Below are 55,702 nucleotides of genomic sequence, written 5' to 3'. Positions count from 1 at the left end.
TGGGGTGTTTCTCCTTATGGAAAATAACTACTGGCCTTAAGAACTCGGCGCTACAGGTTAAGTTCCTCATTTGTTTCAGATATATAAGTTTGTTTTATCACGGAACTTTTGCCGCTTTTCTCAATACTGGCACAAGGCCCAAACGCGAGTAATTATCAGATGGCCGAAAACCCCGTTTTTGAGCGTGCGACGCGCTTTTTATCGGCATTGCGTCACTGTCACGTACTGGGCCTGCGAGTGCACAGTGCTTCCAGCGAAGGGCTGACAGTCATGTTGCCTTACAGCCATAAAATCGTCGGGAATCCCGACACGGGGGTTATCCATGGCGGCGCCATCACTTCATTGATGGACACCGCCTGCGGTATGTCGACTTTATGCGTACTGCCGGAGTTTGAAGTCTGCCCGACCCTCGACCTGCGCATCGACTACATGCACGCCGCCGAACCGAACAAAGCCGTGTATGGCTTTGCGCAGTGCTACCGCGTCACCACCGATGTGATCTTTGCCCGAGGTTTCGCCTACCAGGACGATCCCGAACAGCCGATCGCCCATGTCGTCGGCACGTTTATGCGCATGGGGATTGGTCTGAAGGGCAGCAAAGGCTTCGCTGGCACGATCAAGGGTGCCAACCAATGAGCCATGACCTCAAGGCGCAGCTGCAGCAGGCCCACGCGCAGGGCGATTACGCACCGCTGCTGGCATTGATTCCTTACGCCGGACTGATCGGCATCGAATGCTCGCGAGTAGGCGATGAGCTGCTGTTCAAGTTGCCGGCGAACAAAGACAACATTGGTAACCCTTTATTGCCGGCGATCCACGGCGGGGTGATTGCCGGGTTCATGGAGCTGGCCGCGGCCCTGCATCTGCTGATTTTTACCGGCACGCCAGGGGTGCCGAAGATCATCGACTTTTCCCTCGATTACCTGCGCGCCGGGCAGTTTCGCGACACTTGGGCCAGGTGTCAGGTGTGCAGGCAAGGGCGGCGCGTGGCCAACGTCGCGATCACTGCTTGGCAAAGCACTGAGGGCGAACCGATCGCCACCGCGCGCGCACACTTCAAAATCGATGAGCCCTTGAAATCCTGAACAGCGCCCCCAACTCTGATGACAACCCGCCGCCGACCATTCGGGTCGCGGCCAATGCCATCTGATTGGAGTTTGATGACCATGAGTGTGGAAACTCAAAAGGAAACCCTGGGCTTCCAGACCGAGGTAAAGCAACTGCTGCACCTCATGATCCATTCGCTGTATTCGAATAAGGAAATTTTCCTTCGCGAATTGATCTCGAACGCCTCTGACGCTGTCGATAAGCTGCGCTTCGAAGCCCTGGCCAAGCCTGAGTTGCTCGAAGGTGGCGCTGACCTGAAAATCCGTGTGAGCTTCGACAAGGACGCCAAGACCGTCACCCTCGAAGACAACGGTATCGGCATGAACCGTGACGATGTGATCACCCACCTGGGGACCATCGCCAAATCCGGCACCGCCGATTTCATGAAAAATCTTTCCGGCGATCAGAAGAAAGATTCGCACCTGATCGGCCAGTTCGGCGTTGGCTTCTACTCGGCCTTCATCGTCGCCGACAAGGTTGATGTCTACAGCCGTCGTGCCGGCACTGCCGCCAGCGAAGGCGTGCACTGGTCGTCGAAAGGCGAGGGCGAGTTCGAAGTTGCCAACATCGACAAGCCAGAGCGCGGCACCCGCATCGTTCTGCACCTGAAATCCGGTGAAGACGAATTCGCCGATGGCTGGCGTCTGCGCAACATCATCAAGAAATACTCCGACCACATCGCTTTGCCGATCGAACTGCCGAAGGAAGTCACTCCGGCCGAAGGCGAAGAGGCTCCAGCCGTTGAATGGGAAACCGTCAACCGCGCCAGTGCCCTGTGGACCCGTCCGCGCACCGAAGTGAAGGACGAGGAATACCAGGAGTTCTACAAGCACATCGCTCACGACTTCGAAAATCCGTTGTCCTGGAGCCATAACAAGGTCGAAGGCAAGCTTGAGTACAGCTCGCTGCTGTACGTACCGGCCCGTGCACCGTTCGACCTGTACCAGCGTGAAGCGCCGAAAGGCCTGAAGCTGTATGTGCAGCGTGTGTTTGTAATGGATCAGGCTGAGTCGTTCCTGCCGTTGTACCTGCGCTTCATTAAAGGTGTGGTTGATTCCAACGACCTGTCGCTGAACGTGTCGCGGGAAATCCTGCAAAAAGACCCGATCATCGACTCGATGAAAACAGCGCTGACCAAGCGTGTGTTGGACATGCTGGAAAAACTGGCGAAGAACGAGCCTGAGCAATACAAGGGCTTCTGGAAGAATTTCGGTCAGGTCATGAAAGAAGGCCCGGCAGAAGACTTCGCCAACAAAGAGAAAATTGCCGGTCTGCTGCGTTTCGCATCGACCAACGGTGACGACGGCGAACAGGTTGTCGGTCTGGCTGATTACCTGGCCCGCGCCAAGGAAGGCCAGGACAAGATCTACTACCTCACCGGCGAAACCTACGCGCAGGTCAAGAACAGCCCGCACCTGGAAGTCTTCCGCAAGAAAGGCATCGAAGTGCTGCTGCTGACCGATCGCATCGACGAGTGGCTGATGAGCTACCTCAGCGAGTTCGACGGCAAGACGTTTGTCGATGTGGCGCGCGGTGATCTTGATCTGGGCAACCTGGACTCGGAAGAGGACAAGAAAGCCGCAGAAGAAGTCGCCAAGTCCAAAGAAGGTCTGGTCGAGCGTCTGAAAACCGCGCTGGGCGATTCCGTGGCTGAAGTCCGCGTATCCCATCGTCTGACCGATTCGCCGGCCATTCTGGCCATCGGTGAACAGGACCTGGGCCTGCAAATGCGCCAGATCCTCGAAGCCAGCGGGCAGAAAGTGCCGGATTCGAAGCCGATCTTCGAATTCAACCCGAACCACCCGCTGATCGAGAAACTCGATGGCGAGCAGAACGAAGAGCGTTTTGGCGATTTGTCGCACATCCTCTTCGATCAGGCCGCCCTCGCGGCGGGCGACAGCCTGAAAGACCCGGCGGCGTATGTACGTCGTCTGAACAAGCTGCTGGTTGAACTGTCGGTTTGATCACGTTGTAGGAAAAACCCGCTTCGGCGGGTTTTTTCATTCTGGTGTTTAAGCAATCAGGAGTCAGAAATGAGCCAAGTCACTGTACGTTCCGTGGTCTATCAGATTGATGGTCAACCTTATGAAGGTCGGCTGGCGTTCGACACCGGGCACGCAGGCGCGCGCCCGGGTTTGTTGATGGCGCCGAACTGGATGGGCGTCAGCGCCGGTGCCGAAGAAATCGCCAAAGCGGTGGCGGCCAAGGGCTACGTGGTATTGATCGCTGATGTCTATGGTCAGGCTGTGCGTCCGCAAAACGCCGATCAGGCGCTTGCCGCGATGATGCCGCTCAAGGACGACCGTGCGCTGCTGCGCAAACGTCTGCAAGTGGCCTTCGAGCAGTTGCAAGCGCAGGGCGAGGCGGCGGTGGATACCTCGAAACTGGCGGTGTTCGGTTTCTGCTTTGGCGGCTGCTGCGCGCTGGATCTTGCGCGTACCGGCGCGCCGGTCAAAGCGGCGGTGTCGTTCCACGGTACGCTGGATTCACCGAATCCTGCGGATGCGCAGAACATCAAGGGCTCGGTGCTGGTGCTGCATGGCGCGTCCGATCCGTTGGTGCCGAAAGAGCAACTGCCAGCGTTCGAAGATGAAATGAATGCGGCGGGCGTGGACTGGCAACTGCTGAGCTACGGCGGTGCGGTGCACTCGTTTACCGATCCGCACGCCAATGTGCCGGGCAAGATGATGTACGACGAGAAGACCGCCAAGCGGGCGTTCAAGTCGATGCATGATTTGCTGGACGAGGTGTTCAAGGGCTGATTTTGCTTCCAGACGCTGGCTTGTGCAGTGTCTGTAAGGGCCTCTCCGCGAGCAGGCTCACTCCTACAAGTGGAATGCGCTCCCCTGTAGGAGTGAGCCTGCTCGCGATAACAATTTTCCAGACGATGGAGATCTCAGGGCAGTTCAATCCGCTCAACTTCCCCCGGCACCGTCGGCCAATCCCTGGCTGCCCACTTGCGCCGTGCCTCATCAATCGCCGCCGGATCACTGGCAACGAAATTCCAGTTGATCCGCCTCGGCCCGTCCAGCGGCGCGCCGCCGAATACCACGGCGTGCACATCGCTTTCGGCAAACAGACTCATTTCTTCGCCAGCGGGCAGCACCACCAGTGTATGTGGTTCGATCGTTTCGCCATTCAACTGCGCATCACCACTCAACACATACACCGCCCGCTCCGCATGCTCGGTCGGAATCAGCAGTGTGGTAGCGGTTTGCATCTTCACTTCGGCGTACAGCGTAGGAGAAAGCACCGGTACCGGCGATTCCAGGCAAAAGCCTGATCCGGCGATCATCCGAATCTGCACGCCGAGGTTATCGCTGACCGGCAATGTTGTCGCCGGGTGATGGCTGTAATGCCCCGGGCCCTGTTCGTGCGCCTTGGGCGAGGCCAGCCAGACTTGCAAGCCGTGCAGAGTGAAGGTCTCGGCGAGCAGTGGTGCAGGCGTGCGCTCGACATGGGCAATGGCGCTGCCGGCAGTCATCCAGCTGACATCGCCAGCGCTGACCACCTGATCGGAGCCAAGACTGTCCTTGTGCTGCAATTGCCCCTGAAACAAATAAGTGAGGGTCGACAGGCCGATGTGCGGGTGCTGTCGGATGTCCATGCCTTTGCCCGTCGGATAAACCGTTTCGAGCATGTAGTCGAAAAACACGAATGGGCCAACGCTGCGGCATTTGGCTGACGGCAGCGGGCGCAGAATCGGCTGGCCTTCGACGTCTTCGGCGCGCGGGCGGATGATCAGGGGTTGCGTGTCCATGGGGTATTCCAGGCTGAGCGGGTAATGCCAGAAGCATAACCCGCCGCTGGCAACAGGAGGATTACTGGCTGTCAAAGCCTTGAGGCGCATGGGTTTCGATGGTCACTTCGCTGGTGGTCATCAGCTTGTGAATCGGGCAGCGATCGGCGACGCGCAGCAGCTCTTCGCGCTGGGCGTCGGTCAGAACGCCTTTGAGGGTAAGGGTGACGTGCAGCGCGTATTTGCCTTTCTGTTCTTCGCTGTTGTCACGTTTTACTTCGACACCGACGCCGGTCAGCGGAATGTCTTTCTTCTTCGCATACATCTTCAGGGTCAGGGCTTTGCAGGCGCCCAATGCAGCGTCGAAGTAATCGTGCGGCTCGGGCGCGGTACCTTCGCCGCCGGCCGTCTTCGGCACGTCGGCAAATAATTCGTGGTCATCGATCTGCACGGTGTGACGAAAACCTTCGGCAGAGACGGTATTGACGGTAACAGTCATGGGAACCTCACAGGCAGTAGGAAGAGTCGTTCGAGGGAACAGGGTCTTGCAGTTATAGAACATTCCCACCGGTACGCGTTCCGCTTTCCCTGCGGGATGAACCCTTGTCGTCCGGGCACGGTCTAGGCTATGCCCATCTGCCGGAGATTACTTGTGTCCTTGTCTCGTTTGAGTCTCGCCTGCCTGCTGGTATTTGCCGCCAGTGCCAGCGCCCGTGAATACACCTACAGCGATGCGCATCTGCATTACGTGGATTTTTTCCAGGAAACCGCTGGCATGCAGAAATTGCTGACGGCCATGCAAGAAAACTCCATCGAGCACGTGATGATTTCCGGCATCCCCGTGGCGAAGAAATGGCACGAAGACGAGCCCAAGCGCCCTCGCTACTACGCGGGTGATGACGCCGATGCCTATTGGTACAGCGCCACTGATGTCATCGTGGCCGATGCGGTGCAAAAACTCCCGCCTGAGCAGCGCCAGTACTTTCATCCGTTTCTTTCCGGTTTCAATCCCAACGACAAGAATTCCGCCGCGCACATTCAGCGCATGCTCGACCTCTACCCGGGGCTGTGGCAGGGCATTGGCGAAGTGTTCACCCGGCATGACGACCTGACGGCGCTGACCTCAGGTGACACACCGCGGGCCAACAATGAAGCGATGACCAGGATTTATCACCTGGCCGCCGAGAACGATCTGCCGGTCATGCTGCATTCCAACATCACTTCCAAGCGTGAGAAAAATCCGCTGTACCTGAAAGAAGTAGAGGAACCGCTGCGCAACCACCCGCACACCCGGTTCATTTGGGCGCACGCGGGCACGAGCGCCGAAATCCATCGGCACCAGACACAGTTGCCGTTTCTGCTGCCGACCCTGACACGCTTGCTGGAAGCCTATCCGAATCTGTTTATCGACCTGTCGTGGAGCATGCTCACGCCGTATCTGCTGGACGAGCAGGGCAAGCCTCGCGCGGAATGGCTGGCGCTGGTGGAAAAGTATCCGGATCGCTTTATGCTCGGCTCTGACGTGGTGGGACGGTTCAACAAGCTCGGTCAGGAAATGCACAGCTACCGACCGTTTCTCGATGCGCTGCCGGAAGCGGTGGCGCGGAAAGTTGCAAGGGACAACTTCCTGGCGATATTGCCTCGCAATACAGGCAAAACCGCTGATCAGCGCTGAACGTCGAGTTCTCCGGTTCGAACTAGCCGTTCGTCTCCCTATCGCCTTTTCGTCTTACGCAATTTCAGGGCAGTGCCGATACCTTCTAAAGCAACCCGCTGCAGGCTGATGCAGCGTCTTTGGAAGGAGCCACAACGATGAATATCCGTAGTCTCAATATCGCCCCGCGCGCCGGCCTGGGTTTTGGCCTGTTGGCATTGATGGTGTTTGCCCTCGGGGCATTTGCGCTGCTGCAAATGTCGAACATGCGTGCGCAGTCCGACGAGGTCGACAATAACTGGCTGCCCAGCGTAATGGCGGTCGGAGAGATGAGTCAGGACATGTTGCGTCTGCGCGCCTTGACCATGCGCCTGCTGCTCAACCGTGATCCCAAGGCATTGGAGCAAAACGTCGCCAAGCTCAATGAGCTGCGCAATGGCTTGAGTGAGGCGCAGCAGCATTATGACGGGCTGATCGCACTGCCTGAGGAGCGCGTGCTGTTTGACCGCTTCAAGGTCGCCGAGCACAAATACCTTGAGCTTCAGGCCCAGGTAGTGCAGCTCTCGGCGCAGAATCGGGTCGCCGAAGCGTCAGCGATTCTCAATGATCAGATGAGCCCGCTGGCCGACGAAATCGCCGTCACCCTGCGCGAGCTGGTTGACCTGAATAAACACAATGCCAACCTTGCCACCGAGGCGGCACGCTTGGTGTTCAGTCATTCAAGGGTCTGGGTCGGGGTGATGATCGCGATGACTGCGTTAGTCACCATCGGCCTGGCATTGTTGCTGACGCGCAGCATCGTCGTGCCCTTGACCCAGTCACTCAACGTGGCTGAGGTCGTCGCGGGCGGTGATTTGACCGGCGATATCCACATCGCCGGCAAAGACGAGCCAGCGCGCTTGCTGCAAGCACTGAAAAGCATGCAGCACAATCTGCGCGACACCATCCGCCGCATCTCCGAGTCGTCCAGCCAATTGGCCTCGGCCTCTGAAGAGCTGAGCTGCGTCACCGAAGACGCCACGCGCGGTCTGCACCAGCAGAGTCAGGAAATCGAACAGGCGGCTACTGCGGTCAACCAGATGACGGCGGCGGTCGAGGAGGTGGCAAACAACGCTGTGGCCACCTCCGAAGCCTCCCGCGAGTCTGATCGCATCGCCCAGCATGGCCGCGAGCAAGTGCAGCAGACCGTGTCGTCGATCGAATACCTTGCCGAGGACGTGACCCATAACGCGGCCCGGGTGGAGGATCTGGCGCAAAAGGTTCATGGCATCAGCAAGGTGCTGGATGTCATCCGCTCGATTGCCGAGCAGACCAACCTGTTGGCCCTGAACGCGGCGATCGAGGCGGCGCGGGCCGGTGATGCCGGGCGCGGGTTTGCGGTGGTGGCCGATGAGGTGCGCGCGCTGGCCCATCGTACCCAACAGTCCACGCAGGAAATCGAGCAGATGATTGGCGGCATTCAACAGGGCACCGATTCGGCGGTCAGCTCGATGCAGCAGAGCAATGCCCGGGCCCGTTCGACACTGGCCCTGGCCCAGGAGGCCGGAGCTGCGCTGGAGGAAATTGCCTCGGCGTTTACGCTGATCAACGAGCGCAACCTGGTGATTGCCAGCGCCTCGGAAGAACAGGCAGCGGTGGCGCGGGAAGTGGATCGCAACCTGATGAATATTCGTGATCTGGCGACGCAGACGTCGGCGGGGGCCAATCAGACCAGTGCAGCGAGTCAGGAGTTGTCGCGGCTGGCGGTGGATTTGAATGCGCTGGTGGCGAGGTTTTCGGTCTAAGCAGCGCTGCCCTTTGTAGGAGTGAGCCTGCTCGCGATTGCTTTCTGACATTCGATGGTGTGCTGTCTGACGGTCCGCTATCGCGAGCAGGCTCACTCCTACAAGGTTGCGTCCGGCCCCAGTTGGATTTCCAGGCGAAAAAAAGCCCCGCATTCGCGGGGCTCTTTGTTCTTGCTTCGGATCAGCTGCCTTTGACAGCCTTGCCGTTGACCGTACCGTCGAGGAGCATGATGTTGTACTCCTTGCCGTCGGTTTCAACCTGTTGCAGGCGTACCAGCAGGTAATCCCAGTCCTTGGCGAACCACAGGACGGTGATGCGCTTGCTTTGCGTCGGGTCGCGCACGCGCTCGACCTTGATCGCTTCGATCTGACCGGCCTTGGTTTCGACTTTTTCCGAACCCAGCACGCGGAAGTCATACGTATCGACTTCGCCGTCGTCGACCACCTGATAACTCATGGTCTTCTTGCCGGCCGCCACGTCATGTTGCAGCGCCAGTTGATAGGTGGACTTGTCGACCATGCCACGGTTCAGCGGGATCTTCACCGGGTCGCCACGGTCGGTGCCGGTGACCAGTTTGTTGGCCCAGTCGAAATCCAGGTCGGCCTTTTTCGCTTTGCCCAGACCACCGCGTTCGAAGTGGTAGGACTGTGGCAGCAAGGTGTCCTTGTCCAGAGTCAGGGTGCTTTCTTCGGTCAGGCTGGCGATCATCATCGACGCCTTGAAGCTGAGTTTCCAGACGCCGTTGGCTTCCTTGGTCAGGCTGCGTTCGGCAGTGCCGCTCATGGGCAGCTGTTTCCAGTCGGCGGTGTAGCTGGCGGAGAACGGTTGAAGGTCCGCTGCCTGCGCAAAGGGCAGGGCGAGCAGAGCGCAAGCGAAGAGCAGGGCGCGACGCATAATATCTCCTAGTGTCGAATCAAGTGGCCGCTGGCCGCGAGTAACTGACCGTCGAGTAAAGCACCGTGCTCCCCGAGTGCCAGCCTGCCTTCGGCAAACCAGCGTACGGCCATCGGGTAGATCAGGTGTTCCTGAACATGCACTCGCTGCGCCAGACTCTGCGGCGTGTCGTGCAACTCTACCGGTAATACTGCCTGTACGACCAGTGGTCCGCCGTCGAGTTCCTCGGTAACGAAGTGCACGGAGCAGCCGTGTTCCGTGTCGCCGGCCTCCAGCGCCCGTTGGTGAGTGTGTAACCCTTTGTATTTGGGCAGCAGCGACGGGTGAATGTTGAGCAGGCGACCCTGATAGTGGCGGACGAAATCTGCGCTGAGAATGCGCATGAAGCCGGCCAGCACCACCAGTTTCGGCTGGAATTCGTCGATCAGTTCGATCAGCGCGGCATCGAAGGCCTCGCGACCTTCGAACGTCTTGTGATCCAGCGAGCGGGTGGCGATGCCCGCATCGCGGGCGCGTTGCAGGCCGTAGGCGTCGGCGCGGTTGGAAATCACCGCAGCGATGCGAACCGGGCTGTCGCCGGTCCGCGTGCTGTCGATCAGAGCCTGCAAGTTACTGCCGGTGCCGGACAACAGCACCACGACATCACAGGTTGCGGACATTAATGAGCCTTAAGGTTCTTCAGATCGACCTGGGCAGCGCCTTCGGCCGCTGCAGCGATCTGCCCGATGACCCATGGCTGTTCGCCGGCGTCACGCAGGGTGCTCAGCGCCACTTCAACGTGTTCCTGCGCCACGCAGATGACCATGCCGACGCCGCAGTTCAGCACGCGGTGCATCTCGGTTTCGTCAACGTTGCCTTTCTCTTGCAGCCAGTCGAAGACCGCCGGGCGAGCCCAGCTGGCGACGTCGACAACCGCCTGGGCGCCTTTTGGCAGAACGCGCGGAATGTTGTCGAGCAGGCCGCCGCCAGTGATGTGGGCCATGGCCTTGACTGCGCCGGTGTCTTTGATCAGTTTGAGCAGCGGCTTGACGTAGATGCGGGTCGGGGCCATCAGCAGATCGGTCAGCGGCTTGCCGTCGAGCTGGATGTTTTCGATGTCGGCGCCGGACACTTCGATGATCTTGCGGATCAGCGAGTAGCCGTTGGAGTGCGGCCCGGACGATGGCAGGGCGATCAGCGCGTCACCGGTGGCGACTTTCGAGCCGTCGATGATTTCCGATTTTTCCACCACGCCGACGCAGAAACCGGCCAGGTCGTAGTCTTCGCCTTCGTACATGCCTGGCATTTCAGCGGTTTCACCGCCAACCAGCGAGCAACCCGACAGTTCGCAGCCAGCGCCGATGCCGGTGACCACCTGAGCGGCGGTGTCGACGTTCAGCTTGCCGGTAGCGTAGTAATCAAGGAAGAACAGCGGCTCGGCACCGCAGACCACCAGGTCGTTGACGCACATGGCGACCAGGTCGATGCCGATGCTGTCGTGCTTGTTCAGGTTCAGCGCCAGGCGCAGCTTGGTGCCGACGCCGTCGGTGCCGGACACCAGCACAGGCTGCTTGTAGCCGGCCGGGATCTCGCAGAGGGCGCCGAAACCGCCCAGGCCGCCCATGACTTCCGGGCGCGCAGTGCGCTTGGCGACGCTCTTGATGCGTTCGACCAATGCTTCACCGGCGTCGATGTCTACACCGGCGTCCTTGTAGCTCAGGGAGGGTTGCTTGCTCATGATCCAGGCCTTTAGGGGAGGGGATTCAGGGGGTAACGACCGAGTTCAGCGCGAACGTCGAAACCGATGGGGCGATGGCCTCACGCGAGTTTCGAGGTGCACGGCTGTTGCCGGTCTGCGAAGGCGCGCGATTTTATCAGGCTTGAGGGGCAGCGGCCATCCTCGCACCGACGGGCAGGGCCATAATCCACGGAAATTTTTTGCAATTGAGCCCTGTGACTGCCTGTATAAGGTGTGGCAATTAACCGTCTATCGTTATCACTGTGCAAAAACTTACCGCCGCCGTGTGAATGTTTTGCAACGGCTGAAGGTCACAAGCCTTGCTCAATCGGTTCACGCGGCCTGTTCCAGCCGCTCCTGTCGACGGGAATACTCCATGCGTTTGCGTAAATTGTTGCTTGTAGGTTGCTTGTCTCTGGTCAGCCTGGCGGGTCACGCCGAAAACCTCAAAGGCCTTTATCAAGTGCGTCAGCCGGTCAGCGGCCAGGCGCCGCAAGAGCGCGACCGCGCCACGCAGGCGGCGCTCGATACGCTGGTGTTGCGTCTGACCGGCGATCCGAAGGCTGCGCAGAACCCGGGTCTGGCGGCGATTCGCAAGGATCCGCAGCAGATCATCAGTCAATACGGTTTTGACGCCGGACCGCCGGAGGTGCTGAAGGTCGATTTCGATCCGGCGAGCACCGAACAGGCACTGCGCCGGGCGGGGCTGTCGTTGTGGGGCGCCAGTCGCCCGTCGATTCTGAGCTGGTGGCTGAATGACTCGGCAGACAGTTCGAGCCTGGTCGGTGACGGTCAGGCAGCCGCCGCGCCGTTGCGCACGGCGGCTCAACATCGCGGTTTGCCGTTGCGGTTGCCGCTGGCGGATCTGAGCGAACAACTGGTGGCGACGGCGCCTGTGTTGGACGGCGCGGATCCGGCGCCTTTGCGCAGCGCATCGGAGCGCTATAACGCCGACGCTTTGCTTGCGGTGCATGCACGTGAGGACGGCGGCCAGTGGCAAGCCAAATGGCAATTGTGGCTGGGCGAGCAGAAAGAGGCGGGCAGCGTGCAGGGCGCCGATCAGGCCGCCGTTGCCGATGCGGTGATGCTGGCGGTCGCCGAACGGCTGGCGCCGCGCTTCGCTGCCAGACCCGGCGCATCGGGCCAGCAGACGCTGGAGGTGCAAGGGATGAATCTTGAACGCTACGCGGCGCTGTTGCGGTTACTCGAACCGTTTGGCGTGCGTCTGCAAAGTGTCGATGGCGATCGTATCGTGTATCGGGTCAATGGCAGTGCCGAGCAGATGCGTGCGCAGCTGTCGCTGGCGAAGTTGCAGGAGCTGCCTGCCGAAGCGCCGGCTCCGGTGGCACCTGCGCAGCCTGCGGTTGAGGGTGCGCCCGCGGTGACGCCACCAACCCCGACAGCGGCGGCGCCGTCCTTGCGGTTTCGCTGGTAAGTCTTTCCTTATATAGAAGCATCAGGAGTGGTAAATGGCCGATACGCAGCGTTGGTTCTGGCTCGGTGGGGTAGTCCTGCTTTGCGCGTTTGTTTGGTTGCTGCACCCGATCCTCACGCCGTTTCTGGTGGCGCTGCTGCTCGCGTACCTGTTCGACCCGCTGGTCGATCGCCTGGAGCGACTCGGTCTGTCCCGGACCTGGGGCGTGATTTCGGTCTTCGCCTTGTTCACCTTGATCGTCACGGCGTTGATGCTGGTGCTGGTGCCGATGCTCGCCAAGCAGTTGCTACGCCTCTATGAGCTGGCGCCGCAAATGCTCGACTGGTTGCAGCACAGCGCTGTGCCGTGGGCGCAGGCGAAGCTGGGCTTGTCGGACGGCTTCTGGAAGTTCGACAAGGTCAAGGCGGCAATCAGCGAGCACATGGGGCAGACCACTGACATCGTCGGTGTGGTGCTGAGTCAGGCGACGGCGTCGAGCCTGGCGCTGATCGGCTGGCTGGCGAACCTGGTGCTGATCCCGGTAGTGAGTTTTTATCTGCTGCGCGACTGGGACGTGATGATGGGCAAGATCCGCAGCCTGTTGCCGCGTGATCGCGAAGCGCGCGTGGTTTCGCTCGCCGGGGAGTGCCATGAAGTCCTCGGCGCGTTTGTGCGCGGGCAGTTGCTGGTGATGGTTGCGCTTGGGGTGATCTATGCTGCCGGCCTGATGATCGTCGGCCTTGAGCTGGGGCTGTTGATCGGCCTCATCGCGGGGCTGGCGGCGATCGTGCCGTACATGGGATTTGTGATCGGAATTGGCGCGGCGCTGATTGCCGGGTTGTTCCAGTTCGGTGGCGACCTGTACCCGATGATCGGGATTGTCGCGGTGTTCATGGTCGGCCAGGCGCTGGAAGGGATGGTGCTGACACCGTTGCTGGTCGGCGACCGCATTGGCCTGCACCCGGTTGCCGTGATCTTTGCGATTCTGGCCGGCGGTGAGTTGTTCGGCTTTACCGGTGTGCTGCTGGCGCTGCCGGTGGCGGCGGTGATCATGGTGCTGGTGCGCCATGTGCACGACTTGTACAAGGACTCGGACATTTACAGCGGCGTGGACGAGCCGCAGTTGTAAGGGCGCAGGGCGGCCCGGCGAATCGTCGGGCTGGCCCGCGTCCTGCGGGCGCTGGCGTCAGAGAATCTTCATGAAACCAGTGTGTTAACGCAAACCTTTGATTTTGCTTGGACTCTGTCGCATTGTGCGCTCAGCTTCACGGGTATAAACTTCGCAAACTTTACACAGAGGCCACTAACGGTTCCTTGGGAACTGTTCAGTCAGCATGAAACCGATTCAGCTGCCCCTAGGTGTGCGTCTGCGTGACGACGCCACCTTCATCAACTACTACCCAGGCGCCAATGCCGCTGCACTCGGCTATGTCGAGCGCCTATGCGAAGCCGACGCCGGCTGGACAGAAAGTCTGATCTACCTGTGGGGCAAGCACGGCGTAGGGCGTACGCATCTGTTGCAAGCGGCGTGCCTGCGTTTCGAGCAGATGGGCGAACCGGCGGTGTACCTGCCGCTGGCCGAGTTGATGGATCGCGGCGTCGAAATCCTCGACAACCTTGAACAGTACGAACTGGTCTGCCTGGATGACTTGCAGGTAATCGCCGGCAAGGCGGACTGGGAAGAGGCGATGTTTCACCTGTTCAACCGTCTGCGTGACAGCGGTCGGCGTCTGCTGATTGCCGCCGCCACGTCGCCGCGCGAATTGCCGGTCAAGCTCGCGGACTTGAAATCGCGCCTGACCCTGGCGCTGATCTTCCAGATGCGTCCGCTCTCCGATGAAGACAAACTGCGTGCGCTGCAATTGCGGGCTTCGCGGCGTGGTCTGCACCTGACCGACGAGGTCGGGCATTTCATTCTGACTCGCGGCACTCGCAGCATGAGTGCGTTGTTTGAGCTGCTCGAACAGCTCGATCAGGCCTCGTTGCAGGCGCAACGCAAACTGACCATTCCCTTTCTCAAGGAAACGCTGGGCTGGTAACGGCGCGGCTTTCAGCGCGATCCGGCATATTCCAGGCGCCAGAAAATCCGCTGTCGAGCATGCTGTGAAGGCTGCCAAACGGCCCAAACGGGCTTAAGCGCTTAGATGTAAACGAGAAACCGGGAAGTCACAAAAAGATCGATTGAATTTGCAAATGAGGCTGATAGCGGGCATAGTCTCGGCTTCTTTACAACTATCAGCCACGGTCGTGCCCATGCTAAAGCGCTTCGCACCCCTCGTGCCTCTCGCACTCGTCACCCTGTTGTTCGGTTGCGCTGCTCATTCTCCGGTTCAAGAGCAGCCTCAACAGGTTAAAAATTCTGCTACTGCCCAGTCCTCCGTTATTTACCAGGAAGAGCTGGACACCGAAAAAGAACTCAACGCATTCAACGGCAGCAAGCCTTATCAGCTTCCTGTTCTGGCCGACAGCATCCTCGAACGCGGCATGTCCCTGATCGGTACTCGTTACCGTTTCGGCGGTACTTCTGAAGCCGGTTTCGATTGCAGCGGTTTCATCGGTTATCTGTTCCGTGAAGAAGCCGGCATGAACCTGCCACGCTCGACTCGCGAAATGATCAACGTCGATGCGCCACTCGTGTCGCGCAGCAACCTTGAGCCGGGCGATCTGCTGTTCTTCGCCACCAATGGTCGTCGCGGTCGTGTCAGTCACGCCGGGATCTACCTGGGCGACAACCAGTTCATTCACTCCAGCAGTCGTCGCAGCGGCGGTGTTCGCATCGACAGCCTGGGTGACAGCTACTGGAGCAAGACCTTCATCGAAGCCAAGCGTGCACTCGCCATGGCACCGACCGTGGTCACTGCTCGCAAGTAATCGGCCGAGGTCGCTGCGTTCGCGGCGACCATCACGCTTCCGGCAACGAAGTAGACACAAACTTTACAAGGTGAAGTTAAAGTCTTACTTGAAGTTTGCCGCGTAGCCGCTAGAATCTTGATCATATTGATGGCAAACCGCCTGCGTGCTGACGCAGGCGGTTTTGTTTTCTGTCCGTCGGCAGAAAAGCCGCAGCCAGATCAGGATGTTCTGCTTATGACGATGTCGGCCCGCCTCACCTTGATTCTTTGTGCCGCGCTGCTCAGCGCCTGCGCCAGTCGTACGCCGCCTCCTGCGCCGGTGGTTCGCGCCCCGGTCGTGTTCGGCCCCTCCCAAGCCTTTTCGCCTGCTGCCGAAGATGTGCTGTTTCGCGCCCTCGGTCTGGTCGGCACGCCGTATCGCTGGGGCGGCAACACGCCGGATTCCGGTTTCGATTGCAGCGGTCTGATCGGTTTCGTTTACCGCGACGCGGCCGGGATTTCGCTGCCACGCTCGACCCGCGAAATGATTGTCATGCGGGCACCGAATGTCGGCAAGGAAGGCTTGCAGACTGGCGACCTGATTTTCTTCGCCACCAATGGCGGTTCGCAGGTCAGTCATGCGGGGATCTATGTCGGCGAAGGGCGCTTCGTCCATGCACCGGCCACGGGCGGCACGGTCAAGCTCGATAGCCTGTCGAAGGCGTATTGGCAGAAGGCTTATCTGAGTGCCAAGCGGGTGTTGCAACCGGGGCAGTTGGCGCATAACCCGTAAATCAAACCTGAGAAAAATCCAGTGTGGGAGCGGGCTTGCTCGCGAATGCGGTGTGTCATTCAATGTAGATATTGACTGATCCACCGCTTTCGCGAGCAAGCCCGCTCCCACATTTGTTATGTGCCAGGCGTCAGGTTATTTGGCAGAAGACACGCGCCACACCTTGTTCCCCACGTCATCCGCAACCAGCAAGCCACCTTGCTGGTCGATCACCACGCCCACCGGGCGGCCCAGCGCGTTTTCGTCCTTGTCGAGGAAACCGGTCAGCACATCCACCGGTTGCCCGCTCGGCTTGCCGCCGGTGAACGGTACGAAAATCACTTTATAGCCACTGTGCGGCTTGCGGTTCCACGAGCCGTGCTGGCCGATGAAGGCGCCTTCCTTGAACTGCGCCGGCAAGCTGTTGCCTTCAGCGAAGGTCAAACCGAGCGAGGCGGTGTGCGGGCCAACGGCATAATCCGGCACGATGGCTTTGGCGACCAGATCGAGGTTCTGCGGTTTGACCCGTACGTCGACGTGTTGGCCGTAGTAGCTGAACGGCCAGCCGTAGAAGCCGCCATCCTTGACCGAGGTGATGTAATCCGGCACCAGATCGCTGCCGATCTCGTCGCGTTCGTTGACTGCCGTCCACAGCGCGCCGCTGGTGGGTTCCCACGCGAGGCCGTTGGGGTTGCGAATGCCTGAGGCGAAGATGCGGTGGTTGCCGGTTGCCCGGTCCACTTCCCAGATGGCGGCGCGGCCTTCTTCCTGATCCAGACCGTTTTCGCCGACGTTACTGTTCGAGCCAACCGTGACGTACAACTTGCTGCCGTCCTTGCTGGCGATGACGTTCTTGGTCCAGTGGTGATTCAGCGTGCCGCCAGGCAGGTCGACGACCTTGATTGGCGGCGTCTTGATCTCGGTGGTGCCAGGCTCGTAGTTGAAACGCAGCAGGCGATCAGTGTCCGCTACGTACAAGTCGTTGCCGACCAGCGTCATACCGAACGGCGAATTAAGATTCTGCAGAAACACGGTGCGGGTTTCTGCGACACCGTCGTGGTCAGCGTCGCGCAGCAGGGTGATGCGGTTGGGGCTCGGTACGCCAGCGCCGGCCTTGCCCATGACTTTTTTCATCACCCAGCCGCGAATGCCTTTGCTGTCGTCAGGCTTGGGCGGCGCGTTGGTTTCCGCCACCAGCACATCGCCGTTTGGCAGCACGTAAAGCCAGCGCGGGTGGTCGAGACCCTCGGCAAACGCCGCCACCTGCGTGCCTGCCGCCGCCGTCGGTTTACCACCCTCGGGCCAGCCGACGGCCGGGGCGATGTTCACCGTCGGGATCAGGGTCTTGTTCGGTTCTGGCAGTTTCGGTGTCGGCCCGGTGCCGTCGGAGACTTGCAGGCTGGAGGTTTCACCGCAGGCGGCGAGTCCGCCGGCCAGGGCGATGACGAAAACGAGTTGGGGCTTGCGCATTGCTGATCTTCCCTATGAATGCATTCCTAAACATAGAGGAGGGCGCAGGCCCGATGGTTCAACCGCTCAACCGCGGGCTTCCTTGAACAGGACGGCGATGCCGGGGTGGTAGTTGCCGGCTTCGCTGTGCAACTTGCGGTAGGCGTAAGGGAAATACCAGGCGACGGCGCAGGTATGCTCCTTTTGCAGGTCGTCGACCATGTCCTGCAACTCTTCGGGGCTGGCGCTGTGCTGGGCTTTTTGCGGTGCCACGAACAGGCAGCCGAGCTTGAGGTCGCTGGCATAGCTGATGCGCCTGGCATCGAAGGTGATATCGAGCAGGGCCTGGGTCAGGTTGAGGTTGCTGACTTTCGGCCAGCGTTGCGTAGCCTGAATGAACGCGCGGTCTTCGGCGCCGGCAATGAGCAGATCGGCACGGGCGTTGCGCTCGCCTTCTTCGTTCTGTTTGCGCGTGGCTGTATCGTTCAGTGTGACCATTTCGGCCATCCACGCCGCTGCCGAGAGCAGCCCGAGATTGGCTTTTTCGTCGTGCCAGTACGGCGTGTCGTTGTCGCCGCGTACGGTGTTGTAGCGATCGATACAGTCAAACCAGCGTTCCAGCACCGGGCGCAGAAATTCCAGACGCGGGTTGCTGATGATCATGCCTTGCATCGTCGTCATCCTTATTGTTGTAGTGGGCTTTTTCGGAAGATCATGGCTCTTTGATATCACTTGTCACAGTCTGGCACAAGATTGCCAGCCGATAATTGATTGGCGGCAGTTATTCATCATCCGGACGCCTCTTTAATTGACGCTCCACCCCCAACCCTCTAACCTTCGCCGCTTGTTTCAGGTGCTCTGTGACGTGCGTCGACAGAGTGAAACAGGGAAGCCGGTGAGGGTGTCTTCAAGCGAAGCGCATCACGATCCCGGCGCTGCCCCCGCAACGGTAAATGAGTGAAAACTGCGCCTTGAGCCACTGCCTCGAAAGAAGCGGGAAGGCGCGCAGTCAGGCGTACGCCGCTCATGAGCCCGGAGACCGGCCTGATCCATCCAGCGGCATCACGGTGGGCGATGCCAAGCTTTTTGCCGTCTATTCCTGTGCCTGCCCGCCGTTATCCAGCCTCAACGGAGAGCTCCCCCATGACTGATTCCCCCGAGCGTGACGAGCGCCATCTGGCGCGTATGCAGCGCAAAAAAGCCGTGATCGACGAACGCATCGCCAATTCGCCCGACGAGTGCGGACTGGTGCTGGTGCTCACCGGCAATGGCAAAGGCAAAAGCAGCTCGGCCTTCGGCATGCTCGCGCGCGCCATGGGGCACGGCATGCAGTGCGGCGTGGTGCAGTTCATCAAGGGTCGCAACAGCACCGGCGAAGAGTTGTTCTTCCGCCGCTTCCCCGAGCAGGTGCGTTTCCACGTCATGGGCGAAGGCTTCACCTGGGAAACCCAGGATCGCCAGCGCGATATCGCTGCCGCCACTGCCGCCTGGGAGGTTTCGCGCGAGTTGTTGCGTGATCCGTCGATCGGTCTGGTGGTGCTCGATGAACTGAACATCGCCCTCAAGCACGGCTATCTCGATCTCGATCAGGTACTCAGCGACCTGCAGGCGCGGCCGCCGATGCAGCACGTCGTCGTCACCGGTCGCGGCGCCAAGCCGGAAATGATCGAAATGGGCGACACGGTCACAGAAATGGGCATGCTCAAACACGCTTTCCAGGCCGGCATCAAAGCGCAGAAAGGCGTCGAACTTTGAATCAGCCCCGTCACTGCCCGGCGGTGCTGATCGCCGCGCCGGCCTCCGGTCAGGGCAAGACCACCGTCACCGCCGCGCTCGCCCGTTTGCATCGCAATCAAGGGCGCAAGGTACGCGTATTCAAATGCGGCCCGGACTTTCTCGACCCGATGATTCTCGAGCGCGCCAGCGGTGCGCCGGTGTATCAACTGGACATGTGGATGGTCGGCGAGCAGGAAAGCCGTCGCCTGTTGTGGGAAGCGGCAGCCGAGGCGGATCTGATTCTGATCGAAGGCGTGATGGGGCTGTTCGACGGTACGCCGTCCAGCGCTGATCTGGCGCGGCACTTTGGCGTGCCGGTGCTCGCGGTGATCGACGGCACGGCAATGGCGCAGACCTTTGGCGCACTGGCGCTGGGTCTGGCGCGCTATCAGCCAGACCTGCCGTTTGCCGGCGTGCTGGCCAACCGTGTCGGCACCTTGCGCCATGCGCAATTGCTCGAAGGCAGCCTGACTGAAGGCCTGCGCTGGTACGGCGCGTTGTCCCGCGAGACCGGCATCGAACTGCCGAGCCGACACCTCGGGCTGGTCCAGGCCAGTGAATTGAATGATCTGGATCTGCGCCTCGACGCGGCGGCCGATGCGCTGGCCAGCAGTTGCCAGGTCGCGCTGCCGCCGGCCGTCGAATTCGCCGCGCCGGATGTGTTGACTGCCGAGCCGTTGCTCGAGGGCGTACGTATTGCCGTCGCCCGTGACGAAGCGTTTGCCTTTACCTACGGCGCCAGTCTCGATCTGCTGCGTGCGATGGGCGCCGAGCTGCGCTTCTTCTCGCCGATCCGCGACAGCCAATTACCCGAGGCGGACAGCCTTTATCTGCCGGGCGGTTATCCGGAGTTGCATCATGTTGCGCTGTCGAAAAACACGCCGATGCTTGAAGCGATCCGCGCGCATCATTTGGCGGGTAAACCATTGCTCGCCGAGTGTGGCGGGATGTTGTACCTGCTCGACTCCTTGACCGATGTCGACGGCACCCGCGCGGAACTGGTCGGGTTGCTGAAAGGCGATGCGGTGATGCAGAAGCGTCTGGCGGCGTTGGCGCTGCAAGCGGTCGATCTGCCGGAAGGTTCGTTGCGCGGGCATACCTATCACCATTCGCTGACCACAACAGAGTTGACGCCGATTGCCCGGGGCTTGAGTCCGAATGGCGGGCGTGGGGCGGAGGCGGTTTATCGGCAGGGTCGGATGACGGCTTCTTATGTGCATTTTTATTTTCCATCGAATCCTGCGGCTGTCGCTGCGCTGTTTGCGCCACACCTTGAAACCGCTATCGCGAGCAGGCTCACTCCTACAATGGAACACCCAAACCCTGTGGGAGCGAGCCTGCTCGCGAAAGGGCCATGACCGACCACACCTTCTCCGAAGCCGAACGCGCAGCGGTTTACAAAGCCATCGCCGAACGCCGCGACATGCGCCATTTCACCGGCGGCACCGTTGCGCCCGAGCTACTGAGTCGTCTGCTTGAAGCTGCACATCAGGCGCCGAGCGTCGGCCTGATGCAGCCCTGGCGCTTCATCCGCATCAGCGACCGCAGCCTGCGCGGGCAGATCCGCAACCTGGTCGAAGAAGAGCGTATCCGCACAGCCGAAGCCCTCGGCGAGCGTAGCGACGAATTCATGAAGCTCAAGGTCGAAGGCATCAACGACTGCGCCGAAGTGCTCGTCGCGGCGCTGATGGACGATCGCGAAAAACATATTTTCGGCCGGCGCACGCTGCCGGAAATGGACATGGCGTCGCTGTCCTGCGCGATCCAGAATCTCTGGCTGGCCTCCCGTGCCGAAGGCCTGGGCATGGGCTGGGTCTCGCTGTTCGAGCCGCAGGCGCTGGCCGATTTGCTCAAGCTGCCGGCGGGCGCCAAGCCGCTGGCGGTGTTGTGTCTGGGGCCGGTCAGGGAATTCTATCCGGCGCCGATGCTGGTCCTCGAAGGCTGGGCGCAAGCGCGGCCGCTCAACGAGTTGCTGTATGAAAATTATTGGGGAGTGAGGCCATGAGTGTGGCGTTGTTGAGTGTCGCCGCGGTGGCGCTGGATGCGCTGCTCGGTGAACCGAAACGCTGGCATCCGCTGGTTGCGTTCGGCAATTTTGCCGGGCGTATCGAGCAACGTTTCAACGCCGGTGGCCGTGGCTGGCGCAGCCATGGCGTCACCGCATGGGTGATCGCGGTGCTGCCGCTGACCTTGCTCGCCACCGCGTTATCCTGGGCGCCCTATGTCGGCTGGATCGTCGAGATTGTGGCGCTGTATTGCGCCCTCGGCATGCGCAGTCTTGGCGAGCATGTCGCGCCGGTCGCAGCTGCCTTGCGTGCCGATGATCTCGGCGAGGCGCGCAAGCGTGTCGGTTATCTGGTCAGCCGTCAGACCGATGAACTCGACAGCAATGCTGTGGCCCGCGCCGCCACCGAATCGGTGCTGGAAAACGGCAGTGATGCGGTGTTTGCCGCGCTGTTCTGGTTTGCCATTGCCGGTGCGCCGGGCGTGGTCCTCTATCGCTTGAGCAATACCCTCGACGCGATGTGGGGTTATCGCAACGAACGCTTCGAACGGTTCGGCTGGGCGGCGGCGAAAATCGACGACGTGCTGAACTACATTCCTGCGCGTCTGGTGGCGTTGACCTACGCGCTACTGGGCAAGACCCGACTGGCCTTGAAGTGCTGGCGCACCCAGGCACCGCAGTGGGACAGCCCCAACGCCGGGCCGGTGATGGCCTCGGGTGCCGGGGCACTGGGCGTCGAACTGGGTGGCCCGGCGATCTATCACGGCGAACTGCATGAGCGTCCTCAGCTCGGCGAGGGGCAGGCGGCGGATGCCGATTCGATCGAGCGTGGCTGGCAATTGGTCCAGCGCGGGGTATGGTTATGGTTGCTGATTCTCTGCGTGGGGGCTGAATTCTATGCTTGAGCACGGTGGCCGGCTGCGCAAGGCGGCACTCGATTACGCGATTGCCGAAGCCGACTGGCTCGACCTGTCCAGCGGCCTGGCGCCATGGCCGTTCCCGATTCCGGAAATTCCGCTGCGCGCCTGGGCACGCTTGCCGGAAACCGATGACGGTCTGGAGCAGGCCGCGTGCGATTACTACGGCGCCGCGCAGGTGTTGCCGGTGGCCGGTTCGCAAATGGCCATCCAGTTGCTGCCGCGTCTGCGCCGGGCCGGTAAGGTTGGCGTGTTGTCGCCGTGCTATGCCGAGCATGCCGAAGCCTGGCGCCGCAGCGGTTACATCGTCCGTGAAGTGCTGGAGCAGGAAGTCGAATTCTTTCTCGACAGCCTCGACGTGTTAGTGGTGGTCAACCCGAACAACCCGACCGGCCGGAGTCTGACCCCGGCGCGCCTGCTCGACTGGCATGCACGGCTGGCGCAACGCGGTGGCTGGCTGGTGGTTGATGAAGCGTTTATGGACAACACCCCGCAACTGAGCCTGGCGCCGTATGCGCATCAGGTCGGGCTGGTGGTGTTGCGTTCGTTCGGCAAGTTTTTCGGCTTGGCGGGGGTGCGACTCGGCTTTGTCCTGGCCGAGCGCAAGTTGCTCAAACTGCTCGCCGAGCAAGTAGGACCGTGGGCGGTGAGCGGGCCGACGCGAGTGCTCGGTACGGCTTGTCTGCAAGACACCGAGGGCCACACTCGCCAACGGATACGCAGCGATGAGGCCAGCGAACGGCTGGCGGCATTGCTGGCACGTTACGGTTTCGAGCCGCAGGGCGGCTGCGCGCTGTTTCAGTGGTTGATCACCGAACACGCCCAGACGCTGTACGAATTCATGGCCCGTCGCGGCATCCTCCTGCGCCTCTTTACGCACAACAGCAGTGTGCGTTTCGGCCTGCCTGCCGATGCGGCTGAAGAGTTACGTCTCGAACAGGCGTTAATCGCCTTCGCCAAGGACCGCCCATGACCACTTTGATGGTGCAAGGCACCACTTCCGACGCCGGCAAAAGCACGCTGGTGACCGCGTTGTGCCGCTGGGCGACCCGCCAGGGCGTGGCGGTGGTGCCGTTCAAGCCGCAGAACATGGCGCTCAACAGCGCCGTGACCGCTGACGGCGGCGAGATCGGCCGCGCGCAAGCGGTGCAGGCACAAGCGGCGAATCTGCAACCGCACACCGACATGAATCCGGTGTTGCTCAAGCCCAACAGCGACACGGGCGCCCAAGTGATTATTCATGGCCGCGCTGTGACCACAATGAACGCTGTCGCCTATCACGACTACAAAGCCATCGCGATGCAGGCGGTGCTCGCCTCCCACGAACGTCTGAGCGCCGCGTATCCATTGGTGATGGTCGAAGGCGCAGGCTCGCCGGCCGAGATCAATCTGCGCGCCGGCGACATCGCCAACATGGGGTTCGCCGAAGCGGTGGATTGCCCGGTGTTGTTGATTGCCGACATCAATCGCGGTGGCGTCTTCGCCCATCTGGTCGGCACCCTGGAGTTGCTCTCGCCGAGCGAACAGGCGCGGGTCAAAGGCTTTGTCATCAACCGCTTTCGCGGCGACATCGCCTTGCTGCAACCGGGCCTCGACTGGCTCGAACAGCGCACTGGCAAACCGGTGGTCGGCGTGCTGCCATACGTCATGGACCTGCATCTGGAGGCCGAGGACGGTATCGATCAGCGGCAGACCGACAAGGCCGAGCAGGTGTTGAAAGTGGTGGTACCGGTGCTGCCGCGCATCAGCAACCACACCGACTTCGACCCGCTGCGCCTGCACCCGCAGGTCGATTTGCAATTTATCGGGCCGGGGCAGGCGATTCCGGCTGCCGACCTGATCATTCTGCCGGGCTCGAAAAGCGTGCGCAGCGATCTCGCCTATCTGCGCGCCAATGGCTGGGACACGGCGATCAGCCGGCATCTGCGCTACGGCGGCAAGGTGCTGGGGATTTGCGGCGGTCTGCAAATGCTCGGCGAGCAGGTGCATGATCCGCTCGGGCTCGAAGGCGCTGCCGGCTCCAGTACCGGGCTGGGGTTACTGGCGTTCGAGACGCAGCTCGAAGCCGAGAAGCAACTGCGCAACGTCCGTGGACGGCTGGCGCTGGAAAACGCCGAAGTCAGCGGTTATGAAATTCATGCTGGCGTAACCACCGGGCCGGCGCTGGAGAATGCGGCGGTGCATCTGGACGACGGCCGTTGTGACGGTGCGCAAAGTGCGGACGGTCAGGTGTTCGGCACCTATTTGCATGGCTTGTTCGAATCGCCCCAGGCCAGTGCCGCGTTGTTGCGCTGGGCCGGGTTGAGTGACGTGCAAGAGGTCGATTACCACGGCTTGCGCGAGCGTGATATCGAGCGCTTGGCGGATCTGGTGGAGAAGCATCTGGATACCGGGCTGTTGCGTCAGCTCTGTGGGATTTGAGTGGGCTTCAAGGGCCTCATCGCGAGCAGGCTCACTCCTACAGGGGAACGCATTTCAAATGTAGGAGTGAGCCTGCTCGCGATAGCGCCCTTAGCTTCAATGCATATTTTTCGGGATGAACTGATGCTCCAACTGATCCTCGGCGGCGCCCGCTCCGGCAAAAGTCGCCTGGCGGAAAAACTCGCCAGTGACAGCCATCTCGCCGTCACCTACATCGCCACCAGCCAACCGCTGGACGGCGAGATGAACCAACGCGTCGCCCATCACCGCGCGCGCCGCCCGGCCGAATGGGCGTTGATCGAAGAGCCGCTGGAACTGGCCCGCGTGCTGCGCGAAAGCGCCAGTGCCGAGCGTTGCCTGCTGGTCGATTGCCTGACGCTGTGGCTGACCAACCTGCTGATGCTCGACGACGCCGAACGTCTCAGCGCCGAACGTGAAGCCCTGCTCGAGTGCCTGGCCGCGCTGCCGGGTGAAATCATTTTTGTCAGCAACGAGACCGGAATGGGTGTCGTGCCGCTGGGCGAATTGACTCGCCGTTATGTCGATGAAGCCGGTTGGCTGCATCAAGCTCTCGCCGAGCGCTGTCAGCGTGTTGTCCTGACCGTCGCCGGCCTGCCCCTGACTTTGAAAGGACCTGCGTTATGACCCAACCCTGGTGGCTGAACCCGTGCAAACCGGTCGATCTCGACGCCGTTGCAAGCGCGGCAGCGCGACAGCAGCAACTGACCAAACCGGCCGGCTCGCTCGGGCGGCTGGAGTCGGTGGCGGTGCAACTGGCCGGTCTGCAAGGTCAGGTCAAACCGACGCTTGCGCAGGTGTGGATTGCGATTTTTGCCGGCGATCACGGTGTGGTGGCGGAGGGCGTTTCGGCTTATCCGCAGGAAGTTACCGGGCAAATGCTGCTCAATTTTGTCAGCGGCGGCGCGGCGATCAGCGTGCTGGCGCGTCAGCTCGGTGCGCAGCTGGAAGTGGTCGATCTGGGCACGGTGAATCCGGCGCTGAATCTGCCGGGCGTGCGTCATTTGAACCTCGGCGCAGGCACGGCGAATTTCGCTCTAGGTGCAGCGATGACTCAGGCGCAGGGCGAGCTGGCGTTGCAGGCCGGTCGCGACAGTGTGTTGCGCGCCAAAGCCGCCGGCACGCAATTGTTTATCGGCGGCGAGATGGGCATCGGCAACACCACGGCGGCCAGTGCGCTGGCGTGTGCCTTGCTTGATTGCCCGGTGGCGCACCTGACCGGTCCCGGCACCGGGCTGAATGCCGAAGGCGTCAGCCATAAAGCGCAAGTGATCGAGCGCGCGCTGGCGCTGCACGCCGCACAGCGTGGCGATGTCTTGCAGACGCTGGGCAATCTCGGCGGGTTCGAGATTGCCGCGTTGGTCGGCGCTTATCTGGCCTGCGCGCAGGAAGGGATCGCGGTGCTGGTCGACGGTTTCATCTGCACCGTCGCTGCGCTGGTTGCGGTCCGTTTGAATCCGGCCACGCGTGATTGGCTGTTGTTCGGCCATCGCGGCGCGGAGCCGGGCCATCGCCATGTGCTGGAAACCTTGAGCGCCGAGCCGTTGCTGGAGCTTGGCCTGCGCTTGGGCGAGGGCAGTGGCGCGGCGTTGGCGGTGCCATTGTTGCGCCTGGCGTGTGACCTGCACGGGCAGATGGCGACGTTCGCCGAAGCAGCGGTGGCGGATCGTCCGGCATGACGCTGCGGGTGGATCTGCTGCGCCATGGCGAGACGGAGCTGGGCGGCGGCTTGCGCGGCAGCCTTGACGATGCGCTCACCAAAAACGGTTGGACGCAGATGCGCACAGCGGTGGTCGCGGGTGGGCCGTGGGATCGCATTGTCAGCTCGCCGTTGCAGCGCTGCGCGCGGTTTGCCGCCGAACTCGGTGAGCAACTGAATCTGTCGGTGCACCTCGACAAGAATTTGCAGGAGCTGCATTTCGGCGCCTGGGAAGGGCGGAGCGCAGCAGCGTTGATGGAAACGGATGCCGAGGCGCTGGGGCTGTTCTGGGCTGATCCGTATGCGTTCACGCCACCGCAAGGCGAGCCGGTCAGCGAGTTTTCCTTGCGGGTGCTGGCGGCGGTTGCGCGGTTGCACGCGGCGTACGCAGGAGAGCGGATTTTGTTGGTCAGCCACGGCGGTGTGATGCGCCTGTTATTGGCGCAGGCGCGCGGATTGCCGCGCGAACAATTGCTCAATGTCGAAGTCGGCCACGGCGCGCTGTTTGCGCTGACGGTCGCGGCGGACGGCGCGCTCAAGGAAGGTCACTGACATGTTGCCGCTGTGGATCGCCTTGCAGTTTCTCAGCAGCCTGCCCATTCGTCTGCCAGGCATGCCTGCGCCGGAACAACTTGGGCGGTCGCTGCTGTTCTATCCGCTGGTGGGATTGCTGTTCGGGCTGATCCTCTACGCGTTGAATCTGTTGCTGGCCGGTGCGCCGTCGTTGCTTCATGCGGCGCTGTTGCTGACGGTGTGGGTGTTGCTCAGCGGTGCGCTGCACCTGGATGGTCTGGCCGACAGCGCGGATGCCTGGCTCGGTGGTTTCGGTGATCGCGAACGCACGCTGACGATCATGAAAGATCCACGCAGCGGGCCGATTGCAGTAGTCACGCTGGTGCTGGTGTTGTTGCTCAAGTTTGCCGCGCTGCTGGCGCTGATCGAGGGTGGGCAGGGCATGGCGCTGATCATCGTGCCGGTGCTGGGCCGGGCGGCGCTGCTGGGGCTGTTTCTGACCACGCCGTATGTGCGTAAGGGTGGACTGGGGCAGGCGCTGGCCGATCATCTGCCGCGCAAGGCCGGGTGGTGGGTGCTGGGGTTGAGTGCGCTGGGTTGCCTGTTGATCGCGGGGTTCAGTGCGGTCGTGGCGCTGCTGATTTCACTTGGGGTGTTTGTCTGGTTGCGGCGGGTGATGCTGCGACGGTTGGGCGGGACTACCGGGGATACGGCGGGGGCGTTGCTGGAGTTGCTGGAGATGCTGGTGTTGGTTGGGCTGGCGTTAGGCTGACAGTTTTGTAGTGATAATGCCGGCCTTATCGCGAGCAGGCTCACTCCTACAATTGAACTGCGTACCCCTTGTAGGAGTGAGCCTGCTCGCGATGGCGATTTTTCAGGCAGCAAAAATATCAGGAATTTCATCTGTAACTTGATTTAACACAGTCGCGGGTATATACACGCATCATGCTTCCTTCTCAGTGTTTGTGCACCAACCTGCGTCGCGCCGCGCGTGGCGTCAGCAGGCATTACGACGGCGCCCTCGACGGCTTCGGGATCAACGTTGCCCAGTATTCTCTGCTGTGCAATCTGCAGCGTCTGGATCAACCGAGTATTTCCGAACTGGCCGAAGCCATGGGACTGGACCGCAGCACCCTGGGGCGCAATCTGCGCGTGCTGGAAGGCGAAGGGCTGGTGGCGTTGGCCGAAGGCGACGACCTGCGTAACCGCATCGTCAAACTCACCGAAACCGGCGTGCAACGCCTGGCAGCAGCGCTGCCCGCCTGGGAAGCGGCGCAACAGCGGTTGATTGACCGTCTCGGTGTCGAGAAGCGCGAAACCTTGCTCAGACTGCTGGATGAACTGGCCTGAGGCCGGTTTTTTTCCAAACTCAAGCGGGTATATACCCGCAAGCGGAGAACAATAATGACAACGATGTGGCGTACGTGCGGTTGGGTGTTGCTGGGGAGTGCGCTGATCCTGGCGTTGTCATTGGGCATACGGCATGGCTTTGGTCTGTTCCTGTCGCCAATGAGTGCGCAGTTCGGCTGGGGGCGTGAGGTATTCGCCTTCGCCATCGCCTTGCAGAACCTGATCTGGGGCCTGGCACAACCGTTTACCGGCGCGCTGGCCGACCGCTTCGGCGCGGCGAAAGTGGTGCTGATCGGCGGCGTACTGTATGCCGCGGGCCTGGTCTGCATGGGGTTGGCTGATTCGCCGCTGAGCCTGTCGCTGAGCGCCGGCCTGCTGATTGGTATCGGTCTGTCCGGCACCTCGTTTTCGGTGATCCTCGGCGTCGTCGGCCGCGCCGTGCCGCCGGAGAAACGCAGCATGGGCATGGGCATCGCCAGCGCCGCCGGCTCGTTCGGCCAGTTCGCCATGCTGCCGGGCACGCTCGGTTTGATCGGCTGGCTGGGCTGGTCGGCGGCGCTGTTGGTGTTGGGGTTGCTGGTGGCGATGATTGTGCCGCTGGTGAGCATGCTCAAAGACAAACCCTCGCCGCTGATGGGGCATGAACAGACGCTCTCCGAGGCGCTGCGTGAAGCCTGTGGGCATTCCGGTTTCTGGCTGCTGGCGTTCGGTTTTTTCGTCTGTGGTTTTCAGGTGGTGTTCATCGGCGTGCATCTGCCGGCCTATCTGGTTGATCAGCATCTGCCGGCGACCGTAGGCACCACGGTGTTGGCGTTGATCGGGCTGTTCAATATCTTCGGCACCTATACAGCCGGCTGGCTCGGCGGGCGCATGTCCAAGCCGCGCCTGTTGACGGCGTTGTACCTGCTGCGTGCGGTGGTGATCGTGCTGTTCCTGTGGCTGCCCGTGACGACCACGTCGGCTTATCTGTTCGGCATGGCGATGGGGTTCCTGTGGTTGTCGACGGTGCCGTTGACCAACGGTACGGTGGCGACCTTGTTTGGTGTGCGCAATCTGTCCATGCTCGGTGGCATCGTGTTCCTGTTCCATCAGCTCGGCTCGTTCCTCGGCGGCTGGCTGGGCGGGGTGGTGTATGACCGTACCGGGAGTTATGACTTGATCTGGCAAGTGGCGGTTCTCTTGAGCCTGCTGGCGGCGGCGCTGAACTGGCCCGTGCGCGAGCGTCCGGTCGAGCGCCTGCAACCGCGCGCGAGCGCCGCATGAGCCGAATCGGGTCGCGACTGGCCCTCATCACACTCGGCGCCGCGCTGCTGGCGCTGGCGTGGTGGGGCTGGCAGCGCGGCGGGCTGGCGTTGATGCAGTTGGGCATGAGCGTTTGCTAGAAGCCCGCGTGGCGAGTAACGTCGGCAGTCTGATGACTGCTCAAAGGATGCTCGACATGCTGAAGCGCTGGTGTGCTGTTCCCGCGTTGCTGATGACGTTGACTGGCCTGGCCGGGGCTGCGGATTGTCCGGACCTGCTGCAAGGTTCGTTGCCCAAGCTGCGGGCCAAGGAATCCATCGACCTGTGTCAGCGCTACGCCGACAAACCGCTGGTGGTCATCAATACGGCGAGCTTCTGCGGGTTCGCTCCGCAATTCGAAGGGCTTGAGGCGCTCAATCAGCGCTACAAGGCGCAAGGGCTGGAAATGCTCGGTGTGCCGTCCGACGATTTCAAGCAGGAGTCCAAGGACAGTGCCGAAACCGCCAAGGTCTGTTATGCCAACTATGGCGTGACGTTCAACATGACCGAGCCACAGAAGGTCCGCGGTGATGGCGCCACGCATCTGTTCAAGGTGCTGGCCGAGCAGAGCAGTGCGCCGAAGTGGAACTTCTACAAGTACGTGGTCGATCGTCAGGGCAACGTCATCGCCAACTTTTCCAGCCTGACCAAGCCGGATGATCCGGAGTTTATTGCGGCGATCGAAAAGGCCATCGCTTCAAAGCCGCTGAAGCCTTGATTCACTCTGTACCCTGTAGGAGCGGGCCTGCTCGCGAATGCGGTCTCTCATTCAAAGTAAGAGTCGGCTGATCCATCGCTTTCGCGAGCAGGCTCGCTCCCACAATGGCTTGGCGTAGTGCCAGAAACCAAAAAGCCCCGCCTCTGCAAAGAGAGCGGGGCTTTTTTTATGGGCGAGGGGTTAGCCTCGCCGTGCAGCATCAGAAGCGGTAGGTCGCGCCGACACCGAAACCGTTTGCCGAGTTTTCATACTTGGACTCGTAGCTTTGGCCACGATTGTTTTCGTTGCGGATGTTGACCGACTCTTCTTTCAGGTACGAATAAGCGACGTCGATGGTCAGGTCTTCGGTCGGACTCCAGCCGGCACCGATACTGAAGATGGTGCGGTCGCCGGTAGGAATGCGTGGCGAGCGATCTTCGTTATTGGTCGGCGACTGGTCGAAGGTCAGGCCGGTACGCAGTACCCATTCCTTGTTCAACTGATACGACGTACCCACGGCGTAAGCCCAGGTGTCATGCCAGTTCTGATCTTCGTTGATCGAGCCGAACTGACCGGCCAGCAGTGGCTGCACGCCGGAGTTCTTGACGGTGATCTTGTCCAGTTGGCTCCAGCGCGTCCAGGTGGTACCGGCGTAGACGTTCCAGCGATCGTTGATCGCCTGGGTAACCGACAGGTCGACGGATTCAGGCGTGGTGATCTTCAACGAAGCGTCGTATTTCTGGTTGGCGCCCAAGCCCGCCAGCGCCAGTGCGCCGTACTTGACCTTGGTGTCGCCTTCGAGCTTGTAATCGACTTTGGAGTGGTAGGTCAGGCCCACGCGGGTGGTGTCTGTGGCTTGTACCAGCACGCCGATGTTGTAGCCCAGCGCGGTGTCGTCACCCTTGATCTTGACCTTGCCGTCCGGCAGCGCCTGGGTGATCGACAGGTTCGACTCCAGGGAGCCGTCGATGCGGTTGATGGTCGGGCCGAAACCGATCGACACCTTGTCATTGAAGGCGTAGCTGACGGTTGGCTGGAAAGTGATGACCTGGACTTCGGACTTGCTGCCGAAGTAACGGCCGGCAAAGCCGTTTTCGTAATCGGTGATCAGGCCGAATGGCACGTAGACGCCCAGGCCGAATGCCCAGTGATCGTCGATTGGCTTGACGTAGAAGCCCATCGGTACGGCGGTGAGGGGCACCATGTCGCCTTTATTGCTGCCGCCGTTCGGGCTGGAGCTGCCGTTACTGATATCGGTATGAGCATCGACAAAAGCGACGCCGCCGGTGACCTGTTCGCGCTTGAGGCGCGACATGCCGGCAGGGTTGCCATAAACAGTGCTTGCGTCGTCGGCAGCAGAAGATCGCCCGGCAAAACCAGTCCCCATCCCGCTAATGCTTTGTTCGTTGAGGGCAAAACCCGCCGCGAAAATCTGGGTGGATGCCATGGCAACGGCGAGGCTAAGGGTGGTTTTGAGCATTACTTTTTTCATTATTAGAACTCCTGGTGATCACCGGGGCGAAAATTACCAACATTTTCGTCCCAGCGCTATAGCCTGTATGCCTTGAGTTAGAGCGGTTTTGTAGGACAATCCGACCAAAATGCCGACCTGTTGCGAGAACTTGTGGAACCGCTCGGTCAACAAGCGACCTGATTCAGCGGTGAAACACAGGTCTGCCAGGCGTCGGTGAAATCGCGCAGACGACCCTGAGGCTGGAATGTCTGGCGCCAGATACGCGCCATGCCCAGCAAATCGTTCGGGTCGGGGAGGGTGGGGGCTTGCTCTTCGATCAATAGCCAGGCGATGGCAGTGGCGTAACGCAGATTGACGGTCAGTTCCAGGTGCGGCCCGCTGAGGAATGCGTGCTGGCTGGCCAGGCCACGCACCAGGCTGGCGCGCTCCGGATCGAGCGCCAGGTAATCGTCCCACAGCATTTGGTGGCGCTGCTCGGCGATGCGGTACAGGCCATGGCCGCGGCGGTCATGCAGTGCGGAGCCGAGGGCGGACTGGCTGGCGGCGATACCCAACAGCAGGGATTCGGCAGTTGCACAGTGGCGTCCCAGATAGATCAAAGTAGGACGGATCACGTAGCGGCACAGTTCGCTGGCAGCGATACCCATAAAACCCTCGGATCTTGTAAGGGGGGCGAGTCCTGAAAGGGGGCTTGGCAGCGGTGGATCGGCTCAGGCTCGCCACAAGCGGATCAAGCCGCTCGAGTTGAAGTGTAGTGTCATATTCAGGGTGTAAAGGACTGTTTTTAAAATATTTCCGGCTTCCAGTTTTAACCGTTATATCCAATGATGCTTAACGGCGAAGCGGTAAAAGCGAAACATCAGGCAATAAAAAGCCCCGCATTGTGTGCGGGGCTTTGGCTTTTGCAGCGCGTTCGGCTATCAGGCAACCAGTGCCTGGCGCGTACGGTCGATCACTGCCTGCAGCGGTTCGGCGCTGGAGTATTGATCGGGGTACAAGCGCTCGCTGTGACGAGCGATCCCGTGTTCATTGACCACGGTGAAGCTGAAGCAGCCTTTGCGAGCGGCCATGATCAGGCAGTTCATCGGGGCAAAAGCGTTGGTTAGGGTGCGAATGGCATCCTGAGTGTGGATTTGAGTAGACATAGTTATTAGGTGTTCCTACAAATGACACGGATAAGAACCGTGCAACGTTAAAACGTTCCAGTAACGTCGATCACCATTGATCGAACGAAGAACCCGACTGGAACAAAGCAGCCAGTTTGAAGCGCTGATAAGTGGGCGCGCTTGGGCTGGCAGGTAGGTACTTAGGAGGACAGGCATCACAACAAGGGCAAAGGTTCTGGGCCCGGGGTGAAGATCCTGATCAATTTGCAGGTTGGTTCGGTCAGAGTAAACGGTCTTCGCAACACCCTTTGCATTCGATCAAAGGCTGTGTCGTCGCAAGATTTACCTGGAAACCATCGAGGGGTCGTTCCCGCTCTTTTCGGCAGAGGCTTCGATAACGAAGGTTTACCGTGGGGATGTGTTCGACCGGAATTGACTTTCAGCTTGGTACTAACGCCGCGGATAGTAACGGATCGAATGATGCAAAGCAAATGCCTCGCAAAAAAACTTCCCGTGCGCCGGTTGGGACAGCTTGCCGGCAGGCCGGATCGCTTATGTCGGGTCAGTTTTCTTCGCCGTTTGTCGGCGCAACGTGCTTGCTCTCAAGGTGATCAGGCCGGTTTATCCCCGGTAGGCTGCCAGACTGGCCCGAAAAAGCGCACCGATATAACCGGGCAGCAGGTACTTGTGCACATCAGTGGCGCGGACTGTCACCGCACTGTCATATCAATCCTGACCCTGACGGCTGCCTGTATCAAAAGTTTAAGTCAATGAAAAACATCGCTTTTTTTTGTTGGTGAAAAAATCGTCAGTTTGACTGCGAGGCCCATTCCATAAGGCTTTGCGAGGGTTGCAAGGCGGTTGTCCACTGAGTTATCCACAGCTTCTGTGGATTGTCCCGAGCGCTTGCTCTAGCACGGGCGTGCCGACTGATGTTTCGACTTTACCTGTAAGAAAAAGAGAGTAGAGTGGCGCGCCTTCCGATCTGCCCCAAGTGCTTTATGAAGTTTCGCTCAGTATCAGACTCTGTTACCTCAGAACCTCCTCGTGTTACCTCCCCCAAGCGTTTTTCCGTGCGTGTGGCCGAATGGTTGCTCGACAGCCCGCGTCTGGGCGATAGCCGTAATGCCAAACACCTTGCCGGGCGTTTGCTTAAGCAGCCTGCGCGTGAGGGCGTCGTCGTTGCGCAGAGCCGTCTGGGCCAGTTGATGTGTCGCGAGTGCGGCAATGCCCGCGACCGGCGCATCGGCCAGGACCTGTTGCGCCAGGCCGCCCGCGCCGGCGACGTGCGTGCGCAACAGGAACTGGGCCTGATTGAAGACTGAGCTGTCCAAGCTCTGACACCTTGGTTAACCTTCAAGCTTTATCGGATCGGCAGGAGTCGCTATGGCTATGGACTTGACCAGCGTGTTGCTGGGGCTTGCAGGCGCAGGGTTGCCGCTGTTGGTGCTGGCCTGGCAGTTGCAGCGCCGCGCGCGGGATGGCCAGGCCGACATCGCTGTGCTTGAAGAGCGGCTGGCCATGGCGCAGCTGGCTCAGGATGGCCTCAACGCTCAGTTGGAAGCCAGTCGTGACGAGATCGCTGACCTCAGCCAGGCCAATACCCTCAAACAGGCTGACCTGGCGGCCCTGCGTCGTGAAGTCGAGTTACTGCAAATCGAGCGCGATGACGCTCGCGATGCGTCCCATGCCTGGAACCTTGAGCGTGCCAACAAGGAAGCCGAGCTGCGGCGTCTTGATGCGCAGGCCGCCTCGTTGAGCGCCGAGCTGCGTGAGCAGCAGGAAAGCCATCAGCAGCGCCTCAGTGACCTGCAAGGCTCGCGTGACGAATTGCGTGCGCAGTTCGCCGAGTTGGCCGGGAAGATCTTCGATGAACGCGAACAGCGCTTTGCCGAGACCAGCCAACAGCGTCTCGGCCAACTGCTTGATCCGTTGAAAGAGCGCATTCAGTCCTTCGAAAAACGCGTGGAAGAAAGTTATCAGGCCGAAGCCCGCGAACGCTTCTCCCTGGCCAAGGAGCTGGAGCGTTTGCAGGCGCTCAACCTGCGCCTGAGCGATGAGGCGACCAACCTGACTCGCGCACTCAAGGGGCAGAAGACCCAAGGCAACTGGGGCGAGCTGATTCTGGAGCGAGTGCTTGAACACGCTGGCCTGGAAAAGGGGCGCGAATATCAGACCCAGGTCAATCTCAAGGGGCCGGACGGCGAGCGCTTCCAGCCTGACGTGATTATTTATCTGCCCGGTGACAAGCAGGTGGTGGTCGATTCCAAAGTCAGTCTGACGGCCTATCAGCAATACGTCGCAGCGGACGATGACAGCCTTGGACAGATCGCGATCAAGCAGCACGTGCTGTCCTTGCGCAACCACGTCAAAGGCTTGGCCGGCAAGGATTACAAACGGCTCGACGGTCTGCACAGCCTCGATTTCGTTTTGCTGTTCGTGCCGATCGAGGCGGCGTTTTCCGCAGCCTTGCAGGCCGAACCGACGCTGTTTCAGGAAGCCTTCGACCGTAACATCGTGATTGTCAGCCCAACGACGTTGCTGGCGACATTGCGCGTGATCGACAGCCTGTGGAAGCAAGAGCGGCAAAGCCAGAACGCACGGGAAATCGCCGAGCGTGCCGGCTGGCTGTACGACAAGTTCGTGCTGTTCATTCAGGATCTCGACGAGGTCGGCAATCGCCTGCAACAACTGGACAAGGCTTACAGCTCAGCGCGCAACAAGCTGACCGAAGGACGCGGCAACCTGGTCAGCCGCAGCGAACAACTCAAATTGCTCGGAGCGCGGGCGAGCAAGAGCTTGCCGGCGGAGCTGCTGGAGCGGGCGATGACTGATGTCGATGGGTTGGTTGAGCTTCCGGAATAAAGATCAAAAGATCGCAGCCTTCGGCAGCTCCTACAGGGTATACGCCAATCCCAAGGTAGGAGCTGCCGAAGGCTGCGATCTTTTGCTTTTAAAGTGGCAAATACCGACTGAGCAATGCCCGCAACGCCGCCGGCTTCACCGGTTTCGCCAGATAATCCAGTCCCGCCGCATGCACCTGCGCCACCGTCTCCGGGCGTCCATCGGCGCTGATCACTACGCCCGGCACCGGCTCGCCCAAGGTAGTGCGCAGCCAGGCCATCAGCTCGGTGCCGGTGTCGCCGTGGTCCAGGTGGTAGTCGACCAGCGCCAGTTGTGGCCGCATCCCCTCATTCAACAGCGCCGCACATTCTTCACGGTTGCGCGCGGTCCAGACCTGGCAGCCCCAGCGGCTCAACAGGCTGTGCATGCCGATCAGAATGCTGTCTTCATTGTCGACGCACAGCACCTGCGCGCCGCTCAATAACGTGCCATTCAACTCCACCACCGCGCTGGCGGCTGGCGTTTGGGTACGAGCCAGCGGCACCGTCACACTGAATACGCTGCCGCGTCCCGGCCACGAGCGCACGCGCAAGGTATGACCGAGCACGCGGCACAGGCCATCGGCGATCGCCAGGCCTAATCCGAGGCCTTTTTCCGCGCGGGTCTGATGGCTGTCGAGGCGTTTGAATTCCTCGAAAATCACCTGCTGCTTGTCTTCTGGAATACCCGGCCCGCGATCCCACACCTCAAGGCTTAACGCTGAACCGTTTCGACGTACACCGAGCAAAACCGGGCCTTTGGCATAGCGGAAAGCGTTGGTGAGGAAGTTCTGCAAAATCCGCCGCAGCAGTTTGATGTCGCTGTCGACGCGCAAGTGCGTGCCACGCACGCGGAATGTCAGGCGTTGTTCTTGCGCCAGTGCCTTGAACTCGGCGCCGAGAATGTCGAACAACTCGTTTACGGCAAACGGTTTGCGATCAGGATTGATCTTGCCGTTCTCCAGGCGCGAGATGTCCAGCAGATCGCTGATCAGGTCCTCGGCTGAACGCAGTGAGCTGTCGAGGTGCTGCACCAGTTTCTGCGCCTCGCTGCTCAGGCCTTCAGCCTGATGGGAAAGGGCGGCCGAGAACAGGCGCGCAGCGTTCAATGGCTGCATCAGATCGTGGCTGACGGCGGCAAGGAAGCGGGTCTTCGACTGGTTGGCGGATTCGGCCGTGCCTTTGGCTTCGGTCAGCGCGACGTTGAGCTGCGACAGTTCCTGGGTGCGTTCGCTGACCCGCTGTTCCAGCCCTTCGTTGGCCTCGGTCAGCGCCTGTTCGGCTTCGCGGAACGCGGTAATGTCGGTGAAACTCATGACGAAGCCGCCGCCGGGCATCGGGTTGCCGATCAGCTCGATCACCCGGCCATTGGGGAACAGGCGCTCGGAGGTGTGCGCCCGGCCCTGGCGCATCCAGTGCAGACGCCGCGCGACGTGGACCTCGGCTTCGCCGGGGCCGCATAAACCGCGCTCGGCGTTGTAGCGAATGATGTCAGCAATCGGTCGCCCGACGCTGATCAAGCCATCGGGGTAATTGAACAATTCCAGATAACGGCGGTTCCAGGCCACCAGCTTCAGCGATTGATCGACCACGCTGATGCCCTGAGTGATGTTCTCGATGGCGCCTTGCAGCAGCGCGCGGTTGAACTGCAACACTTCCGAGGCTTCGTCGGCGATGCGCACGACGTCCTCCAGTTGCATTTCCCGGCCTTCGATGGCGGCTTTTACGACAGCGCGTGTCGAAGAGGCGCCAAGCACACCGGCGAGCAGACGTTCGGTATGGGCAATCCATTCATCGTCAGCGTTCTGGTTCGGGTTGAAGCCTTTGCCCTGGCGGTAGGCGAAACGGATGAAGCTCTGTCGCGCCCGTTCTTCACCCACGAAGCGTGCCGCCAGTTGCAGCAAGTCATCGATCTGCACGGCCAGCATCGAGCGGGCGCTGGGACGGGCGCTGATTTCCTGACCGATAAAACGCCCGGCCTGCCAGTGCTCCGAAACCCGCGTGCGCGACAGCACCGAGACCCAGGCAAACAGCGTGAAGTTGCCCGCCAGCGACAGCACCACGCCTTGGGTCAGCGGCGTGATCGGCAGGTTCAGCGGGTTGCTGTGCAGCCACGCCAGCCCCGGAAAACTGTTAAGCGACCAGCCGAGGCTGTGCGCGGCGATCGGCAGAATCAGCGTGTAGAACCACAGGAACGTCCCCGCCGCGAGACCGGCAAACACGCCCCGGCGATTGGCCTGTTTCCAGTACAGCGCGCCGAGCATGGCCGGTGCCAGTTGGGTCACGGCGGCAAAGGCAATCTGGCCGATGGTTGCCAGGCTCGCGGTCGATCCCAGCAAGCGGTAACTGACGTAGGCCAGCAGCAAAATGACCACAATGCTCACGCGGCGCACCGACAGCATCCACTGACGGAACACCTCGAACGGCCGCTCGGCGTTGTTGCGGCGCAGCAACCACGGCAACAGCATGTCGTTGGAGACCATGGTCGACAGTGCCACGCTGGCGACGATCACCATGCCGGTCGCCGCCGAAGCCCCGCCGATGAAGGCGAGCATCGCCAGCGCCGGATGCGCCTGCGCCAGCGGCAGGCTGATCACGAACGAATCGGGCAGCACATCATCGGGCAGCATCATCTGACCGGCGAGGGCGATCGGTACGACAAACAACGCCGCCAGGGCGAGGTAAGCCGGAAACACCCATTTGGCCAGGCGCAGATCCTGTGGGTCGATGTTCTCGACCACCGTGACATGGAACTGCCGCGGCAGACAGATGATCGCCATCATCGCCACGCCGGTCTGCACCACCATCGACGGCCAGTTGATGGTTTCTTTCCAGTACTCCTCCAGGCGCGGTGCGAGCATGGCCTGATTGAACAGGTCATCGAAACCGTCATAGAGGCCATACGTCACGAAAGCGCCGACGGCGAGAAAAGCGAACAGCTTGACCAGCGACTCGAAGGCAATCGCCAGCACCATGCCGCGGTGGTGCTCGGTGGCGTCGAGGTTGCGGGTGCCGAAGACGATCGTGAACAGCGCCAGCACCAGCGACACGATCAGCGCGGTGTCCTGGGCGCGGGTGCCCATGGCGTCGGCTCCGGCGCCAATCAACAGATTTACACCCAGGACGATGCCTTTGAGTTGCAGGGCAATGTAGGGCAGGACGCCGACCAGACAGATCAGCGCGACGACCACCGCCAGCGATTGCGATTTGCCGTAGCGCGCGGCAATGAAGTCGGCGATGGAGGTGATGTTCTCTTGTTTGCTGATCATCACCATTTTTTGCAGCACCCATGGCGCACCCACCAGCAGCAGGATCGGCCCGAGGTAGATCGGCAGGAACGACCACAACTGCTCAGCCGCCTGGCCCACCGCGCCGAAAAACGTCCAGCTGGTGCAGTAGACCGCCAGCGACAGGCTATATACCCACGCGCGCACGCGCGGCGGCAACGGCGTGCTGCGGCGGTCGCCGTAGAAGGCGATGGCGAACATGATGGCCATATAGGCCAGGGCGACGACGGCGATCAGCCCGGTGGACAACGACATGCAGCACTCCCGACAAAAGACTCCCCCGGCACTCCTGCCCGGGCGGACAGTCTCGCATGAGCGCGGCGGTTAGTCAGTGTCGACCAAGGTCGTGGCGTGGCGGGGTGTCGCAGGGAGTAAAGGCGGGTGGTTTTTGCGGTGGCCGGTCGGGCCTCTTCGCGAGCAGGCTCACTCCTACAAGGGGGACGCATTTCAAGGTAGGAGTGAGCCTGCTCGCGATAGCGTCAGTCCAGACGCAGCGCAATATCGATCAGCCGATGCAACTCATCCACCTCCAGCGCCGCCGCCGAAAACAGAATCCGGAACACCACCGGCGCAACCACCAGATTGATCAACCGATCGACACTCGGCGCGGCCTCGTGCGGGTGGCGATCAAGGATGGTCTGCAACTGCGCGCCAATAATCGCCACGCAGTACCCCGGCGTAGCGCTCGCCTGCACATCGCGCATCATGTTGCGCCCAGGCTCGGAACTCATTTCGTCGAGGTATTGCTCGGCCCAGGCGCGAATATCGCTGCGCAAACTGCCGGTTTCTGCAGGCTCGCTGTCGGGGCGCATGCGCGCCAGGGCGACGTCAGCCAGCAACGCTGCCAGGTCACCCCAGCGTCGATAAATCGTCGACGGTGTGACGCCAGCACGCGCAGCGATTTGCGGGACGGTCACCGTCGAGCGCTCCTGTTCCTGCAGCAGCGCGCGGACTGCCGAATGAATCGCACCTTGCACCCGGGCACTGCGGCCACCGGGGCGTAAACCTTCTTTAATAGCCATGGGGCAGACCTTAACACAAAGAATTTGCTTTAAGCGCGGGGCGGTAGCACACTCCGCAAAAGCAAAAGATTAGCTTTTGCGGAGTGTACCCATGACCAGCCCCTTGAATAATGTCGCTTCCCACCGTGCCAGTCTGTGGTTTCTGGCGATTACCTTACTGAGTTTTCTCGCCGCTTCCACCGCGCCGACGCCGTTGTACCACCTGTATCAGGATCAACTGCATTTTTCGCCAGCGGTGCTGACACTGATTTTCGCGGTCTACGCTTTCAGTCTGCTGGCTGCATTGCTGACCGTCGGCTCGCTGTCTGATCACCTGGGGCGCAGGCCGGTGATTTTCACCGCGGTGTTGCTCAATGGGTTGGCCATGTTGTTGTTCATCTATGCCGACAGCGTGGCCTGGTTGATCGGCGCCCGCGTGCTGCAAGGTTTTGCCACCGGCATGGCGACTGCGGTGCTGAGCGCGACGCTGCTCGACACCGATCGCCAGCATGGGCCGTTGATCAACAGTGTCGCGCCGCTACTGGGAATGGCAATCGGCGGCATGGGCTGTGGTTTGCTGGCGGAGTACGCGCCGGCGCCGCTGCAATTGACCTATTGGCTGCTGCTCATACTGTTTGCGGTGCAGGGCGCCTATGTCTGGCGCTTGCCGGAGCACGTTACCCGGCAGGGCGGGGCATGGGCATCGTTGCGGCCAACCTTGCATGTGCCGGTGCAGGCACGTTCGACCTTGTGGCGAATCCTGCCGCTTAACACCGCAACCTGGGCGCTCGGTGGTTTTTACGCATCGCTGGCACCTTCACTGGTGCGCACCGCCACGGGGTCCACCTCCAATCTGATCGGCGGTGCGACTGTCGCGGCATTGACCGTGACCGGGGCGTTGATGATCTTCACGATGCGCAATCGTCCGGCGACTCAAGCGTTGCGTCTGGGGACACTGCTGCTGCCGCTCGGTCTGGGGTTGATTCTGTTCGGCGTGCACAGCGCCAGCCTGTCGCTGTTTTTTCTCGGCACACTGGTCGCCGGTTGCGGTTTCGGCTCGGGCTTTCTTGGCGCGGTGCGCAGCCTGGTGCCGCTGGCCTTGCCCCATGAGCGAGCCGGGATGATGTCAGCTTATTACGTACTGAGTTATCTGGCGTTCTGTTTGCCAGCCTTGCTCGCCGGGCACCTGACCCGCAGCTATGGCTTGCTGGCAACCACTGATGGCTATGGGGCGGTACTGATTGTTTTGGCGCTCGGGGCAGCGGTGCTCAGTTTGCGCGCACCTGCTGTCAAGGTGTGCAGCGCTCCTTAAGCGCAGCCGTTTGGGTTAGCCTTGGCTGACTTCTTTCCGGGATCGGCACATGAAGATTATCCGCAGCAAAACCTTTACCGCCGAACGCGCCTGGGGCGCGCTGGACATTGCCAGCATGAACGGCATCACCACGCGCTTGCACTGGACGGATCAGCCCTACAAATGGCACGTCAACGACGGCGAGGAAGTCTTCGTGGTGCTCGATGGCCAAGTGCAAATGCGCTATCGCGAAGAGGGTGAAGAAAAGCACGTGCTGCTGGAGGTAGGCGACATTTTCTACGCCTCGGTGGGCACCGAGCATGTCGCCCATCCTCAGGGCGCGGCGCGGATTCTGGTCATTGAAAGCGCAGGCAGCGTCTGAGTTCTTATTGGTAAAACAGATAACAGTTAGAGATATTACCCGTTATATAGATATTCGATTCGGTTCTACCATGGACTCAACCTCACACGAGGAGAGGAGTCCACGATGAGTTATCCCAGCAACACCAAACCCGGTCTCAAGCCGTTCAGCCAGCTTCAGCACCCGCTCGAGGTAATCCGCCAATTCACCCCCAACTGGTTCGCCGCGACCATGGGCACCGGTGTGTTGGCATTGGCGCTGGCGCAACTGCCCCTGACGATTGCCGGCCTGCACGGCATCGCGGAAGGCCTGTGGTTGTTCAACATTCTGCTGTTTACCCTGTTTACCGCAGCCTACGCGGCCCGCTGGATCTTGTTCTTCGACGAAGCGCGGCGGATTTTCGGTCATTCCACTGTGTCGATGTTCTTCGGCACCATTCCCATGGGGCTGGCGACCATCATCAACGGCTTTCTGTTGTTCGGCCTGCCACGTTGGGGCGAGGCGGTGATCGATCTGGCCGAGGTGTTGTGGTGGCTGGATGTGGCGATGTCGCTGGCGTGCGGCGTGTTGATTCCGTACATGATGTTTACCCGCCAGGAGCACAGCATCGACCAGATGACTGCGGTCTGGCTGTTGCCTGTGGTCGCGGCGGAAGTGGCGGCCGCCAGCGGTGGCTTGCTGGCGCCGCATCTGAGCGATGCCCATGCGCAACTGGTGGTGCTGACCACCAGTTACGTGCTTTGGGCTTTTTCCCTGCCGGTGGCGTTCAGCATTCTGACGATCCTGTTGCTGCGCATGGCCCTGCACAAACTGCCCCATGAAAATATGGCCGCTTCGAGCTGGCTGGCGCTGGGTCCGATCGGCACCGGTGCGCTGGGCATGTTGCTGCTGGGTGGTGAGGCGCCGGCGATTTTCGCCGCCAATGGCTTGCCGGGCGTCGGTGAAACCGCGGCGGGGCTGGGGCTGGTGGCGGGCATCACGCTGTGGGGCTTCGGGCTTTGGTGGATGCTGATGGCGCTGCTGATCACCGTGCGTTATCTGCGTGACGGTATCCCCTTCAACCTTGGCTGGTGGGGCTTCACCTTCCCGTTGGGCGTGTATTCGCTGGCGACGCTGAAACTGGCGAGTCTGCTCAACCTGATGTTTTTCAGTGTGTTCGGCACGGCGCTGGTGGCGTTGCTGGCGGTGATGTGGTTGATCGTCGGCAAGCGCACTGTGCAAGGCGCATGGCGTGGCGAGCTGTTCGTCTCGCCGTGCATCGCAGGTTTGAAGAAATAATCTGAAAAGTTTAGGTAAGGTGTGGCCTGGACCGCGGTTCGAGATTCCAATGACAAGCACCCAGGCCTCTCTACCTAACATCAGGAAACACGGAAGATGAGTCACCCCTCACAGTTCACCCTGCTGCGCACCCGGCGCTTTTTGCCTTTCTTTATTACCCAGTCCCTCGGCGCGTTTAACGACAACGTATTTAAACAGTCGTTGATCCTCGCCATTCTTTATCGGCTGACCATCGAGGGCGACCGTTCGATCTGGGTCAACCTCTGCGCGCTGCTGTTTATTCTGCCGTTTTTCCTGTTTTCCGCGTTGGCCGGTCAGTTCGGTGAAAAATTCGCCAAGGACGCGCTGATCCGCCTGATCAAACTCGCGGAAATCGCCATCATGATCGTAGGATCGATCGGCTTTCTCTTCGATCATCTTTGGCTGATGCTGGTGGCGCTGTTTGCCATGGGCACGCACTCGGCGCTGTTCGGTCCGGTGAAGTATTCGATCCTGCCGCAGGCCTTGCGTGACGACGAACTGGTCGGCGGTAACGGTCTGGTAGAAATGGGCACCTTTCTGGCGATTCTTGCCGGGACTATTGGCGCCGGGGTCATGATGTCGTCGGAGCACTACGCGCCGGTGGTGTCTGCTGCCATCGTCGGCATCGCCGTGTTGGGCTATCTTGCCAGTCGCAGCATTCCACGCGCGGCGGCATCCTCACCGAACATGCGCCTGAACTGGAATATCTTCAGTCAGTCCTGGGCCACCCTGAAGCTCGGCTTGGGCCAGACCCCGGCGGTGTCGCGCTCGATTGTCGGCAACTCGTGGTTCTGGTTTGTCGGGGCGATCTACCTGACGCAGATTCCGGCGTATGCCAAGGAATGGATGCACGGTGATGAAACCGTAGTCACCCTGATTCTTACGGTTTTCTCGGTCGGTATCGCCCTCGGTTCGATGCTGTGTGAAAAGCTCTCGGGGCGTAAGGTCGAGATCGGTCTGGTGCCGTTCGGTTCGTTCGGTCTGACCGTGTTTGGCCTATTGCTGTGGTGGCATTCCGGCGGGATTCCCGACAGCGTCACCGGGCATAGCTGGATCCAGGTGCTGGGCTTCGTGCACACCTGGGCGGTGTTGATCGACATCCTCGGCCTGGGCATTTTCGGCGGCTTCTATATTGTGCCGCTGTACGCACTGATCCAGTCGCGCACGGCGGAGAACGAGCGCGCGCGGGTGATCGCCGCCAATAACATTCTCAACGCGCTGTTTATGGTGGTGTCGGCGATTGTTTCGATCGTTTTGTTGAGCCTCGCCAAGCTGTCTATCCCGCAACTGTTCCTCGTGGTCTCGCTGCTCAACATCGGCGTCAACGCCTACATCTTCAAGATTGTTCCCGAATTCAGCATGCGCTTCATGATCTGGCTGCTCAGCCATTCGATGTACCGTGTCGAGCATCGCAATCTCCAAGCGATCCCTGACGAGGGCGCGGCGCTACTGGTGTGCAACCACGTGTCGTTCGTCGATGCCTTGCTGATTGGCGGTGCCGTACGTCGGCCGATTCGCTTTGTGATGTACTACAAGATCTACAACCTGCCGGTGCTGAACTTTATCTTTCGCACGGCGGGGACCATTCCCATCGCCGGTCGCAACGAAGATATTCAGATCTACGAAAAGGCCTTCACCCGCATTGCCCAGTATCTGAAGGACGGCGAACTGGTGTGCATCTTCCCGGAAGGCAAGTTGACCGCCGATGGCGAAATCAACGAGTTCCGCAGCGGTGTGACGCGGATTCTCGAAGAGACGCCGGTGCCGGTGATTCCGCTGGCGTTGCAAGGACTGTGGGGGAGTTTCTTCAGTCGCGATCCGAACAAGGGCTTGTTCCATCGCTTGTGGTCGCGGGTGACGTTGGTGGCGGGGCCGGCGATTACCGAAGGGACCGAGCCGGCGAAGTTGCAGGTCTTGGTGGGGGAGTTGCGCGGATCCGTCAGATAGTTGTTGACTGGACGGCCCTCATCGCTGGCAAGCCAGCTCCCACAGGTTCGATGGTGTACACCAATCTTGTGGGAGCTGGCTTGCCAGCGATGGGGCCGGTGGCTTAGGCGCTGACCTTAAGCCCGATCAACCCAGTAATGATCAACGCCACACTGGCCAGCCGAATCAACGCCATCGATTCGCCAAACAGAATGATCCCGGCAATCACCGTGCCCACGGCACCGACCCCTGTCCAGATCGCATAAGCCGTGCCCAACGGTAATTCCTTCATCGCCAGACCGAGCAGGCCAAGGCTGATGGCCATGGCAGCAACGGTCAGAACGGTAGGCAGCGGGCGGGTGAAGCCGTCGGTGTATTTCAAGCCGACGGCCCAGCCGACTTCGAACAGGCCGGCGAAAAACAGAATGATCCAGGACATGGCAAACCTCCATCGATTGACGGGGTCGTCCCCAGATTAAATGACTCGATCGAGCCGCGGGGTCGTCCCCGCGTTGCGCGATAGTTTGACCAGCCTTAACCCGGGGATCAAGTTTTGCGCTCAGTCCGTCGCTTGACGCGACAGCTCCTCGCGGTCTTGTTTTTCGCTCATGCGCCGGAAGTACGTCGACAGCAGCGCCCCGGAAATATTGTGCCAAACGCTGAACAAGGCACTCGGCACCGCCGCCAGTGGCGAGAAATGTGCGCTGGCCAGCGCGGCGCCCAGTCCCGAATTCTGCATGCCGACCTCCAGCGCCAGCGACTTGCGCTGCGCCAATGGCAAGCCGAACAGGCGCCCGGTGAAGTAACCCAGCAGATAGCCGAAGCTGTTGTGCAGCATCACCACCGCCATGATTAACAGGCCGGATTCGGCGATTTTCACCTGACTCGCCGCAACGACGGCAGTCACGATAATCACGATGCTGACCACCGACACCAGCGGCAATACGTCCACCGCATGGCGGACCTTGTCACCCAGCAAACGCTGCGCGGCCACGCCGAGGACGATCGGCAGCAACACCACTTGCAGGATCGACCAGAACAGCTCCATGAACGACACCGGCAGCCAGGCCGAGGCCAGCAGCCAGATCAGCGCCGGGGTCAGCAATGGCGCGAGCAGGGTGGTGACGGCGGCGATAGCCACCGACAGCGCCAGATCGCCGCGCGCCAGCCAGGTCATCACGTTCGACGAAGTGCCGCTCGGGCAGCAGCCGACCAGAATCACCCCGACGGCGATTTCCGGCGGCAGGTGAAAGACCTGGCAAAGCAACCACGCCACACCGGGCATGATCACGAAATGCGCGACCACGCCCAGCGCCACACGCCATGGATGGCGGGCGACTGCGGCGAAGTCGTCAAGTTTGAGGGTCAGGCCCATGCCGAACATGACCAGACCCAGCAGCGGCACGATCGCGCTTTTAAGGCCGATAAACCACGCCGGCTGCAGGAACGCGATGACCGCGAATATCAGAACCCAGTAAGCGAAGGTGTTGCCGACAAAACGGCTGAGTGCAGCCAGTGCGCGCATGGCTTGATCCTTGTTATCAAAAGAACACCATAAAACAAATGTAGGAGTGAGCCTGCTCGCGATAGCGGTCTATCAGTCAACATATTCGTCGAATGTCAGTCCCTCATCGCGAGCAGGCTCACTCCTACAGTTTGGACCTCGCAAGGCTTTAGATCCCCTGCGGCATCTCTTCCCCACCCAACGCTTCAACCAGCGCTGGCAGGAAGTCGCCAAACGTCAGCATCATCAGGGTGAAGCTGGCATCCAGCTGACCCAGTGCCTCATCGCCGCCATCCTGTTCTGCCTGATCCTGCAACAGATCTTCGAACTTCAGGCGTTTGACGGTCATCTTGTCGTCGAGCATGAACGACAGTTTGTCCTGCCAGGCCAGCGACAGTTGAGTCACCACTTTGCCGGTGCTCAAATGCAGCTGGATTTCATCGCTGGTGAGGTCCTGGCGCTTGCAACGGACGATGCCGCCATCTTCGTGGGTGTCGCGCAGCTCGCACTCGTCCAGCACATAGAAATCGTCGGCGGCTTTCTGCGTGGTGACCCACTCGGTCATGACCGCGGTCGGCGCCATTTTTACCGTCAGCGGGCGGACGGGCAGGGTGCCGATGACTTCGCGCAGGGTCGAGAGCAGGTCTTCGGCGCGTTTCGGGCTGGCCGAGTTCACGAGGATCAGGCCCTGTTTCGGCGCGATTGCAGCGAACGTCGACGAGCGACGGATGAACGCGCGCGGCAGGAACGCCTGGATGATTTCATCCTTGATCTGATCGCGCTCCTTCTTATAGACCTTGCGCATCTGTTCGGCTTCGATCTCTTCGACCTTTTCCTTGACCGCGTCACGTACGACGCTGCCCGGCAGAATGCGTTCTTCCTTGCGTGCGCTGATCAGCAGGAAATCACCGCTGACGTGCACCAGCGGTGCATCTTCGCCCTTGCCGAACGGCGCGACGAAACCGTAAGTGGTCAACTCCTGGCTTGCACATGGACGCGCCAGTTTGGTGGCCAGTGCAGTTTCCAGCGCCTCGGCATCGACAGGCAGGTCTTGGGTCAGGCGATAGATAAGCAGGTTCTTGAACCACATGGGGTGAGTCTCTCCTTTATACAAAGGGGGGCATTATTGTCTTCGCCGGGGCATAGGCCAACCCTTCTCTAAGCCTTTGGAAGGCCTCGGAAAATTATTTAAAAAAGTGCTTGCCAGAGGTGGGGACGCTCCGTAGAATGCGCGCCACACCGAAGCGAAGGGTGATTAGCTCAGCTGGGAGAGCGTCTGCCTTACAAGCAGAATGTCGGCGGTTCGATCCCGTCATCACCCACCATTCGTTTCAAGTGTTACGCGCAGCGGTAGTTCAGTCGGTTAGAATACCGGCCTGTCACGCCGGGGGTCGCGGGTTCGAGTCCCGTCCGCTGCGCCATATTCGGTAATCTGGAACACTGAACGCCAGGTCACCACGGAAAAACCCGCCAAGGCGGGTTTTTTTCTGCCTCAAGGTTGTACTCGCGGGACGTGTCGTTTCACTTGTTTTCGGATTTAATTTGAAAAAAATTCAATTAAATCAACACATTACGAAAACTTGTGGCATAATGCGCCCCGTAACGAAGCGAAGGGTGATTAGCTCAGCTGGGAGAGCGTCTGCCTTACAAGCAGAATGTCGGCGGTTCGATCCCGTCATCACCCACCATTCGTTTCAAGCGTTTCGCGCAGCGGTAGTTCAGTCGGTTAGAATACCGGCCTGTCACGCCGGGGGTCGCGGGTTCGAGTCCCGTCCGCTGCGCCATATTCGGTACCTGGAACTGAACGCCAGATCACCACAGAAAGCCCGCCTTGTGCGGGCTTTTTGCTGTCCGGGGTTCATGAAAATCATGTAGGAGCTGCGGAACGCTGCGATCTTTTGATCTTGTTTGAAATATTCGAAAGATCGCAGCCTCGTTGCACTCGACAGCTCCTACAGGGGCTGTGAAGCGCCATTTTGGCTGTGCCGGTAATCGCTGACCGCCTCATACACCGCCTTGCGCAGGCGATTGATCCCGCCAATCGGCCGATGCGCCTCGATCCCGAACCACGGATTGAACGACAGGTTGTCGCACGCCAGATTCAGCGCTGGCGTATCGAAGTCCTGCGCTGGCAGGGTAATCCGCGCGACTGTCTCGAACGGCGAATCCGCTTCGCGCCATTCAATACTGGTGTCTTCAATCGGCATGTACTGGTGCGCATCCTGGCGCTGAATCTGCAAGACGAAACACGCCGGCACCCGATCCGCCGACAGTTGTTGCTTCAGCGCGCCGCGCAAGAAGTTCGGCAAGTCGTGATTCTGCCGGGGCAGCGTGTAAGCGGGGCAACTGCCGGGATCCGGCATCACGCGGAATTTGGCATTGGCCTCACCGAATTTGTAGGGCGATACCGAAAAGTACGTGGTCGCGGTCGGGCTGTCAGGCGGCGGTGACAGGGTGGCCAGGGCAATGAACAAATGACGGACCTGCCAGGTGCGTGGGTCCCATCCCGGAAAAAACGCCATGACTTTTTTGCCATCCGCCTGCGCCGCCACGTTCTGACGGTATTCGGCGACATCGCTGACAAAGAAGTTCGGATGGCTGAACATCACGAAGTCTTGCTCGTGCTGTTGCTGGCGGTTGTCGAGCAATTGCCTGCCCGGTACGTCCAGCAGCTTGATCGCCATGCCACGGGCGTCGCGCAGGCTGTCGAATTGCGGATAGGCATTGCCGTTGGACAGACGAATCAGCGCCTGCCAGGTCTTGCCAGGTTCGCTGAATACACCCTGACGCAGCGGCTGCGCCAGCTCCGGCAATACCTGCACTTGCGCCTTCACGCAGCCATGCGCCTTGGCGTGTGCGTCACGCAGATAGCGCGTGCCTTCGCGGTGTTGGTCGACAATTCGCACGGCGGTCTGAATCACGTCCTGAGTCATCGCCGCTTCACCGGCCGGAACCTGCTCCTGCGCCGACACCGGACCGCGATGTTGCCAGGTCCACCAGGCCGTGGCGCTGCCCCAGCCAAGCAGGCCGATGACCAGCACGATCAACACGACCCTGCCGAGCAAGCGTCCCAGCCCTAACCAGAGGCGGGCCATTAGCGGCAGTTGTGTTTTGAAGGTCGGCATGGTCATGGCAACTGCGCCTCCAGGGGGCCACCCAGCACTTTCAGGTATTCGAGCAGCGCCCAGCGCTCCTCGGGTTGCAACAGTCTGCCGATGACACCGTTGCCGCGCTCGCCGGCACGAAATTCGTGGCCGCTGTTGTGGTTGCCGCTAATCCGCGTGTCGAACAAAAAGCCATTGGCGAAGGCTTCGGTGCGATAGCCCAAGTGACGTGGATCGTATTCGAAGGTGCCTTTATAGAACGTGCTTGCGCGTTCATCCTGAGGCGAGAGCAACTGATAGAGGCTCGGCACCGAACCGTTGTGCAGAAACGGTGCAGTGGCCCAGACACCGGCCAGCGGTCGCGCCTTGTAGGCGACTTTTTCACGCACGCCGATTGGCAGACCGAAACCGTCCAGGCGAGGTTTTTCCGCAGGCGTCACACCTGCCTCGCGATAGGCGCGGTTTTCCACGAAGGCGGTGACATAAGCCAGCCCCTTGGCGACCGACAACTGGCTCAGGTCGAGCGGTTCCTTGGGCGTCGGATGAAGTTTCACATCCATGCCCTCAAGCTCTTTCAAGTCCCATTGCAGGGCGGTCAGGTCAAAGCGATGGCTGGCAATGTTATTGGCCGCGTTCGGGTCGGTGCCGATGGCGGCTAAGGGCACCATTGGCAACTGCAGCACTCGGCGTTCGCCTTCCTGCGTCTGCGGCGGTACGTGACAAGCGGCGCAGTTTTCGGCAAACAGTGCGCGGCCTTTCGCCGCCAGCGGTTTGTCGATGGCGCCGAACAGCTCTTGAGGCCAGGAGGGCGGCTTTAATTGCTGCAGGGTTTCTTCGATCTTGTGCAGATCGCGCACCCGCACGCTGGAGGCATAGCGCTCATCGCCGCGCAGTGGCTGGCCGTCGGCATCGAAGAAATTCAGGGTTGCGCCGACGCCCAGTGCTTCGCCGATGTTACGGGCCATGGGCTGCTGCGCGGAGCCGTTCCACTGCACCCAGTCGAACGTCCACATGTCCCATAGCTGCGGGTAATCCACCGGGGCGTTGGCCACGCGATAGTTGGCCGGAGAAATGGCATCACCGAACGTGGCGTTGGCGATTCGCCCGAACGCATCTGTGCGGCCGGGGCCCTCTTCGGTGGGATAGAGGCCACGATGGGTATCGTTCAATGCGACTTTGAGAAAAGTATCCAGCGAGGTTTTGAAGTCCCGACGCAGTTGCTCATGGCGCGCGTCGTATTCAGCGCCGAGGACGTGACGGGCGAAGCGTTCGAATTTCCAGGGGTTGTAGTAAGTCGCTGTCAGGCTTGCGACCAGAGCTTGTCCGAAACTGCCACCACGTAGCGTCGGAACACTGGAAGGCAGCACATGCTGCGCCGTGCCGCCATCAATTCGCACAGCCTGGCCTTTAAAACGCAATTCGCCGGTGTGGCAGGCCGCACAAGTGATGTCCAGATAGTGCTCGGAACTGCCGGGATTTTGATGGCGCGCAAAGCCAACGGGCAGGTTGCCAGGATTATTCGGCGTGGCTTTTTGTTGTGGGTCGACCAGAAAACCGAAGCGGGCGAGGTACTCGGGAGCGGCAAAACGCTGCTCGGAGAATGGCAACTCCAGTGCCTGAAACCATTCGTAACGCAGGCCCTTGACCTGTGTGCCCTGGGGCGTGAAATAGTAGGTTTGCCGTTCTTGCTCGCTCCACTGATCCAGGTAATGCACCTGTTCGACGGGGGAGTAGAAGGGCAGTTTCGGGTTGGCGACGTAGTACAACACTACCGCGAGGACGAGTCCCAGCAGCACCACGATCAGGGTCAGCACACGGAATAAGAGGCGCAAGATAAACATCCTTGTCAAATTGTTGCGTTGTTATGCCTGAGCAGGCCCTTCTGGGCAAGTGGCCATTACGTTAAACATTCTCCGAAGATCGTGCGGCCATTGCCGGGCCCGGATGACAGAAGCTTCATCATGCTGCGCGGCCAATGCGTTTTAATCCCTGAACTTATCGGAAGTTTCCTGCTCTCATGCCGGTAGCCATTGGTCGTGGCGGCCTGATAAGCTCGCGGCTTTACTCGATTGCCCATTCGGCGCATGAACAAGGAAATAGCATGAAACAGCATCGGTTGGCGGCGGCGGTAGCCCTGGTTAGCCTGGTCCTCGCAGGTTGTGATTCGCAGACCAGCGTAGAGCTGAAAACCCCGGCGCAAAAAGCTTCCTACGGCATCGGCCTGAACATGGGCAAAAGCCTTGCTCAGGAAGGCATGGATGATCTGGACTCCAAAGCGGTAGCCCAGGGCATCGAAGATGCCGTCGGCAAGAAAGAACAGAAGCTGAAAGATGAAGAACTGGTCGAAGCCTTCGCCGCGCTGCAAAAGCGTGCTGAAGAGCGCATGGCCAAGATGAGCGAAGAGTCGGCAGCCGCCGGCAAGAAATTCCTCGAAGAAAACGGCAAGAAGCCTGGCATCACTACCACCGCTTCCGGCCTGCAATACGAAGTGGTCAAGAAGGCCGACGGCGCACAGCCCAAGCCGACCGACGTAGTGACCGTTCACTACACCGGCAAGCTGACCAACGGCACCGTATTCGACAGCTCCGTCGAGCGTGGCAGCCCGATCGATCTGCCGGTCAGCGGTGTGATCCCGGGTTGGGTTGAAGGTCTGCAACTGATGCACGTTGGCGAGAAGTACAAACTGTACATCCCTAGCGATCTGGCTTACGGCGCTCAGTCGCCAAGCCCGGCGATCCCGGCTAACTCGGTTCTGGTTTTCGACCTGGAACTGCTGGCCATCAAGGATCCAGCCAAAGAAGACGCCGCTGCCAAGTAACTCGCAACGGCTTTAAAACAACGCCTCGCTTATGCGGGGCGTTGTTGCATCTGGCCGTCGGCAAGGGTAAACAGAGCGAACTGACGCCGATCAACACAGTCATAGCTTTGAGGCTGCCCGCGCTAGACGCCCTGAGCCGCCAAGTCAATGAAATATTGGGGTTTTTTATGTGAGTAAAAAACGCCCGATCTGAGCGCAGCCCTTATGAAACGGGGCTCTCAGCGCTGAAATGCAGCTCTGTTCACAAGGTTATCCACAATTTGTGTGGATAACATTTCAACGGGAAGAATAGATGAAAGCTCCGTGGAATTTCGCTCGATTCCTGCCCTTGGCCGGTCGCCTGCTGGCCCGTGGACGTCTGCCAACGCTTTTGTTTGCCGTGGCCAGTAAAGGTGCTGCGCAAGGTAACCGTCTGGGCAAGCTCAAGGATGATCTGCGCTTGCTGCAGGCGCTGTGCCTGGCTTACTGGCGCGGCGAATACCGCGCGATCAGTACCAAATCGCTGATCTCTGTCGTCGCGGGCCTGATGTACTTTCTCAGCCCGGTCGATGCGATCCCGGACTTCATTCCAATGTTCGGCATGCTCGATGACATCGCCGTCCTTGCCTGGCTGATGAAAACCCTCGATAACGAACTCAACGCCTTCCGCCTCTGGCGCAACCGGCAGAATCCGGAAAAGCTGGCAGTGGTAGAACGCCTGCCCGATTCTCCTGAGCAATTGCAGTTGCAGGGGCCGAAAAAGCCCTGACTGACGAATACTGCCTACAGATAGATACCCCCCGCGACCTTGGCCGCTGTTAGGATTACACTTCTAGGGAAAAGTGCCGACTCGCTAAGTGTTGTTGTCCTACGGGGTAGTCATGGATATTCAGATAATTGCACGCGATGGCGAACCCGAATACGCGGTTCTGCCGTGGGCTCAATATCAGGCTTTACTGAAAGCAGCAGGGATCAACGAAGCACCGTCGCGACCGGCTCCAGCGCCACTCGCGACTTCACCAGACCCGATTCTTCCAGGTCTGGATCAACTACGCAGTTTGCGCGAAGGGAAGGGCATCGCCATCGAGGCGCTGGCCCGCACGGTAGGCATCAGCCCGTCTTATCTGGCCATGATCGAAAGTGGTGAGCGTCTACCCGACGCCGCGATTCGCCGCAGCCTGGCCTGGGAATTGACGGTGCCAGGTTGGAGGGACGAATCGTGAGCGTACGCATCAGTCGTCAACATTGGGACGGATTGTTGGGGGAGCTGGATCAGGCGCGCCGCCAGCGCCATCTACTGACGTATCGAGCGCTGCTGGAACGTTTGCAGTTGCCGACACCGGCGATGCAAACCCTGACGGCCGCGCTCGAGCATCTGGCCGCGCTGGACGCCAAAGCCGAGCAGCCGTTGCGCAGCTCGCTGGTCATCAGTCAGGGTGCCAGTCGCTTGCCGCGTACCGGTTTTTTTGAATGTGTCGAGCGTCTGGGGCGATTCTCCGGGCCGTCTGATGGCGTCGCCGCGGCGTCCTGGCATGCGTCGGAAGTGGTCCGGGTTTTCGAATACGAGTACCCGGAATCGGCGGAGGCCTGAGTGTTTTTACGCCTCAAGGCGCGGGTCGGTTACTGGCTGGCCCGCAGGCTGTTTCATTGGTCGTGGTTTGTCCGCCAGCCGCGCGGCTGGCATTGGCTTGAAGGCCAGTTTGCGCGCATGGCCAATCTCGGCGATGTCAGCGCGCAAAGCTTTTATGGGCATATCCTGACTTTTCGCGGCGTTGGCCTGGGCGCGCGTGAAGAAGGCGTACGTTTGCTGCGTCTGGCGGCGTTGGCCGGGGATGGCAAAGCGGCCTATCAAGTCGGTGTAATCAGCCTCGCCGGCACGCCGAGCCAAACGCCGGACCCTGCTGAAGCGGCGCGCTGGTGGAGCATGGCCGCCAAGGCCGGACATCCGTTGGCTGAGATGAAGCTACAGCAGATGAAGGCTGGAGATTCAACGCAGTAAATCCAATTATGTCTTTGCCGATAAACGCGGCGTGAGGTTTTCCTCACGCCGCGTTTGCGTTTTTGCCTGCCTGTTTCTGCTCGTGGTTCGATTGCAGATTAGTCCTACGTCCTTTGCCTACTCGCCTGACTTCTTTCCTGTTTGATCCCCAGCACAGTTCCCGCGACTAATTTTTGCGCGAGGGACCGCTCATGCTCCAGCCCGTTTTTCAGCTCACCTTGTCCGCCTGCGTGTGTTGATGGAAGTCATCGCTCGCATCGAGCAGGAACTCGACAGCTTTCCCGACACCCTCAACCTCTACCGCAAACAGCTTGATCACTGGTTCAGTCGAGCGGCGAACCAGATCAGCGACGCAGCGGACCTGCCGTCGCTGATGGGCATGGAGCGGATCATCCGTTTCGGCGATCGCAGCACGGCGGTCAGCAGCAGCGACGGCGAATTTTCCACCAGCGTCGTCCAGTGCCCGCAGGGCGGGCTGATGGAGATCGAGAGCAAATTCGAATCGGTCTACGACATCCCGCTGGGCAACATCACCGTCGATGTGGTTGACGTGGAAAGCGGCGAGACCGCCCCGATCACCCTTGATCAGCAGGGCAAGGGCCAGTTCAGAGGCGACGGGGGCAAGTTCTACCGCGTTCTGGTGCACAGCGCTGTCACCTCCAATCAGGTCGCGGAGCTGTTCAAGTCCTACGACGGCTTGACCGGCGAACTGGACGGCTGGCTGCGTAGCGAGTGGCAGGGTTTCAAGCCGCAGTGGTCGCAGTCGGTGGCGACAGCGGCGAGCAACGGCATGCTTGCGGGAAGCTGGGCAGCAATCGAAGGGGTATGGGACAGCCTCGGTTTGCTGTCGGAAATTCTCCAGGACCCCGGCAAGTTCGCCGGGCGTCTAGGCAGCGGCGCGGCTGACCTGATCAAGCTTGCGCAGACCGCGCCGGATCTCATGGAAAAGCTGCAGTTGCTGGTCAGTGACGAGGCGGCGATGTGCTTGCTGCTACGGTCGGCGAGCCTGTGGCTGGACATGCTGCCGCCCAGCGAGATTGCCGGCAAGTCCGCTGAAGTGGCGTCGATGATGATCGTGCAATTGATCATCGATGTGTTGATCAGCGTAGTTCTGACGTTTGTCGGGGCGGGGGCAGGGATCGCTTATCTGACGCTGCGTCTGGCTGACCGTGCAGCGCAGTTGTTCAGCGTGGCCAAGCGACTGGTCAAGGCGCTGTTCGGCATCGTCAGCACGTTTATTGAATACGTCGACCGCTACAAAGCCGTTGCCGCGCGGGGCATCGCCGCCGGGGTGAAAAAAGGCCGCATGCAATTGCGCTGGGATGCCAAGCGCAACACCACGCTGAAGAAAGACGAACCTCACGACGACTCTCCCGACCAAGCGAAAAACCCCAACGGCGATGCCGCCGATTGCTCCTTGCTGACCTGTACCAACGGCTGCCCGGTATCGATGGTCACTGGCGAGGAGCTGCTGACCCTCACCGACGCGGTACTGGATGGCGTGCTGCCGTTCGAGTTCACCCGTTTGTACCGCTCCAGCGCGGTGGAGATCGATATCGGCCTCGGGTTTGGCTGGAGCCATTCGCTGGCCCATCGCCTGGCTTTCGATGGCGACGGCGTCGTCTGGATCGA

Annotated in this window: 55 protein-coding genes, 4 tRNA genes and 1 riboswitch (1 of these 60 cut by a window edge); of the genes, 41 read left to right on the top strand and 18 right to left on the bottom strand. The window is 60.5% G+C overall.

Annotated features, from left to right (window positions below; translation table 11 throughout):
* A protein-coding gene (locus HU743_RS22815) for a hypothetical protein (RefSeq protein WP_008082962.1) crosses the window boundary here: on the bottom strand, position 1 shows a 1-nt sliver of it. The gene continues 236 nt to the left of window position 1, outside the view; a 1-nt sliver of its 237-nt coding sequence is all that appears in the window; the start codon is cut by the window's left edge — 1 of its three bases falls inside, at position 1; its stop codon lies beyond the left edge, outside the window.
* Between the two features lie 158 nt (positions 2 to 159).
* On the opposite strand from HU743_RS22815, the gene HU743_RS22810 reads away from it, so the two are divergent.
* The 4 genes from HU743_RS22810 (at position 160) to HU743_RS22795 (ending at position 3,869) form a co-directional block, all read left to right on the top strand.
* Entirely contained in the window at positions 160 to 636 is a 477-nt protein-coding gene (locus HU743_RS22810) for a PaaI family thioesterase (RefSeq protein WP_186651371.1), read from the top strand.
* Positions 633 to 1,085: a PaaI family thioesterase gene (locus tag HU743_RS22805; RefSeq protein WP_186551040.1), complete on the top strand. Its 453-nt coding sequence runs from the start codon at positions 633 to 635 to the stop codon at positions 1,083 to 1,085. Before HU743_RS22810 ends, HU743_RS22805 begins: the two co-directional genes overlap by 4 nt.
* 81 nt (positions 1,086 to 1,166) lie before the next feature.
* A complete protein-coding gene (htpG, locus tag HU743_RS22800; RefSeq protein ID WP_186651369.1) occupies positions 1,167 to 3,071 on the top strand; it encodes a molecular chaperone HtpG in 1,905 nt (634 codons plus the stop codon).
* 69 nt (positions 3,072 to 3,140) lie between these two features.
* Entirely contained in the window at positions 3,141 to 3,869 is a 729-nt protein-coding gene (locus HU743_RS22795) for a dienelactone hydrolase family protein (protein ID WP_186651367.1), read from the top strand.
* Between the two features lie 134 nt (positions 3,870 to 4,003).
* Here HU743_RS22795 and HU743_RS22790 read toward each other — a convergent pair whose 3' ends face one another.
* The gene (locus HU743_RS22790; RefSeq protein WP_186651365.1) at positions 4,004 to 4,867 is read right to left on the bottom strand and encodes a pirin family protein; all 864 of its coding nucleotides are present in this window, start codon (positions 4,865 to 4,867) and stop codon (positions 4,004 to 4,006) included.
* A gap of 61 nt (positions 4,868 to 4,928) precedes the next feature.
* The gene (locus HU743_RS22785; protein ID WP_186551036.1) at positions 4,929 to 5,345 is read right to left on the bottom strand and encodes an OsmC family protein; all 417 of its coding nucleotides are present in this window, start codon (positions 5,343 to 5,345) and stop codon (positions 4,929 to 4,931) included.
* Positions 5,346 to 5,498: 153 nt separating this feature from the next.
* Between HU743_RS22785 and HU743_RS22780 the strand changes: the two genes are divergently transcribed.
* On the top strand, positions 5,499 to 6,521 hold the full coding sequence (locus HU743_RS22780) for an amidohydrolase family protein (RefSeq protein WP_186620328.1): 1,023 nt from the start codon (positions 5,499 to 5,501) through the stop codon (positions 6,519 to 6,521).
* A gap of 137 nt (positions 6,522 to 6,658) precedes the next feature.
* The gene (locus HU743_RS22775) at positions 6,659 to 8,284 is read left to right on the top strand and encodes a methyl-accepting chemotaxis protein (protein ID WP_186651363.1); all 1,626 of its coding nucleotides are present in this window, start codon (positions 6,659 to 6,661) and stop codon (positions 8,282 to 8,284) included.
* A 181-nt stretch (positions 8,285 to 8,465) separates the two neighbouring features.
* Here HU743_RS22775 and HU743_RS22770 read toward each other — a convergent pair whose 3' ends face one another.
* From HU743_RS22770 to purM, 3 genes are read right to left on the bottom strand one after another with little or no spacing between them, the layout of a single operon-like run.
* On the bottom strand, positions 8,466 to 9,179 hold the full coding sequence (locus HU743_RS22770) for a DUF3108 domain-containing protein (protein WP_186551033.1): 714 nt from the start codon (positions 9,177 to 9,179) through the stop codon (positions 8,466 to 8,468).
* 8 nt (positions 9,180 to 9,187) lie between these two features.
* The gene (gene purN, locus HU743_RS22765) at positions 9,188 to 9,838 is read right to left on the bottom strand and encodes a phosphoribosylglycinamide formyltransferase (protein WP_186551032.1); all 651 of its coding nucleotides are present in this window, start codon (positions 9,836 to 9,838) and stop codon (positions 9,188 to 9,190) included.
* Positions 9,838 to 10,896, bottom strand: coding sequence for a phosphoribosylformylglycinamidine cyclo-ligase (gene purM / locus HU743_RS22760; protein ID WP_186651361.1), 1,059 nt, complete (start codon positions 10,894 to 10,896; stop codon positions 9,838 to 9,840). The genes purN and purM overlap by 1 nt, the downstream gene beginning before the upstream one ends.
* A gap of 376 nt (positions 10,897 to 11,272) precedes the next feature.
* Here purM and HU743_RS22755 point away from each other — a divergent pair, with 376 nt between their 5' ends.
* The 5 genes from HU743_RS22755 to HU743_RS22735 all read left to right on the top strand — a co-directional run bounded on the left by HU743_RS22755 (position 11,273) and on the right by HU743_RS22735 (position 15,934).
* On the top strand, positions 11,273 to 12,331 hold the full coding sequence (locus tag HU743_RS22755) for a DUF2066 domain-containing protein (RefSeq protein ID WP_186651359.1): 1,059 nt from the start codon (positions 11,273 to 11,275) through the stop codon (positions 12,329 to 12,331).
* A 34-nt stretch (positions 12,332 to 12,365) separates the two neighbouring features.
* Complete coding sequence (locus tag HU743_RS22750; protein ID WP_186651357.1) at positions 12,366 to 13,439, top strand: AI-2E family transporter; 1,074 nt, start codon at positions 12,366 to 12,368, stop codon at positions 13,437 to 13,439.
* A 205-nt stretch (positions 13,440 to 13,644) separates the two neighbouring features.
* On the top strand, positions 13,645 to 14,349 hold the full coding sequence (gene hda, locus HU743_RS22745) for a DnaA regulatory inactivator Hda (protein WP_186551028.1): 705 nt from the start codon (positions 13,645 to 13,647) through the stop codon (positions 14,347 to 14,349).
* Between the two features lie 214 nt (positions 14,350 to 14,563).
* On the top strand, positions 14,564 to 15,181 hold the full coding sequence (locus tag HU743_RS22740) for an NlpC/P60 family protein (RefSeq protein WP_186551027.1): 618 nt from the start codon (positions 14,564 to 14,566) through the stop codon (positions 15,179 to 15,181).
* 216 nt (positions 15,182 to 15,397) lie between these two features.
* Positions 15,398 to 15,934, top strand: coding sequence for a C40 family peptidase (locus HU743_RS22735; protein ID WP_186551026.1), 537 nt, complete (start codon positions 15,398 to 15,400; stop codon positions 15,932 to 15,934).
* Positions 15,935 to 16,069: 135 nt separating this feature from the next.
* On the opposite strand, the gene HU743_RS22730 is transcribed toward HU743_RS22735, so the two are convergent.
* Both HU743_RS22730 and HU743_RS22725 read right to left on the bottom strand, forming a co-directional pair.
* Entirely contained in the window at positions 16,070 to 17,383 is a 1,314-nt protein-coding gene (locus HU743_RS22730; protein ID WP_186551025.1) for a sorbosone dehydrogenase family protein, read from the bottom strand.
* Positions 17,384 to 17,449: 66 nt separating this feature from the next.
* Positions 17,450 to 18,034: a hypothetical protein gene (locus tag HU743_RS22725; RefSeq protein WP_186551024.1), complete on the bottom strand. Its 585-nt coding sequence runs from the start codon at positions 18,032 to 18,034 to the stop codon at positions 17,450 to 17,452.
* 162 nt (positions 18,035 to 18,196) lie between these two features.
* A riboswitch (cobalamin riboswitch) is annotated at positions 18,197 to 18,425 on the top strand.
* Between the two features lie 80 nt (positions 18,426 to 18,505).
* Between HU743_RS22725 and cobO the strand changes: the two genes are divergently transcribed.
* The 14 genes from cobO (at position 18,506) to HU743_RS22660 (ending at position 30,060) form a co-directional block, all read left to right on the top strand.
* Positions 18,506 to 19,117, top strand: a complete 612-nt coding sequence (gene cobO, locus HU743_RS22720) for a cob(I)yrinic acid a,c-diamide adenosyltransferase (RefSeq protein ID WP_016773703.1) — start codon at positions 18,506 to 18,508, stop codon at positions 19,115 to 19,117.
* The gene (locus tag HU743_RS22715; RefSeq protein ID WP_186651355.1) at positions 19,114 to 20,496 is read left to right on the top strand and encodes a cobyrinate a,c-diamide synthase; all 1,383 of its coding nucleotides are present in this window, start codon (positions 19,114 to 19,116) and stop codon (positions 20,494 to 20,496) included. The genes cobO and HU743_RS22715 overlap by 4 nt, the downstream gene beginning before the upstream one ends.
* The gene (bluB, locus tag HU743_RS22710; RefSeq protein WP_186651353.1) at positions 20,493 to 21,143 is read left to right on the top strand and encodes a 5,6-dimethylbenzimidazole synthase; all 651 of its coding nucleotides are present in this window, start codon (positions 20,493 to 20,495) and stop codon (positions 21,141 to 21,143) included. Before HU743_RS22715 ends, bluB begins: the two co-directional genes overlap by 4 nt.
* Positions 21,140 to 22,048: an adenosylcobinamide-phosphate synthase CbiB gene (gene cbiB, locus HU743_RS22705; RefSeq protein ID WP_186651351.1), complete on the top strand. Its 909-nt coding sequence runs from the start codon at positions 21,140 to 21,142 to the stop codon at positions 22,046 to 22,048. The genes bluB and cbiB overlap by 4 nt, the downstream gene beginning before the upstream one ends.
* On the top strand, positions 22,041 to 23,033 hold the full coding sequence (cobD, locus tag HU743_RS22700; RefSeq protein WP_186651349.1) for a threonine-phosphate decarboxylase CobD: 993 nt from the start codon (positions 22,041 to 22,043) through the stop codon (positions 23,031 to 23,033). Before cbiB ends, cobD begins: the two co-directional genes overlap by 8 nt.
* Positions 23,030 to 24,481 (top strand): cobyric acid synthase, encoded by a 1,452-nt coding sequence (locus HU743_RS22695; protein WP_186651347.1) that lies wholly within the window; start codon positions 23,030 to 23,032, stop codon positions 24,479 to 24,481. Before cobD ends, HU743_RS22695 begins: the two co-directional genes overlap by 4 nt.
* A 123-nt stretch (positions 24,482 to 24,604) precedes the next feature.
* Positions 24,605 to 25,126: a bifunctional adenosylcobinamide kinase/adenosylcobinamide-phosphate guanylyltransferase gene (gene cobU / locus HU743_RS22690; protein WP_186623743.1), complete on the top strand. Its 522-nt coding sequence runs from the start codon at positions 24,605 to 24,607 to the stop codon at positions 25,124 to 25,126.
* Positions 25,123 to 26,178, top strand: a complete 1,056-nt coding sequence (gene cobT / locus HU743_RS22685; protein WP_186651345.1) for a nicotinate-nucleotide--dimethylbenzimidazole phosphoribosyltransferase — start codon at positions 25,123 to 25,125, stop codon at positions 26,176 to 26,178. Before cobU ends, cobT begins: the two co-directional genes overlap by 4 nt.
* Positions 26,175 to 26,750 (top strand): alpha-ribazole phosphatase family protein, encoded by a 576-nt coding sequence (gene cobC / locus HU743_RS22680; RefSeq protein ID WP_186651343.1) that lies wholly within the window; start codon positions 26,175 to 26,177, stop codon positions 26,748 to 26,750. The genes cobT and cobC overlap by 4 nt, the downstream gene beginning before the upstream one ends.
* A 1-nt stretch (position 26,751) precedes the next feature.
* Positions 26,752 to 27,483: an adenosylcobinamide-GDP ribazoletransferase gene (locus tag HU743_RS22675; protein WP_186651341.1), complete on the top strand. Its 732-nt coding sequence runs from the start codon at positions 26,752 to 26,754 to the stop codon at positions 27,481 to 27,483.
* Positions 27,484 to 27,656: 173 nt separating this feature from the next.
* Entirely contained in the window at positions 27,657 to 28,061 is a 405-nt protein-coding gene (locus HU743_RS22670; protein WP_186651339.1) for a MarR family winged helix-turn-helix transcriptional regulator, read from the top strand.
* Between the two features lie 54 nt (positions 28,062 to 28,115).
* Positions 28,116 to 29,324, top strand: coding sequence for an MFS transporter (locus HU743_RS22665; RefSeq protein WP_186651337.1), 1,209 nt, complete (start codon positions 28,116 to 28,118; stop codon positions 29,322 to 29,324).
* The gene (locus tag HU743_RS27385; RefSeq protein ID WP_273508919.1) at positions 29,321 to 29,443 is read left to right on the top strand and encodes a hypothetical protein; all 123 of its coding nucleotides are present in this window, start codon (positions 29,321 to 29,323) and stop codon (positions 29,441 to 29,443) included. The genes HU743_RS22665 and HU743_RS27385 overlap by 4 nt, the downstream gene beginning before the upstream one ends.
* A 56-nt stretch (positions 29,444 to 29,499) precedes the next feature.
* Positions 29,500 to 30,060 carry a glutathione peroxidase gene (locus HU743_RS22660; RefSeq protein ID WP_186551013.1) on the top strand — a complete coding sequence of 187 codons (561 nt, stop codon included), beginning with the start codon at positions 29,500 to 29,502 and terminating at the stop codon, positions 30,058 to 30,060.
* A gap of 199 nt (positions 30,061 to 30,259) precedes the next feature.
* On the opposite strand, the gene HU743_RS22655 is transcribed toward HU743_RS22660, so the two are convergent.
* The 3 genes from HU743_RS22655 to HU743_RS22645 form a co-directional block, all read right to left on the bottom strand.
* Positions 30,260 to 31,531: an outer membrane protein transport protein gene (locus HU743_RS22655; protein ID WP_186623750.1), complete on the bottom strand. Its 1,272-nt coding sequence runs from the start codon at positions 31,529 to 31,531 to the stop codon at positions 30,260 to 30,262.
* A gap of 146 nt (positions 31,532 to 31,677) precedes the next feature.
* Positions 31,678 to 32,160: a hypothetical protein gene (locus tag HU743_RS22650; RefSeq protein WP_186551011.1), complete on the bottom strand. Its 483-nt coding sequence runs from the start codon at positions 32,158 to 32,160 to the stop codon at positions 31,678 to 31,680.
* Between the two features lie 273 nt (positions 32,161 to 32,433).
* Positions 32,434 to 32,658, bottom strand: coding sequence for a hypothetical protein (locus HU743_RS22645; RefSeq protein WP_064586664.1), 225 nt, complete (start codon positions 32,656 to 32,658; stop codon positions 32,434 to 32,436).
* Between the two features lie 962 nt (positions 32,659 to 33,620).
* On the opposite strand from HU743_RS22645, the gene HU743_RS22640 reads away from it, so the two are divergent.
* The gene (locus HU743_RS22640) at positions 33,621 to 33,944 is read left to right on the top strand and encodes a sel1 repeat family protein (RefSeq protein ID WP_186551010.1); all 324 of its coding nucleotides are present in this window, start codon (positions 33,621 to 33,623) and stop codon (positions 33,942 to 33,944) included.
* A 175-nt stretch (positions 33,945 to 34,119) separates the two neighbouring features.
* Complete coding sequence (gene rmuC / locus HU743_RS22635; protein WP_186651379.1) at positions 34,120 to 35,484, top strand: DNA recombination protein RmuC; 1,365 nt, start codon at positions 34,120 to 34,122, stop codon at positions 35,482 to 35,484.
* Between the two features lie 88 nt (positions 35,485 to 35,572).
* On the opposite strand, the gene HU743_RS22630 is transcribed toward rmuC, so the two are convergent.
* The gene (locus tag HU743_RS22630) at positions 35,573 to 39,043 is read right to left on the bottom strand and encodes a PAS domain-containing hybrid sensor histidine kinase/response regulator (protein WP_186651335.1); all 3,471 of its coding nucleotides are present in this window, start codon (positions 39,041 to 39,043) and stop codon (positions 35,573 to 35,575) included.
* Positions 39,044 to 39,267: 224 nt separating this feature from the next.
* Positions 39,268 to 39,810, bottom strand: coding sequence for a TetR/AcrR family transcriptional regulator (locus HU743_RS22625; RefSeq protein ID WP_186651333.1), 543 nt, complete (start codon positions 39,808 to 39,810; stop codon positions 39,268 to 39,270).
* Between the two features lie 103 nt (positions 39,811 to 39,913).
* Between HU743_RS22625 and HU743_RS22620 the strand changes: the two genes are divergently transcribed.
* The 4 genes from HU743_RS22620 (at position 39,914) to HU743_RS22605 (ending at position 44,687) form a co-directional block, all read left to right on the top strand.
* Positions 39,914 to 41,101, top strand: a complete 1,188-nt coding sequence (locus HU743_RS22620) for an MFS transporter (RefSeq protein ID WP_186623770.1) — start codon at positions 39,914 to 39,916, stop codon at positions 41,099 to 41,101.
* Between the two features lie 49 nt (positions 41,102 to 41,150).
* A complete protein-coding gene (locus HU743_RS22615) occupies positions 41,151 to 41,462 on the top strand; it encodes a cupin domain-containing protein (RefSeq protein ID WP_186551007.1) in 312 nt (103 codons plus the stop codon).
* A gap of 105 nt (positions 41,463 to 41,567) precedes the next feature.
* A complete protein-coding gene (locus HU743_RS22610) occupies positions 41,568 to 42,719 on the top strand; it encodes a TDT family transporter (RefSeq protein ID WP_186651331.1) in 1,152 nt (383 codons plus the stop codon).
* A 96-nt stretch (positions 42,720 to 42,815) separates the two neighbouring features.
* The gene (locus HU743_RS22605) at positions 42,816 to 44,687 is read left to right on the top strand and encodes an MFS transporter (protein ID WP_186651329.1); all 1,872 of its coding nucleotides are present in this window, start codon (positions 42,816 to 42,818) and stop codon (positions 44,685 to 44,687) included.
* 103 nt (positions 44,688 to 44,790) lie between these two features.
* On the opposite strand, the gene sugE is transcribed toward HU743_RS22605, so the two are convergent.
* From sugE to rdgC, 3 genes are all read right to left on the bottom strand, one after another.
* Entirely contained in the window at positions 44,791 to 45,105 is a 315-nt protein-coding gene (gene sugE, locus HU743_RS22600; protein WP_003223093.1) for a quaternary ammonium compound efflux SMR transporter SugE, read from the bottom strand.
* A gap of 120 nt (positions 45,106 to 45,225) precedes the next feature.
* Positions 45,226 to 46,191 carry a bile acid:sodium symporter family protein gene (locus HU743_RS22595; protein ID WP_186651327.1) on the bottom strand — a complete coding sequence of 322 codons (966 nt, stop codon included), beginning with the start codon at positions 46,189 to 46,191 and terminating at the stop codon, positions 45,226 to 45,228.
* 148 nt (positions 46,192 to 46,339) lie between these two features.
* Positions 46,340 to 47,260 (bottom strand): recombination-associated protein RdgC, encoded by a 921-nt coding sequence (gene rdgC, locus HU743_RS22590; RefSeq protein WP_186551003.1) that lies wholly within the window; start codon positions 47,258 to 47,260, stop codon positions 46,340 to 46,342.
* Between the two features lie 159 nt (positions 47,261 to 47,419).
* Here rdgC and HU743_RS22585 point away from each other — a divergent pair.
* The 4 genes from HU743_RS22585 (at position 47,420) to HU743_RS22570 (ending at position 47,954) form a co-directional block, all read left to right on the top strand.
* Positions 47,420 to 47,495 (top strand) — tRNA-Val (locus HU743_RS22585).
* A 19-nt stretch (positions 47,496 to 47,514) separates the two neighbouring features.
* A tRNA-Asp gene (locus HU743_RS22580) sits at positions 47,515 to 47,591 on the top strand.
* 191 nt (positions 47,592 to 47,782) lie between these two features.
* A tRNA-Val gene (locus HU743_RS22575) sits at positions 47,783 to 47,858 on the top strand.
* A gap of 19 nt (positions 47,859 to 47,877) precedes the next feature.
* Positions 47,878 to 47,954: transfer RNA gene (locus tag HU743_RS22570), tRNA-Asp, on the top strand.
* Between the two features lie 168 nt (positions 47,955 to 48,122).
* Here the strand turns inward: HU743_RS22570 and HU743_RS22565 are convergent.
* Positions 48,123 to 49,301, bottom strand: a complete 1,179-nt coding sequence (locus HU743_RS22565) for a catalase family protein (RefSeq protein WP_186651325.1) — start codon at positions 49,299 to 49,301, stop codon at positions 48,123 to 48,125.
* Positions 49,298 to 51,106 (bottom strand): di-heme-cytochrome C peroxidase, encoded by a 1,809-nt coding sequence (locus HU743_RS22560; protein WP_186651323.1) that lies wholly within the window; start codon positions 51,104 to 51,106, stop codon positions 49,298 to 49,300. The genes HU743_RS22565 and HU743_RS22560 overlap by 4 nt, the downstream gene beginning before the upstream one ends.
* Positions 51,107 to 51,375: 269 nt before the next feature.
* Here HU743_RS22560 and HU743_RS22555 point away from each other — a divergent pair, with 269 nt between their 5' ends.
* From HU743_RS22555 to HU743_RS22530, 6 genes are all read left to right on the top strand, one after another.
* Positions 51,376 to 52,092 carry an FKBP-type peptidyl-prolyl cis-trans isomerase gene (locus HU743_RS22555; RefSeq protein WP_186551000.1) on the top strand — a complete coding sequence of 239 codons (717 nt, stop codon included), beginning with the start codon at positions 51,376 to 51,378 and terminating at the stop codon, positions 52,090 to 52,092.
* A 292-nt stretch (positions 52,093 to 52,384) separates the two neighbouring features.
* Complete coding sequence (locus HU743_RS22550; RefSeq protein WP_186550999.1) at positions 52,385 to 52,840, top strand: YkvA family protein; 456 nt, start codon at positions 52,385 to 52,387, stop codon at positions 52,838 to 52,840.
* Between the two features lie 112 nt (positions 52,841 to 52,952).
* Complete coding sequence (locus HU743_RS22545) at positions 52,953 to 53,294, top strand: helix-turn-helix transcriptional regulator (RefSeq protein ID WP_186550998.1); 342 nt, start codon at positions 52,953 to 52,955, stop codon at positions 53,292 to 53,294.
* Positions 53,291 to 53,662 (top strand): hypothetical protein, encoded by a 372-nt coding sequence (locus HU743_RS22540; protein WP_003223109.1) that lies wholly within the window; start codon positions 53,291 to 53,293, stop codon positions 53,660 to 53,662. The genes HU743_RS22545 and HU743_RS22540 overlap by 4 nt, the downstream gene beginning before the upstream one ends.
* Complete coding sequence (locus tag HU743_RS22535) at positions 53,663 to 54,070, top strand: SEL1-like repeat protein (protein ID WP_186651321.1); 408 nt, start codon at positions 53,663 to 53,665, stop codon at positions 54,068 to 54,070.
* Positions 54,071 to 54,308: 238 nt separating this feature from the next.
* A partial coding sequence (locus HU743_RS22530; RefSeq protein WP_238351781.1) for a DUF6531 domain-containing protein occupies positions 54,309 to 55,702 on the top strand: 1,394 nt, incomplete at its 3' end.

Origin of the sequence: Pseudomonas sp. SWRI99 (genome assembly GCF_014270125.1) — a bacterium.
Lineage (GTDB): Bacteria > Pseudomonadota > Gammaproteobacteria > Pseudomonadales > Pseudomonadaceae > Aquipseudomonas > Aquipseudomonas hamedanensis.
Note: the sequence above shows the minus strand (reverse complement) of the source record. Positions and strands in the feature narration are given on the sequence as shown.

Coding starts and splice junctions, on each gene's coding strand:
- HU743_RS22810 (WP_186651371.1), top strand. CDS start 160: ATGGCCGAAAACCCCGTTTTTGAGCGTGCGACGCGCTTTTTATCGGCA.
- HU743_RS22805 (WP_186551040.1), top strand. CDS start 633: ATGAGCCATGACCTCAAGGCGCAGCTGCAGCAGGCCCACGCGCAGGGC.
- htpG (WP_186651369.1), top strand. CDS start 1,167: ATGAGTGTGGAAACTCAAAAGGAAACCCTGGGCTTCCAGACCGAGGTA.
- HU743_RS22795 (WP_186651367.1), top strand. CDS start 3,141: ATGAGCCAAGTCACTGTACGTTCCGTGGTCTATCAGATTGATGGTCAA.
- HU743_RS22790 (WP_186651365.1), bottom strand. CDS start 4,867: ATGGACACGCAACCCCTGATCATCCGCCCGCGCGCCGAAGACGTCGAA.
- HU743_RS22785 (WP_186551036.1), bottom strand. CDS start 5,345: ATGACTGTTACCGTCAATACCGTCTCTGCCGAAGGTTTTCGTCACACC.
- HU743_RS22775 (WP_186651363.1), top strand. CDS start 6,659: ATGAATATCCGTAGTCTCAATATCGCCCCGCGCGCCGGCCTGGGTTTT.
- HU743_RS22770 (WP_186551033.1), bottom strand. CDS start 9,179: ATGCGTCGCGCCCTGCTCTTCGCTTGCGCTCTGCTCGCCCTGCCCTTT.
- purN (WP_186551032.1), bottom strand. CDS start 9,838: ATGTCCGCAACCTGTGATGTCGTGGTGCTGTTGTCCGGCACCGGCAGT.
- purM (WP_186651361.1), bottom strand. CDS start 10,896: ATGAGCAAGCAACCCTCCCTGAGCTACAAGGACGCCGGTGTAGACATC.
- HU743_RS22755 (WP_186651359.1), top strand. CDS start 11,273: ATGCGTTTGCGTAAATTGTTGCTTGTAGGTTGCTTGTCTCTGGTCAGC.
- HU743_RS22750 (WP_186651357.1), top strand. CDS start 12,366: ATGGCCGATACGCAGCGTTGGTTCTGGCTCGGTGGGGTAGTCCTGCTT.
- hda (WP_186551028.1), top strand. CDS start 13,645: ATGAAACCGATTCAGCTGCCCCTAGGTGTGCGTCTGCGTGACGACGCC.
- HU743_RS22740 (WP_186551027.1), top strand. CDS start 14,564: ATGCTAAAGCGCTTCGCACCCCTCGTGCCTCTCGCACTCGTCACCCTG.
- HU743_RS22735 (WP_186551026.1), top strand. CDS start 15,398: ATGACGATGTCGGCCCGCCTCACCTTGATTCTTTGTGCCGCGCTGCTC.
- HU743_RS22730 (WP_186551025.1), bottom strand. CDS start 17,383: ATGCGCAAGCCCCAACTCGTTTTCGTCATCGCCCTGGCCGGCGGACTC.
- HU743_RS22725 (WP_186551024.1), bottom strand. CDS start 18,034: ATGCAAGGCATGATCATCAGCAACCCGCGTCTGGAATTTCTGCGCCCG.
- cobO (WP_016773703.1), top strand. CDS start 18,506: ATGACTGATTCCCCCGAGCGTGACGAGCGCCATCTGGCGCGTATGCAG.
- bluB (WP_186651353.1), top strand. CDS start 20,493: ATGACCGACCACACCTTCTCCGAAGCCGAACGCGCAGCGGTTTACAAA.
- cbiB (WP_186651351.1), top strand. CDS start 21,140: ATGAGTGTGGCGTTGTTGAGTGTCGCCGCGGTGGCGCTGGATGCGCTG.
- cobD (WP_186651349.1), top strand. CDS start 22,041: ATGCTTGAGCACGGTGGCCGGCTGCGCAAGGCGGCACTCGATTACGCG.
- HU743_RS22695 (WP_186651347.1), top strand. CDS start 23,030: ATGACCACTTTGATGGTGCAAGGCACCACTTCCGACGCCGGCAAAAGC.
- cobU (WP_186623743.1), top strand. CDS start 24,605: ATGCTCCAACTGATCCTCGGCGGCGCCCGCTCCGGCAAAAGTCGCCTG.
- cobT (WP_186651345.1), top strand. CDS start 25,123: ATGACCCAACCCTGGTGGCTGAACCCGTGCAAACCGGTCGATCTCGAC.
- cobC (WP_186651343.1), top strand. CDS start 26,175: ATGACGCTGCGGGTGGATCTGCTGCGCCATGGCGAGACGGAGCTGGGC.
- HU743_RS22675 (WP_186651341.1), top strand. CDS start 26,752: ATGTTGCCGCTGTGGATCGCCTTGCAGTTTCTCAGCAGCCTGCCCATT.
- HU743_RS22670 (WP_186651339.1), top strand. CDS start 27,657: ATGCTTCCTTCTCAGTGTTTGTGCACCAACCTGCGTCGCGCCGCGCGT.
- HU743_RS22665 (WP_186651337.1), top strand. CDS start 28,116: ATGACAACGATGTGGCGTACGTGCGGTTGGGTGTTGCTGGGGAGTGCG.
- HU743_RS27385 (WP_273508919.1), top strand. CDS start 29,321: ATGAGCCGAATCGGGTCGCGACTGGCCCTCATCACACTCGGCGCCGCG.
- HU743_RS22660 (WP_186551013.1), top strand. CDS start 29,500: ATGCTGAAGCGCTGGTGTGCTGTTCCCGCGTTGCTGATGACGTTGACT.
- HU743_RS22655 (WP_186623750.1), bottom strand. CDS start 31,531: ATGAAAAAAGTAATGCTCAAAACCACCCTTAGCCTCGCCGTTGCCATG.
- HU743_RS22650 (WP_186551011.1), bottom strand. CDS start 32,160: ATGGGTATCGCTGCCAGCGAACTGTGCCGCTACGTGATCCGTCCTACT.
- HU743_RS22645 (WP_064586664.1), bottom strand. CDS start 32,658: ATGTCTACTCAAATCCACACTCAGGATGCCATTCGCACCCTAACCAAC.
- HU743_RS22640 (WP_186551010.1), top strand. CDS start 33,621: ATGAAGTTTCGCTCAGTATCAGACTCTGTTACCTCAGAACCTCCTCGT.
- HU743_RS22630 (WP_186651335.1), bottom strand. CDS start 39,043: ATGTCGTTGTCCACCGGGCTGATCGCCGTCGTCGCCCTGGCCTATATG.
- HU743_RS22625 (WP_186651333.1), bottom strand. CDS start 39,810: ATGGCTATTAAAGAAGGTTTACGCCCCGGTGGCCGCAGTGCCCGGGTG.
- HU743_RS22615 (WP_186551007.1), top strand. CDS start 41,151: ATGAAGATTATCCGCAGCAAAACCTTTACCGCCGAACGCGCCTGGGGC.
- HU743_RS22610 (WP_186651331.1), top strand. CDS start 41,568: ATGAGTTATCCCAGCAACACCAAACCCGGTCTCAAGCCGTTCAGCCAG.
- HU743_RS22605 (WP_186651329.1), top strand. CDS start 42,816: ATGAGTCACCCCTCACAGTTCACCCTGCTGCGCACCCGGCGCTTTTTG.
- sugE (WP_003223093.1), bottom strand. CDS start 45,105: ATGTCCTGGATCATTCTGTTTTTCGCCGGCCTGTTCGAAGTCGGCTGG.
- HU743_RS22595 (WP_186651327.1), bottom strand. CDS start 46,191: ATGCGCGCACTGGCTGCACTCAGCCGTTTTGTCGGCAACACCTTCGCT.
- rdgC (WP_186551003.1), bottom strand. CDS start 47,260: ATGTGGTTCAAGAACCTGCTTATCTATCGCCTGACCCAAGACCTGCCT.
- HU743_RS22565 (WP_186651325.1), bottom strand. CDS start 49,301: ATGACCATGCCGACCTTCAAAACACAACTGCCGCTAATGGCCCGCCTC.
- HU743_RS22555 (WP_186551000.1), top strand. CDS start 51,376: ATGAAACAGCATCGGTTGGCGGCGGCGGTAGCCCTGGTTAGCCTGGTC.
- HU743_RS22550 (WP_186550999.1), top strand. CDS start 52,385: ATGAAAGCTCCGTGGAATTTCGCTCGATTCCTGCCCTTGGCCGGTCGC.
- HU743_RS22545 (WP_186550998.1), top strand. CDS start 52,953: ATGGATATTCAGATAATTGCACGCGATGGCGAACCCGAATACGCGGTT.